Annotated in this window: 51 protein-coding genes (2 of these 51 only partly in view); 30 read left to right on the forward strand and 21 right to left on the reverse strand. The window is 69.2% G+C overall.

Features of this window, described 5'->3' with window-relative positions; genetic code table 11:
* From EBE87_RS07810 to EBE87_RS07825, 4 genes are all read right to left on the reverse strand, one after another.
* Positions 1-542 carry the 5' portion of a beta-ketoacyl-ACP synthase III gene (locus EBE87_RS07810; protein WP_120636440.1) on the reverse strand. The gene continues 433 nt to the left of window position 1, outside the view, so the window shows 542 of its 975 coding nt (coding positions 1-542); the start codon lies at positions 540-542; its stop codon lies off the left edge, out of view.
* 38 nt (positions 543-580) lie between these two features.
* Positions 581-1,678 carry a phosphate acyltransferase PlsX gene (gene plsX / locus EBE87_RS07815; RefSeq protein ID WP_267898241.1) on the reverse strand — a complete coding sequence of 366 codons (1,098 nt, stop codon included), beginning with the start codon at positions 1,676-1,678 and terminating at the stop codon, positions 581-583.
* 41 nt (positions 1,679-1,719) lie between these two features.
* On the reverse strand, positions 1,720-1,923 hold the full coding sequence (gene rpmF / locus EBE87_RS07820; RefSeq protein ID WP_120636442.1) for a 50S ribosomal protein L32: 204 nt from the start codon (positions 1,921-1,923) through the stop codon (positions 1,720-1,722).
* A 116-nt stretch (positions 1,924-2,039) separates the two neighbouring features.
* A complete protein-coding gene (locus tag EBE87_RS07825) occupies positions 2,040-2,786 on the reverse strand; it encodes a GntR family transcriptional regulator (RefSeq protein ID WP_233552964.1) in 747 nt (248 codons plus the stop codon).
* Positions 2,787-3,224: 438 nt separating this feature from the next.
* Between EBE87_RS07825 and EBE87_RS07830 the strand changes: the two genes are divergently transcribed.
* Positions 3,225-4,712, forward strand: coding sequence for a SulP family inorganic anion transporter (locus EBE87_RS07830; RefSeq protein ID WP_120636443.1), 1,488 nt, complete (start codon positions 3,225-3,227; stop codon positions 4,710-4,712).
* Between the two features lie 24 nt (positions 4,713-4,736).
* Here the strand turns inward: EBE87_RS07830 and msrA are convergent, their stop codons facing one another.
* Entirely contained in the window at positions 4,737-5,288 is a 552-nt protein-coding gene (msrA, locus tag EBE87_RS07835) for a peptide-methionine (S)-S-oxide reductase MsrA (protein WP_120636444.1), read from the reverse strand.
* An 83-nt stretch (positions 5,289-5,371) separates the two neighbouring features.
* Between msrA and EBE87_RS07840 the strand changes: the two genes are divergently transcribed.
* Together EBE87_RS07840 and EBE87_RS07845 are read left to right on the forward strand one after the other, a co-directional pair.
* Entirely contained in the window at positions 5,372-6,466 is a 1,095-nt protein-coding gene (locus tag EBE87_RS07840) for a serine hydrolase domain-containing protein (RefSeq protein WP_233552966.1), read from the forward strand.
* A gap of 78 nt (positions 6,467-6,544) precedes the next feature.
* On the forward strand, positions 6,545-7,561 hold the full coding sequence (locus EBE87_RS07845) for a dipeptidase (protein WP_120636445.1): 1,017 nt from the start codon (positions 6,545-6,547) through the stop codon (positions 7,559-7,561).
* Positions 7,562-7,570: 9 nt separating this feature from the next.
* Here the strand turns inward: EBE87_RS07845 and EBE87_RS07850 are convergent, their stop codons facing one another.
* Together EBE87_RS07850 and EBE87_RS07855 are read right to left on the reverse strand one after the other, a co-directional pair.
* Positions 7,571-8,410: a GNAT family N-acetyltransferase gene (locus EBE87_RS07850; protein WP_120636446.1), complete on the reverse strand. Its 840-nt coding sequence runs from the start codon at positions 8,408-8,410 to the stop codon at positions 7,571-7,573.
* Positions 8,407-9,786 (reverse strand): formimidoylglutamate deiminase, encoded by a 1,380-nt coding sequence (locus EBE87_RS07855; protein WP_120636447.1) that lies wholly within the window; start codon positions 9,784-9,786, stop codon positions 8,407-8,409. Before EBE87_RS07855 ends, EBE87_RS07850 begins: the two co-directional genes overlap by 4 nt.
* A gap of 77 nt (positions 9,787-9,863) precedes the next feature.
* Between EBE87_RS07855 and hutC the strand changes: the two genes are divergently transcribed.
* The 13 genes from hutC to EBE87_RS07920 all read left to right on the forward strand — a co-directional run bounded on the left by hutC (position 9,864) and on the right by EBE87_RS07920 (position 23,903).
* Entirely contained in the window at positions 9,864-10,583 is a 720-nt protein-coding gene (hutC, locus tag EBE87_RS07860; protein ID WP_199707040.1) for a histidine utilization repressor, read from the forward strand.
* A gap of 13 nt (positions 10,584-10,596) precedes the next feature.
* Positions 10,597-12,273, forward strand: coding sequence for a urocanate hydratase (hutU, locus tag EBE87_RS07865; protein WP_120636448.1), 1,677 nt, complete (start codon positions 10,597-10,599; stop codon positions 12,271-12,273).
* Entirely contained in the window at positions 12,270-13,772 is a 1,503-nt protein-coding gene (gene hutH / locus EBE87_RS07870) for a histidine ammonia-lyase (protein WP_120636449.1), read from the forward strand. Before hutU ends, hutH begins: the two co-directional genes overlap by 4 nt.
* Positions 13,773-13,777: 5 nt before the next feature.
* Positions 13,778-14,971 carry an imidazolonepropionase gene (gene hutI, locus EBE87_RS07875; RefSeq protein ID WP_199707042.1) on the forward strand — a complete coding sequence of 398 codons (1,194 nt, stop codon included), beginning with the start codon at positions 13,778-13,780 and terminating at the stop codon, positions 14,969-14,971.
* A 275-nt stretch (positions 14,972-15,246) separates the two neighbouring features.
* Positions 15,247-16,281, forward strand: coding sequence for a pyruvate dehydrogenase (acetyl-transferring) E1 component subunit alpha (pdhA, locus tag EBE87_RS07880; protein WP_120636450.1), 1,035 nt, complete (start codon positions 15,247-15,249; stop codon positions 16,279-16,281).
* A gap of 1 nt (position 16,282) precedes the next feature.
* Entirely contained in the window at positions 16,283-17,698 is a 1,416-nt protein-coding gene (locus EBE87_RS07885; protein WP_120636451.1) for a pyruvate dehydrogenase complex E1 component subunit beta, read from the forward strand.
* 14 nt (positions 17,699-17,712) lie between these two features.
* The gene (locus EBE87_RS07890; protein ID WP_120636452.1) at positions 17,713-19,023 is read left to right on the forward strand and encodes a pyruvate dehydrogenase complex dihydrolipoamide acetyltransferase; all 1,311 of its coding nucleotides are present in this window, start codon (positions 17,713-17,715) and stop codon (positions 19,021-19,023) included.
* Entirely contained in the window at positions 19,020-19,508 is a 489-nt protein-coding gene (locus EBE87_RS07895; protein ID WP_120636453.1) for a GNAT family N-acetyltransferase, read from the forward strand. The genes EBE87_RS07890 and EBE87_RS07895 overlap by 4 nt, the downstream gene beginning before the upstream one ends.
* Positions 19,509-19,524: 16 nt before the next feature.
* Positions 19,525-20,919, forward strand: a complete 1,395-nt coding sequence (gene lpdA, locus EBE87_RS07900) for a dihydrolipoyl dehydrogenase (RefSeq protein WP_120636474.1) — start codon at positions 19,525-19,527, stop codon at positions 20,917-20,919.
* Between the two features lie 98 nt (positions 20,920-21,017).
* Complete coding sequence (gene lipA / locus EBE87_RS07905) at positions 21,018-22,031, forward strand: lipoyl synthase (protein ID WP_120636454.1); 1,014 nt, start codon at positions 21,018-21,020, stop codon at positions 22,029-22,031.
* Positions 22,031-22,510 (forward strand): type II toxin-antitoxin system RatA family toxin, encoded by a 480-nt coding sequence (locus EBE87_RS07910; protein WP_120636455.1) that lies wholly within the window; start codon positions 22,031-22,033, stop codon positions 22,508-22,510. Before lipA ends, EBE87_RS07910 begins: the two co-directional genes overlap by 1 nt.
* 41 nt (positions 22,511-22,551) lie before the next feature.
* Positions 22,552-22,779 (forward strand): hypothetical protein, encoded by a 228-nt coding sequence (locus EBE87_RS07915; protein ID WP_120636456.1) that lies wholly within the window; start codon positions 22,552-22,554, stop codon positions 22,777-22,779.
* Positions 22,780-22,835: 56 nt separating this feature from the next.
* Positions 22,836-23,903: a threonine aldolase family protein gene (locus EBE87_RS07920; RefSeq protein WP_120636457.1), complete on the forward strand. Its 1,068-nt coding sequence runs from the start codon at positions 22,836-22,838 to the stop codon at positions 23,901-23,903.
* On the opposite strand, the gene EBE87_RS07925 is transcribed toward EBE87_RS07920, so the two are convergent.
* On the reverse strand, positions 23,900-25,294 hold the full coding sequence (locus EBE87_RS07925; protein WP_120636458.1) for a dipeptidase: 1,395 nt from the start codon (positions 25,292-25,294) through the stop codon (positions 23,900-23,902). The two genes, EBE87_RS07920 and EBE87_RS07925, sit on opposite strands and share 4 nt — an antisense overlap.
* Before the next feature lie 46 nt (positions 25,295-25,340).
* Positions 25,341-26,075 carry a triose-phosphate isomerase gene (gene tpiA / locus EBE87_RS07930; RefSeq protein WP_199707048.1) on the reverse strand — a complete coding sequence of 245 codons (735 nt, stop codon included), beginning with the start codon at positions 26,073-26,075 and terminating at the stop codon, positions 25,341-25,343.
* A gap of 128 nt (positions 26,076-26,203) precedes the next feature.
* Between tpiA and EBE87_RS07935 the strand changes: the two genes are divergently transcribed.
* From EBE87_RS07935 to lexA, 8 genes are all read left to right on the forward strand, one after another.
* Entirely contained in the window at positions 26,204-28,105 is a 1,902-nt protein-coding gene (locus EBE87_RS07935; RefSeq protein ID WP_158600784.1) for a peptidylprolyl isomerase, read from the forward strand.
* Positions 28,102-29,607, forward strand: coding sequence for an anthranilate synthase component I (trpE, locus tag EBE87_RS07940; RefSeq protein WP_122139948.1), 1,506 nt, complete (start codon positions 28,102-28,104; stop codon positions 29,605-29,607). Before EBE87_RS07935 ends, trpE begins: the two co-directional genes overlap by 4 nt.
* 46 nt (positions 29,608-29,653) lie before the next feature.
* A complete protein-coding gene (locus tag EBE87_RS07945; protein WP_120636686.1) occupies positions 29,654-30,256 on the forward strand; it encodes an anthranilate synthase component II in 603 nt (200 codons plus the stop codon).
* Positions 30,253-31,275: an anthranilate phosphoribosyltransferase gene (gene trpD / locus EBE87_RS07950; protein ID WP_120636687.1), complete on the forward strand. Its 1,023-nt coding sequence runs from the start codon at positions 30,253-30,255 to the stop codon at positions 31,273-31,275. Before EBE87_RS07945 ends, trpD begins: the two co-directional genes overlap by 4 nt.
* 55 nt (positions 31,276-31,330) lie before the next feature.
* Positions 31,331-32,137: an indole-3-glycerol phosphate synthase TrpC gene (trpC, locus tag EBE87_RS07955; RefSeq protein WP_120636688.1), complete on the forward strand. Its 807-nt coding sequence runs from the start codon at positions 31,331-31,333 to the stop codon at positions 32,135-32,137.
* Complete coding sequence (gene moaC, locus EBE87_RS07960) at positions 32,138-32,620, forward strand: cyclic pyranopterin monophosphate synthase MoaC (RefSeq protein WP_120636689.1); 483 nt, start codon at positions 32,138-32,140, stop codon at positions 32,618-32,620. It begins immediately after the preceding gene.
* Positions 32,620-33,825 carry a molybdopterin molybdotransferase MoeA gene (locus EBE87_RS07965; RefSeq protein WP_120636690.1) on the forward strand — a complete coding sequence of 402 codons (1,206 nt, stop codon included), beginning with the start codon at positions 32,620-32,622 and terminating at the stop codon, positions 33,823-33,825. Before moaC ends, EBE87_RS07965 begins: the two co-directional genes overlap by 1 nt.
* A 104-nt stretch (positions 33,826-33,929) precedes the next feature.
* Complete coding sequence (gene lexA / locus EBE87_RS07970) at positions 33,930-34,664, forward strand: transcriptional repressor LexA (protein ID WP_120636691.1); 735 nt, start codon at positions 33,930-33,932, stop codon at positions 34,662-34,664.
* On the opposite strand, the gene EBE87_RS07975 is transcribed toward lexA, so the two are convergent.
* Entirely contained in the window at positions 34,658-36,868 is a 2,211-nt protein-coding gene (locus tag EBE87_RS07975; RefSeq protein ID WP_120636692.1) for a ComEC/Rec2 family competence protein, read from the reverse strand. The genes lexA and EBE87_RS07975 overlap by 7 nt on opposite strands.
* A 121-nt stretch (positions 36,869-36,989) precedes the next feature.
* On the opposite strand from EBE87_RS07975, the gene gltX reads away from it, so the two are divergent.
* From gltX to EBE87_RS07990, 3 genes are all read left to right on the forward strand, one after another.
* A complete protein-coding gene (gene gltX, locus EBE87_RS07980) occupies positions 36,990-38,381 on the forward strand; it encodes a glutamate--tRNA ligase (RefSeq protein ID WP_120636693.1) in 1,392 nt (463 codons plus the stop codon).
* 19 nt (positions 38,382-38,400) lie between these two features.
* Entirely contained in the window at positions 38,401-39,594 is a 1,194-nt protein-coding gene (locus tag EBE87_RS07985; RefSeq protein WP_120636694.1) for a M20 aminoacylase family protein, read from the forward strand.
* A 63-nt stretch (positions 39,595-39,657) separates the two neighbouring features.
* A complete protein-coding gene (locus tag EBE87_RS07990) occupies positions 39,658-40,407 on the forward strand; it encodes a DUF6065 family protein (protein ID WP_120636695.1) in 750 nt (249 codons plus the stop codon).
* Here EBE87_RS07990 and EBE87_RS07995 read toward each other — a convergent pair.
* On the reverse strand, positions 40,404-41,744 hold the full coding sequence (locus EBE87_RS07995; protein ID WP_120636696.1) for an ATP-binding protein: 1,341 nt from the start codon (positions 41,742-41,744) through the stop codon (positions 40,404-40,406). The genes EBE87_RS07990 and EBE87_RS07995 overlap by 4 nt on opposite strands.
* 7 nt (positions 41,745-41,751) lie before the next feature.
* Positions 41,752-42,498: a response regulator gene (locus EBE87_RS08000; RefSeq protein WP_120636697.1), complete on the reverse strand. Its 747-nt coding sequence runs from the start codon at positions 42,496-42,498 to the stop codon at positions 41,752-41,754.
* 105 nt (positions 42,499-42,603) lie between these two features.
* On the opposite strand from EBE87_RS08000, the gene EBE87_RS08005 reads away from it, so the two are divergent.
* Together EBE87_RS08005 and EBE87_RS08010 are read left to right on the forward strand one after the other, a co-directional pair.
* Complete coding sequence (locus tag EBE87_RS08005) at positions 42,604-43,248, forward strand: DNA-3-methyladenine glycosylase family protein (RefSeq protein ID WP_158600801.1); 645 nt, start codon at positions 42,604-42,606, stop codon at positions 43,246-43,248.
* 23 nt (positions 43,249-43,271) lie between these two features.
* Entirely contained in the window at positions 43,272-44,456 is a 1,185-nt protein-coding gene (locus EBE87_RS08010; RefSeq protein ID WP_120636746.1) for an aminotransferase, read from the forward strand.
* 306 nt (positions 44,457-44,762) lie between these two features.
* Here EBE87_RS08010 and EBE87_RS08015 read toward each other — a convergent pair whose 3' ends face one another.
* The 6 genes from EBE87_RS08015 to EBE87_RS08040 form a co-directional block, all read right to left on the reverse strand.
* Complete coding sequence (locus tag EBE87_RS08015; protein ID WP_120636699.1) at positions 44,763-44,993, reverse strand: hypothetical protein; 231 nt, start codon at positions 44,991-44,993, stop codon at positions 44,763-44,765.
* Positions 44,994-45,102: 109 nt separating this feature from the next.
* The gene (locus tag EBE87_RS08020; RefSeq protein ID WP_120636700.1) at positions 45,103-46,416 is read right to left on the reverse strand and encodes an aspartate aminotransferase family protein; all 1,314 of its coding nucleotides are present in this window, start codon (positions 46,414-46,416) and stop codon (positions 45,103-45,105) included.
* A 2-nt stretch (positions 46,417-46,418) separates the two neighbouring features.
* Positions 46,419-47,474, reverse strand: coding sequence for a phosphotransferase (locus EBE87_RS08025; protein ID WP_120636747.1), 1,056 nt, complete (start codon positions 47,472-47,474; stop codon positions 46,419-46,421).
* A gap of 79 nt (positions 47,475-47,553) precedes the next feature.
* The gene (locus EBE87_RS08030) at positions 47,554-49,140 is read right to left on the reverse strand and encodes a PhoX family protein (RefSeq protein WP_120636701.1); all 1,587 of its coding nucleotides are present in this window, start codon (positions 49,138-49,140) and stop codon (positions 47,554-47,556) included.
* On the reverse strand, positions 49,140-51,437 hold the full coding sequence (locus EBE87_RS08035) for a molybdopterin-dependent oxidoreductase (RefSeq protein WP_120636702.1): 2,298 nt from the start codon (positions 51,435-51,437) through the stop codon (positions 49,140-49,142). Before EBE87_RS08035 ends, EBE87_RS08030 begins: the two co-directional genes overlap by 1 nt.
* A gap of 37 nt (positions 51,438-51,474) precedes the next feature.
* Positions 51,475-52,038 (reverse strand): DUF2585 domain-containing protein, encoded by a 564-nt coding sequence (locus tag EBE87_RS08040; RefSeq protein WP_233553028.1) that lies wholly within the window; start codon positions 52,036-52,038, stop codon positions 51,475-51,477.
* Positions 52,039-52,139: 101 nt separating this feature from the next.
* On the opposite strand from EBE87_RS08040, the gene EBE87_RS08045 reads away from it, so the two are divergent.
* The gene (locus tag EBE87_RS08045) at positions 52,140-53,375 is read left to right on the forward strand and encodes an O-antigen ligase family protein (protein ID WP_120636704.1); all 1,236 of its coding nucleotides are present in this window, start codon (positions 52,140-52,142) and stop codon (positions 53,373-53,375) included.
* 4 nt (positions 53,376-53,379) lie between these two features.
* Here the strand turns inward: EBE87_RS08045 and EBE87_RS08050 are convergent, their stop codons facing one another.
* The 3 genes in view from EBE87_RS08050 to EBE87_RS08060 are tightly spaced (at most 39 nt apart) and all read right to left on the reverse strand, a layout consistent with a single transcriptional unit that may run on beyond the window.
* The gene (locus tag EBE87_RS08050) at positions 53,380-54,204 is read right to left on the reverse strand and encodes a creatininase family protein (RefSeq protein WP_233553030.1); all 825 of its coding nucleotides are present in this window, start codon (positions 54,202-54,204) and stop codon (positions 53,380-53,382) included.
* Between the two features lie 39 nt (positions 54,205-54,243).
* Positions 54,244-55,218 (reverse strand): ABC transporter ATP-binding protein, encoded by a 975-nt coding sequence (locus tag EBE87_RS08055; RefSeq protein ID WP_120636705.1) that lies wholly within the window; start codon positions 55,216-55,218, stop codon positions 54,244-54,246.
* Positions 55,215-56,528: the 3' portion of a dipeptide/oligopeptide/nickel ABC transporter permease/ATP-binding protein gene (locus EBE87_RS08060; protein WP_120636706.1), read on the reverse strand. Its footprint extends 531 nt past the window's final position; 1,314 of the gene's 1,845 nt are visible here — the last part of the coding sequence; its start codon lies off the right edge, out of view; its stop codon occupies positions 55,215-55,217. The genes EBE87_RS08055 and EBE87_RS08060 overlap by 4 nt, the downstream gene beginning before the upstream one ends.

Here is a 56,528-nt window from a genome sequence, read left to right on the forward strand (position 1 = left end):
TCGGTCGGGACGGCGCGCATCACCACGGCACCAGCCCCATCCCCGAAGAGCACGCAGGTGCTGCGATCCGTCCAGTCCAGCAACCGGGTGAAGACCTCGGAGCCAATAACCAGGGCGCAGCGGGCCTGCCCGGCGCGCAGCATCGAATCGGCCACGGAAAGCGCGTAGACGAAGCCGGTGCAGGCGGCCGAGATATCGAAAGCGAAGCCGCGCGTCACGCCCAGCTTGGCCTGGACCCTGGCTGCGGTGGAGGGAAAGGCCGAATCCGGCGTGGCCGTGGCCACGATGATGGCATCAACCTCGGAAACATCGATGCCAGCCTGCGCCAGCGCTTCCCGTGCCGCCGCCGCGCCCATGTCGCCGGTCGTTTCCCCAGCGGCGGCCAGATGGCGCTGGCGGATGCCGGTGCGCTCGACGATCCATTCATCGGAGGTATCGAGGCCGTAGCGCTGCGCGACCGCGTCGTTGTCCAGCACTTCCGCCGGCAGATAGCCGCCAGTACCGACGATAACGGAGCGAATGTCCGAGGCGGAGGAAGTCATGGATCAGGTATCGTCCGAAGTGTTGCGGCGGGACGGGCTTATTCGGTGGTCAGGCTGGCGGGCGCGGCCGGGTTGCGGCTCGGCATGGCGGCCAGACCTTCGCGGATGCGGTCATTCACCCGATGCGTCACCATGTCCATGGCCACATCCACCGCGTGGGCGAAACCCAACGCATCGGTGCCACCATGGCTCTTCACCAGCAGGCCGTTAAGCCCGATCAGCACCGCACCGTTGTAGCGGCGGGGGTCCATCCATTCCCGCAGCCGGTCCAGTGCCGGCTTGGCCAGCAGATAGCCGAGCTTGGCCATGAGCGATGACGTGAAGACCTGCTTCAGCAGCCCAGCCACCAGCTTCAGAGCGCCCTCACCCGTCTTCAGGGCGACATTGCCGGTGAAGCCATCCGTCACCACCACATCGACAGTGCCGGAGGTGATGTCATGCCCCTCCACGAAACCGTGGAAATTGGCGGCCAGTGGCGAGACCTTGAGCATGTCGGCGGCCAGGCGGACGCGCTCGTCGCCCTTCAGCTCCTCGCTGCCGACATTCATCAGGCCGATGGAAGGATTGGGCAGGCCCAGCACCGCGCGGGCGAAGGCATCGCCCATCACGGCGAATTCCACCAGGTTGCGCGCGTCGCAGGCGATATTGGCGCCCAGGTCCAGCAGCACGACATCGCCGCGCGCGGAAGGGCCAATGGCCGCCAGCGCCGGACGGTCGATCTCGGGCAGCGTCTTCACGACGATCTTGCCCAAGGCCATCAAGGCGCCGGTATTGCCTGCGGAAACAACGCCGGCGGCCTCGCCGGCCGCCACGGCGTCGATGGCGACGCGCATGGAGGACTGGCGCATCCGCAGCGCCGCCGTCGGCTTCATGTCGCCGGACACGACGTCCGGCGCATGACGCAGGGCGCAGGCCTTTGCCGCGCGGGCGCGCTTTGCCAGCAGCGGCGTCAGCCGGCTTTCATCGCCCACGAGCAGGAAACGCGCCTTCGGGTGGCGCTCGGCGGCGAGCTCCAGCCCATCCAGCACCGACTCCGGCGCATGATCCCCGCCCATCGCATCGATGGCGAGGTCATAAGCGCCGGTGACGGGCTGCTTGGCCTCGCCCTCAAGAGAAGCGGCCCGGGAGGATTCCACCTGGGACAAAATCGCTACTTCCGTAGGGCGTGCCGTGGCTGTCAGACGCGAACCGCGGCCTTCAGGGCCTTGCCGGCCGCGACGACCTCACGGCCATCGTAGTGACCGCAGGACGCGCAGATGTGGTGCGGGCGCTTCAGCTCACCGCAGTTCGGGCACTCGTGGTGCGCCTGGGCGGACAGAGCCAGATGGCTGCGGCGCATGCCACGGCGGGACGGCGAAACTTTCTTCTTCGGAACGGCCATGGCGCCGGGCCTCTCTTTTCTCTGCTCGTGCTGTAGAAGTAGCAGCGGTCAATAAGGAAGGCGGCGCATTACCACCGCACCCCCAAAGGTGCAAGCATTGCAACGGGAGTCGCACCTCAGTCGAGCCGGACAGCGTAGCGATAATGCTCGGTATCGATCAGCGACACGCGGTGCTCGACGACCCTGCGGGCGATGTCATAGGCCAGGCGCTGCACCATCAGCAGCGGCTTTCCCTCGGCTAGGCCAAGCACCGCCGCCTCCTCAGGCCCCGCCAGCTGGGCGGAGAGATCTTCCTCCGCATGCTCAATGGTCACGCCATGGGCGCGCTGGAGATGAACGTAGAGTTCGGTGGTCAGCTCGCCCTCGGGCAGATGGAAGCCGGGCAGCCGCGCCTCCACCAAGGTGCAGCGCTCGAAGATACGCGGCACGCCATCCACCGTCCGCAGGCGCCGGAGCCGGAAGATAGGCGTGCCTTGCGGCAGTCGCAGGGCAGCCGCCTCCGATTCGTCCGCCTCTCCCGGCTCGCAGGACAGGACCTTGATGTGGGAGACGACGGCGGTGCCGCTCAGGTCCCGCAGGCGGAAGAAGTGGAAGCGGGCGGTGTCGCCGGTATGGCGCAGCACCGTGGTGCCACGGCCCTGGCGCCGCTCGATCAGGTTGCGCCGCTCCAGCTCCGCCAGCGCTTTCCTGACCGTGCCCTGGGAGACACCGAGTTCCGCCGCCAGCTCGGGCTCGGCCGGCAGGGAATGGCCGGGTGGCCAGGCACCGCTGGCGATCCGGTCGATCAGAACCGTTTCGACCTGCTGGTACAGCGGGCGCGCGTCGAGCCGTTCCGACGGCTTGAAGGGGTCACTCATGGACATGAAGGATAAGGGACTCCGGCAATCCGTCGGGCGCGATTCGCGGCATTGCTTCGCTGTTTTCCCGATCCTGACCGCGTGATCAAGCCGCCGCCCGAATCAGACTTGTGTCTTATATAAGACCTAGGTAGAGAGAGGTCTCTCGGGATTGCTCCGCAGGCCGAGTTTGGGGAGGAAGATCCCGTAACGGGACACGTGTCGACGGCGCCGGGCTTGAGAGCCCAGGCGCCGTCCGCGTTTTCAGCCAAGACAACTGTTGGTTGCGACTGATGCCCTGCGACGTTACGCTGTGCAACGCAGCATGACGGCAGGAAGGCCAATGTAGGCTTCGCATCCCGATCTGGTCTCCCCATCCCGAACGCGCGGCTTTGCCGCCGCGGCGCGGGCGGTCGACCGTCGTTCGACGCGAATCCTCCCCGTGCCCTTCCAGAAGTATTCCGCATGTCCTTTTTTGCTCCCGGCCGCTTGCGCGCCGAATGGTTTGGCAATGTGCGCGCCGACCTGCTATCCGGCCTTGTCGTCGCCCTGGCGTTGATTCCCGAGGCCATCGCCTTCTCCATCATCGCCGGCGTTGACCCGAAGGTGGGGCTCTATGCCTCCTTCTCCATCGCCGTCATCACGGCCATCGCGGGCGGACGGCCGGCGATGATCTCGGCGGCCACGGCCGCCATGGCGGTGGTGGTCGTGGACCTGGTGAAGGACCACGGGCTGCAATACCTCTTCGCCACCACGATCCTGACCGGCATCATCCAGATCCTGGCCGGCGCCGCGCGGCTCGGGCGGCTCATGCGCTTCGTGTCCCGCTCCGTGCTGACGGGCTTCATGAACGCGCTGGCCATCCTGATCTTCACGGCGCAGCTGCCGGAGCTGATCAATGTGCCGCCGCTGACCTATGTGATGGTCGCGGCCGGGCTGGCCATCATCTACCTGCTGCCGCGCGTCACCAAGGCGGTGCCCTCTCCGCTGGTCTGCATCGCCGTGCTGACGGCGGTCTCGCTGACGCTGGGCCTGGACCTGCGCACGGTGGGCGACATGGGTGCCCTGCCGGACAGCCTGCCCTCCTTCCTGATCCCGGACGTGCCGCTCAACTGGGACACGCTGCGGATCATCCTGCCCTACGCCGCCACGCTGGCGGCAGTGGGCCTGCTGGAGTCGCTGCTGACGGCGGCGGTGGTGGATGAGCTGACGGATACCCGCAGCCAGCGGAACCGCGAATGCGTCGGCCAGGGCCTGGCCAATTTCGCCACCGGCTTTCTCGGCGGCATGCCGGGCTGCGCCATGATTGGGCAGTCGGTGATCAACGTCACCTCCGGTGGCCGTGGCCGGCTTTCCACCTTCATCGCCGGCACGGTGCTGCTGATGCTGGTGGTGCCGCTGGGCAGCATCGTGGCCCGCGTGCCCATGGCGGCGCTGGTGGCCGTCATGATCATGGTCTCCATCAACACCTTCCAGTGGTCCGCGGTCCGGACGCTGCTGACGCATCCGCGCTCCTCCTCCATCGTGATGCTGGCGACGGTGCTGGTGGTGGTGCTGACGCATGACCTGGCCAAAGGCGTGCTGGTGGGCGTGCTGCTCAGCGGCATCTTCTTCGCCGGCAAGGTGCGGCGCCTCTTCGCCGTCACCTCCACCCTGGGTGAGGATGAGCAGAGCCGCCGCTATGTCGTGGCAGGCCAGGTCTTCTTCGCCTCGGCCGAGGATTTCGTGGGCGCCTTCGACCTGAGGGAGCCGCTGCGCCAGGTGGAGATCGACGTCTCCGCCGCGCATTTCTGGGACATCAGCAGCATCGGTGCGCTGGACCGCGTGGTGCTGGCCTTCCGCTCCCGCGGCGCCACCGTGGATGTGGTGGGGCTGAACGAGGCCAGCGCCACGCTGGTGCAGCAGCTCGGACGGCACGACAAGCCGGGTGCCGCCCTGCCCGCCGGCCACTAAGGGCCGGCGGCGCGCCGCAATCCGTCAGGCGGCGCGGGACTTCAGGCGGTCAGCGAAGGCCTTGCGGAACTTCGCCACCTTGGGCGCCACCACGACACGGCAATAGCCGGACCAGGGATTGCGGGTGAAGTAATCCTGGTGCTCCGCCTCGGCCGGCCAGAAGGTGCCGGCCGGCACCACCTCGGTGACGATCTTGCCCGGCCAGAGCTGCTCGGCATCCAGTTCGGCGATGATTGCGCGCGCGGTCTCCGCCTGCGTCTCATCCAGGGTCAGGATGATGCTGCGGTACTGCGGGCCGACATCGGCGCCCTGGCGGTCCTTGGTGGTGGGATCGTGCAGGGTGAAGAAGATGCGCAGGATATCGGCATAGCTGACCACGGCGGGGTCGAAGACCACCTTCACCACCTCGGCATGGCCCGTCTGCTTGCCGCAGACCTGCTCGTAGGTCGGGTTGGCGGCATGGCCGCCGGCATAGCCGGAAACCACCTCTGTCACGCCGTTCAGGTCGCGATAGGCAGCGTCGATGCACCAGAAGCAGCCGCCGCCCAGGATGGCGGTCTCGGTCGTGTTTGTCATGGATGTCCCTCCATCAGGAGAACGGGGTTGGACCAGAGATGGTGTCGCGCCATCGCCGCTGCACCCCCTTGCCGGCGGCAGCCTTGAGCGCCACCGTGGCAGGCATGATGACTTCCTCCTCCGACGCCGCCCTGGCTGGCTTCGACGCCGCCGCCCTGTCCGACGCCGTGGCCTTCGCCGAGGCAAACGACTCCCCCTTCCCCCGCGACCTGCTCGCGCATCTGGAAGCCGGCTATTTCGAGCCGGCGCCGGACAACGCCGTCCTCGGCTCGGTCTCGCCCCGTGGCCCCCTCAACGGCCTGCTGATGCGCCACGGCCAGACGGTGGTGCGCTGGGGCGATACACGCCAGGCAGACATGACCTTCAGCGTCGCGAAGAGCTATCTGGCCTTGCTGGCCGGGCTGGCGCTGGGCGATGGGCTGATCCAGGACCTCGACGCGCCGGTGTCCGCCAGCGTCACGGATGCCGCCTTCGCCGGCCCGCGCAACGGTGCCATCACCTGGCGGATGCTGCTGGACCAGACCAGCGAGTGGGAAGGCACGCTTTTCGGCAAGGCGGACCGCATCGACCGTGGCCGTGACCTGCGGCGCGAAGGCAGCGGCCCTAAGGGCATCGACCGCCCGCTGGCCACCCCCGGCCAGCATTGGGAATACAACGATGTCCGCGTCAATGCCCTGGCTCTGGCCCTGCTGCACCGCTTCCGCCGGCCGCTGCCGGACGTCTTCGCCGAGCGGATCATGAACCCCATCGGCGCCAGCCAGGACTGGCGTTGGGAGGGTTATTCCACCAGCTTCGTGGAAATCGACGGGCAGCGGATGCCTTCCGTCTCCGGCGGCGGGCACTGGGGCGGCGGCGTGGTGACGCATGCCGAGGATCAGGCCCGCATCGGCCAGCTGATGCTTCAGGACGGCGTCTGGGACGGCCGCCGCGTGTTGCCGGAGGGCTGGGTGGCCGCCTGCACCGCGCCATCGCGCCTCAACAAGGACTACGGCCTGCTGTGGTGGCTGAACGGCCAGGGCCGCTACCCCGGCGCCAGCCGCGAGAGCTTCTTCGCCCAGGGTGCCGGCGGCAACGTCATCTGGGTGGACCCGGCGCATGACCTGGTGGGCGTCTTCCGCTGGCTGAACCCCGCGGCCTTGCCGGAGATGCTGGCCCGCGTCACCGCAGCCCTGCGGTAAGTGCCGGGACGGGGCAGTTGACGAGGGCGCGGCTGGCGGGAAGTTTGGTGCACTGAACTCCCGTTGGACCTCGCCCGGATGACCGACAGCACTGCCCTGCACGCCGCCACGCTCAGCCTGGATACGCATGTCGATATCCCCTGGCCCTCGCCGCCCGACCCGCGCGGCGAGACCACGCGCTGCGTGGACTACCCCAAGATGGTGGCGGGCGGGCTGAATGCGGTGGTCTTCGCCGCCTACCTGCCCCAGGGCCCCCGCACGCCGCAGTCGCATGAGGAGGCCGCCACCCGCGCCGAGGCCATGCTGCGCTCCATCCGCGCTTCAGCCGCCGGCGCGGGCCGCCGCATCTGCAGCCGTGCCGCCGATGTGGAAGCCGCCTTCGAGGCGGGCGATACCGCCGTGCTGCTGGCGGTGGAGAACGGCTATGGCCTGGGCGAGGACCTTTCCCGGCTGGCGCTCTGGCGCGGCCTGGGCGTCTGCTACCTGACCCTCACGCACAACGGCCACAATCTGCTGTCCGATTCCGCCATTCCCCTGGCAGCACTGGGCGATGCCCCGGCGCTGCACGGCGGCCTTTCGGAATTCGGCCGCGCCGCCATCGCGGAGATGAACGCTCTGGGCATCCTGGTGGATGTCTCCCATGTGGCCAAGAGCGGCATGATGCAGGCGGTGGAACTGTCCCGCTCCCCGGTGGTGGCGACGCATACCTGCTGCCGCGCCCTGCGCGACCATCCGCGCAACCTCGATGACGACCAGTTGGATGCGCTTCGGGCGTCCGGCGGGTTGGTGCAGATCACCGCCGTGCCCGCTTTCCTGCGCAATGCCGACCCTGACGGCCGCTTCCGCGCCAAGGTGAGCGACATCATCGATCATGTTGATTATGCGGTAAAACGTATTGGCATCACGCATGTGGGCCTTTCCTCCGACTTCGACGGCGGCGGCGGCGTGGAAGGCTGGCGCAGCGCTGCGGAATCCGCCAGCCTGACGGCCGAGCTGGCCCGGCGCGGCTACAGCGCGGAGGAGATCGGCCTGCTCTGGTCCGGCAACTTCCTGCGCCTGATGCGCAAAGCCGAGGCCGTTGCCGCCGGCGGCTGAGGCGCCGCCTTAGCCCAGCTCGAAGCTGGCCAGGCCGAAGGCTCGTTCCAGGGGAATGGCCGGGGCCTGGCCCGCATACATGCGGGCGGTTTCGAAGACCGGCTTCATGCCCGCGGCTTCCGCCAGGGCCACCGCCGCGGCATTGGCCTCCGGCAGGTCGAGAAAGACAGGGCCGGTCTGGCCCTCGATCAAGGCATCGAACAAGGCACGGGCACTCGGCGCATCGGCTGCGGTCAGGGGGCCGATGCGCGCGCCATCGCGGCTGGGACGCAGCACGCCAAAGCCGGTGAGGACGCCATCCCGCAGAACCGCCAGAGCCCGATGGCCCGGAGCACTGAGCCAGGGCCGCAGGAAGTTCTCGCGCGGCGCTGGCAGCACAGAGGCATCGAGGGCGGAAACAGCCTCGAAAGGCAGGCCGGCAGCCGGCACCACCACCCCCTGCCCGCCGCCAACGGCGCTGGGCCGCGCCGCGTAGCGGACATTCCGCCATGCGGTGCGGAAGCCGGATCGGCTGTAATCCGCCTGCCGCGCCACCACGCCATCGAGCCCGATCACCCGCCCGGCAAGGCGCGCCATCGCCTGCCGCCAGAGCGCCATGCCAAGCCCTTGCCCCCGCAGATCGGGCCTCACGATATAGAAGCCGATAAAGCCGAAGCCCTCGCCCTGCTGCACGGCGGAGATGCAGGCCGCCGGCCTGCCGCTGGCATCCTCAGCCAGCAGAAAGCCTTCAGGATCAGCGGCAAGAAAGGCCGCGGCATCGGCGAGGCCGGGATTCCATCCTTCCTGCGTCGCCCATTCGGCCATGACGGCCAGTTCGGCGGCACCGGCGGTACGGATGGTGGGCGTCATGCCGACAGGGCCGCCATGGTGGTGCGGAACCGGGCAAGGATCTTGTCGCGCCTGATGTGCTGGCCCTCCCTCACAACCTCATGGCCGCCAACGATCACCGAGCGCACCGGGTTGCCCTGGCCATTGAAGACCCAGGCATCCAGCAGGGTATCGCCCGCGAGGCCTGCCAGGGCCGGGTGATCAGGGTTCAGTTCCACAAGGTCGCAGCGCTGCCCGGTCGCAATGGTGCCGATGGGGCGCGCGCTGACCTGCGCCCCACCCGCCAGGGCCGCCTCCAGCAGGTTCCGGCCAGGATGAGGACGGGTGGCATCCGTGGCGACGGAGCGGACATGCCGGGCCAGCCGCTGGCTGGTTTCGAGTTGCCGCATCTCATCGCGCGGCGAAGTGCCGACATGGCTATCGGTCCCGAAACCGAAGCGGCCATTCGCTTTCGCGTGGGCTGGATAGTTGAAGACGCCATCGCCCAGCGAAGCTTCGGTGGTCGGGCATAGTCCCACCACCGCGCCGGTCGCGGCCAGAGCCGTGGCTTCCGCATCGGCCATGTGGGTGGCGTGGATCAGGCACCAGCGGGCATCCAGCGGCGCATGGTCCAGCAGCCACTGCACCGGCCGGGCGCCGGTTGCGGCCTCGCATTCCGCCACCTCGCGCAACTGCTCGGCGGCGTGGATGTGGATGGGGCCCTGGAAGGAAGCGAGGTCTGCCAACATGGCCGGGGTCACCGCACGCAGGGAATGCGGCGCGAGGCCAAGCCCGGCCTGCGCATCACCGGCAGTGGCGGAGCGGATATCCTCGACGATACGCCAGAAGCCATCCAGGTCATTCAGGAAGCGGCGCTGGCCGGGTGCCGGCTCCTTCCCGAAGATGCCGCCATGGCGGTAGAGGCTTGGCAGCAAGGTGATGCCGATGCCGGCCTGCCGCGCCGCCTCCAGATGCCGCAGCGCCATTTCGGCCGGCGCGGCATAGGGAGTGCCGTCCGGTTGATGGTGCAGGTAGTGGAACTCGGCGACATTCGTGAAGCCCCATTCCAGGCACTCGACGTAAAGCTGCGCGGCCACGGCTTCGGCATCCTCGGGCGTCATGCGCCCCACGAAGCGGTACATGGTCTGGCGCCAGGTCCAGAAGGAATTCTCGCCGCCTTCCGCATCCCGGGCATCGGGCGGGGAACGGCGCTCCGCCACCCCGGCCATGGCCCGCTGGAAGGCATGGGAATGCAGGTTCGGCACGCCGGGGATCACCACCCCCGGCAGCCTCACCGCATCCGCGGCCGGGCTTCCCGGCGAGGCCGCCAGGATGGTGCCGGTGTCATCCGCCTCCACCAGCACATCACGGGCCCAGCCGCTCGGCAGCAGCGCTTGGGCGGCGTGGAATCGCGGCATGGCGGGGGCTCCTCGTCTTGCAATGGAAGCATCTTTTCAGGTTGACGAAGGTTGTCAATACAACCAGCATGCCGGGCATGGCGCAGCCGGATCCCGACCCCACCGCCCCTCGTTACCAGCAGATCAAGAGCTTCATCCTTGATCGCGTGCGCAGTGGCGAATGGTCGGCCGAGCATCGTGTTCCCTCCGAGAACGAGCTGGTCCGCCTGACCGGCCATTCCCGCGTCACCGTCGGGCGGGCTCTGCGGGAGCTGGCGGATGCGGGGCTGCTGAAGCGCGTGCAGGGCGTCGGCACCTTTGTCGCCAGCGGGCCGCCGCAATCGGCCTTGCTGGAACTGCGCGATATCGCGATGGAAATCGCGGAACGCGGCCATGCCCATGGCACGCGGGTGGAGGCACTGGGCCGCCGCCTCGCGGATGCTGAATTGGCCGTCGCCTTCGGCGTGCCCGAAGGCAGCTCCCTCTTCCACAGCCGCGTCGTGCATCTGGAGAACGGCGTGCCGGTGCAGATGGAAGACCGGCTGGTGAATCCGCTGATCGCGCCGCACTACCTGGACCAGGATTTCACCCGCACCACGCCCTATGCCCACCTGATGGCCTGCGCGCCGGCCGAGCGCGTGGAGCATGTGGTGGAGGCCATCCGCCCTGATGCCACGGCCGCCGCGTCGCTGGACATCGCCCCTGACGAGCCATGCCTGCTGATCCACCGCCGCACCTGGTCGCGGCGCCTGGTGGCGACGCGGGCCTGGCTGACCCATCCCGGAAGCCGCTACCGCCTCGGCGGCGCCTTGCGCTGAAAGAAGCAGACCCATGCAGGATCGTTTCCGCAACGCCCCCGCCATTCGCGCGCCACGCGGCGCCGAACTGACCGCCCGCCATTGGACCACCGAGGCGGCGATGCGCATGCTGATGAACAACCTGGACGACGAGGTCGCCGAACGCCCTGGCGAACTGGTCGTCTATGGCGGCATTGGCCGCGCCGCGCGGGACTGGAAGAGCTACGAGACCATCGTCGGCACGCTGAAGCGGCTGACGGAGACGCAGACGCTGCTGGTGCAATCCGGCAAGCCGGTCGGCGTCTTCGAGACCCATGCCGATGCGCCGCGCGTGCTGATCGCCAATTCCAACCTGGTGCCGAACTGGGCCAACTGGGAGCACTTCACCAAGCTCGATCGTGCCGGGCTGATGATGTATGGCCAGATGACGGCGGGCTCCTGGATCTATATCGGCACCCAGGGCATCGTTCAGGGTACCTTCGAGACCTTCGCCGAAGCCGGCCGGCAGCATTTCGGCGGCGACCTTTCAGGCCGCTGGATCCTCACCGCCGGCCTGGGCGGCATGGGCGGCGCGCAGCCGCTGGCCGGCGTTTTCGCCGGTGCCTGCGTGCTGGCCGTGGAATGCCAGCCCAGCCGCATCGAGAAGCGGCTGGAGACCGGCTATCTCGACCAGCGCGCGGACAACCTGGATGAGGCACTGGCCATCATCCGCCGCGCCTGCGACGAGAAGAAGGCCATCAGCGTCGGCCTGCTTGGCAATGCGGCAGAGATCTTCCCGGAACTCGTGAAGCGCGGCGTGGTCCCCGATATCGTGACGGACCAGACCAGCGCGCATGATCCCGCCAACGGCTACCTGCCCGCCGGCTGGACGCTTGAGGAATGGGAGGCCAAGCGGCAGAGCGACCCGGCCGCCGTGGCCGCCGCCGCCAAGCGCAGCATGGTGGCGCATGTGCAGGCCATGCTGGATTTCAAGAAGATGGGCAGCGCCGTGCTGGATTACGGCAACAACATCCGCCAGATGGCCAAGGATGAAGGCCTGTCCGACGCCTTTGGCTTTCCGGGCTTCGTGCCGGCCTATATCCGGCCGCTGTTCTGCCGCGGCATCGGGCCCTTCCGTTGGGCCGCGCTTTCCGGCGATCCGGAGGATATCCGCAAAACCGACGCCAAGGTGCGCGAGCTGATCCCGGAGGATAAGCACCTGCACCGCTGGCTCGACATGGCGCAGGAGCGCATCCACTTCCAGGGCCTGCCGGCGCGCATCTGCTGGGTGGGGCTGGGGCAGCGGCACCGCCTTGGCCTCGCCTTCAACGAGATGGTGGCGAAGGGCGAGTTGTCGGCACCCGTCGTGATCGGCCGCGATCACCTCGATTCCGGCTCCGTCGCCTCTCCCAACCGGGAGACGGAATCCATGCGGGATGGAACGGATGCTGTGTCCGACTGGCCTCTTTTGAACGCGCTGCTGAACACCGCGTCCGGCGCCACCTGGGTTTCGCTGCATCATGGCGGCGGCGTTGGCATGGGTTACTCGCAGCATGCGGGCATGGTGATCGTGGCGGACGGCACGCCGGATGCCGCCCGCCGGCTGAAGCGCGTGCTGTGGAATGACCCGGCGACAGGCGTGATGCGCCATGCCGATGCCGGCTACGACATCGCCATCGACTGCGCGCGTGAATTCGGCCTGGACCTGCCGATGATCGGCGGTGCGGCATGATTGTCGCACCCGGTTCCGCGAGCCTGGAGAACCTCCAGGCCATCATGCAAGGGGAAGTGCTGGACCTTCCCGCTGGCTGGCAGGCGCCGGTGGAGGCCTCCGTCGGCGCGCTGGCGAAACGCATCGAGCAGGGGGAGGCGCTCTATGGCGTCAACACCGGCTTCGGCAAGTTGGCGAGCCAGCGGATCGGCAGCGCCGATCTGGCGAAGTTGCAACTGAACCTGCTGCGGAGCCATGCTTCCGGCACCGGCGCCCTGCTGCCGGCGCCGGTGGTGCGATTGATCCTGGCGCTGAAGGCGATGTCGCTGGCGCGTGGTGCCTCAGCGGTGCGGCCTGTCGTGATCGAGGCGCTGCTGGCGCTGCTGCGCGCCGACGTGCTGCCGGCCATTCCTGCCAAGGGGTCCGTCGGCGCCTCGGGAGACCTGGCGCCGCTGGCGCATCTTTCATTGGTGCTGATCGGTGAAGGGGAGGCGATGGTGGGCGGCGCCGTGGTGCCGGGTGCCGAGGCCCTGCGCCGCGCCGGAATCGCGCCACTGGCCCTCGGGCCGAAGGAAGGGCTCGCCCTGCTGAACGGGACGCAGGTTTCCACCGCCCTGGCCCTGGCGGGACTTTTCACGGCGCGCATGCTGTTGCGGACCGCCCTCGCCTCCGGCGCCATGAGCGTGGATGCCGCGCGTGGTTCCGATACGCCCTTCGACCCGCGCATCCACGCGCTGCGTGGCCAACCCGGCCAGATCCGAGCTGCCGCGGCCTTGCGGAACCTGCTGGAAGGCAGCGCCATCCGCGAGAGCCACCGCACCGGCGACACGCGCGTGCAGGACCCCTATTGCCTGCGCTGCCAGCCGCAGGTCATGGGTGCCTGCATCGACCAGCTCGACCACGCGGCCCAGGTGCTGCAGCGGGAAGCGAATGCCGTGACCGACAACCCGCTGGTGACGGCGGAGGGCGAGGTGCTCTCGGGCGGCAATTTCCATGCGGAGCCTGTGGCCTTCGCGGCCGACAATATCGCCCTGGCCGTGGCCGAGATCGGCGCGCTGGCGGAGCGGCGGATCGCGCTTCTGACGGACCCGGCCTTGTCCGGCCTGCCGGCTTTCCTGGTGCGGGAGGGCGGGTTGAATTCCGGCTTCATGATCGCGCAGGTCACGGCGGCGGCCCTGGCCAGCGAGAACAAGTCCCTGGCGCATCCCCGGAGCGTGGACAGTCTGCCGACCAGCGCCAACCAGGAAGACCATGTCAGCATGGCCACCGGCGCCGCGCTGCGGCTGGTGGAGATGGCGGACAATACCGCGGGCATCCTGGCGATCGAGTTGCTGGCGGCGGCGCAGGGAATTGGCTTCCACCGCCCCCTCACGTCCTCCCCGGTGCTGGAGGCGGCACTGGCGCTGGTGCGGGAGCAGGCGGCGCCTTGGGACGAGGACCGCCTGATGGCGCCGGACATCGCCGCCGTGAAGCGGCTGGTGGAGCGCGGCGCCTTCGCGCAACTGGCCGAGGGGATCTGAAGCCGATGTTCGACCGGGTGTGGCTCAACGCGCATCTCGCCACCATGGATGGCCCATCGGCGGCTCCCCTCGGCATCATCGAAGATGGCGCGGTGGCGTCCAGGAATGGGCGCATCGCCTGGGTCGGCCGGCGGGCGGACCTGCCCGGGCAAGCCACCGAGACGGTGGATTGTGCCGGCGCCTGGATTTTGCCCGGGTTGATCGATTGCCACACCCATCTGGTCTTCGGGGGCAACCGCGCCGCCGAGTTCGAGCAGCGGCTGGCGGGCGCGACCTATGAACAGATCGCCCGTGCCGGCGGCGGGATCTTCTCCAGCGTGCGCGCCACACGGTCGGCCAGCAGCAAGGAGTTGTTCAACAGCGCCCTGCCCCGCCTGCAAGGGCTGATGGCGGAAGGCGTCACCACCGTTGAAATTAAATCCGGTTATGGATTGCAGCTGGAAAGCGAGCTGAAGATGCTGCGCGTCGCGCGCCGCCTGGGCGAGGCCGAGCGCGTGCAGGTCGTCACCACATTGCTGGCGGCCCATGCGGTGCCACCCGACTTTGCCGGCGGCGCCGCAGCTTACGCCCAGTATGTCGCGGAGGAGATCATCCCCGCTTCCGCCGGGCTGGCTGATGCGGTGGATGCCTTTTGCGAAACCATTGCCTTCTCGCCAGCGCAGACAGCGGTGGTGTTCGCGGCGGCGCGGGCCGCTGGCCTGCCGGTGAAGCTCCATGCGGACCAGTTGTCCGACCTGGGCGGCGCGGCGCTGGCGGCGGCACATGGCGCGCTTTCCGCCGACCATCTGGAGCATGCCAGTGCCGAGGGGCTGCGCGCCATGGCCCAGGCTGGCACCGTGGCGGTGCTGCTCCCCGGCGCAACCTACTTCCTGCGCGAAGCCCGGCACCCGGATATCGCCGCCATGCGGCAGGCGGGCGTGCGCATGGCATTGTCCACCGATATGAACCCGGGTTCATCGCCAGCGCGGTCTTTGTTGTTGATGCTGAACATGGGCTGCACTCTCTTCCGGCTGACGGTGGAAGAAGCACTGCTCGGCGTCACCTGCCACGCCGCGGCGGCCCTGGGGCTGGAAGACCGGGGTCTTTTGCGGGCGGGGCTGCGTTGCGATCTGGCGTTGTTCCAGGTCAACCGCCCTGCCGAGCTTTGCTATTGGCTGGGCCACAATCCTTGTTCAGGGCGTGTCGTCGGGGGCGAATAGCACCGCAGTGTGCGGGGGCCTGGGGCCCCGCAATTCATAGGCACACAAACAATCACGGCTTCGTAAGGCTTCAGAGTTTCATTCACTTCACCATAAGATATCTTATACAAGACTTGGCTTTGTCTTTAACCTAAATACGGTTAATATCGCTATTGCAGCGCAGCATCAATGACTTAGCGAATGCCTGATGCTTGCAGTCAAGCCAGCGGCCACGTATCTGCGTGCAGCGGCGCCGCCAATATCGCGCGGCGCGGCCAATTTGCAGGAGCAGCCGTATGGTTCAGGGCGCTGAAGCGGCAACCACCAAGCGTCGCGGCAAGGCGGCGCCTTCCCCGGGCACGAATGGCCTTTCAAAGGAGCAGTTGCTCCAGGCCTATCGCGACATGCTCCTGATCCGACGGTTCGAGGAAAAAGCAGGCCAGCTGTATGGCATGGGCCTGATCGGCGGCTTCTGCCATCTCTACATCGGCCAGGAAGCCGTGGTCGTGGGCATGCAGATGTGCCTTCAGCCGGGCGATCAGGTCATCACCTCCTACCGTGACCATGGCCATATGCTGGCTACCGGCATGGAATCCCGCGGTGTCATGGCGGAGCTGACCGGGCGTTCCGGCGGCTATTCCAAGGGCAAGGGCGGCTCCATGCACATGTTCAGCCGCGAGAAGGGTTTCTACGGCGGCCATGGCATCGTGGGCGCGCAGGTGTCACTGGGCACCGGCCTGGCCTTTGCCGACATGTACCGCAACGACGGCACGGTCTGCCTGACCTACTACGGTGACGGCGCCGCCAACCAGGGCCAGGTCTTCGAGAGCTACAACCTCGCCGCCCTGATGAAGCTGCCGGTCGTCTACATCATCGAGAACAACAAGTACGGCATGGGCACCAGTGCCGAGCGCGCCTCCGCCTCCAAGGACCGCTCCAAGGATGGTGCGCCCTGGGGCATCCCGGGTGAGCAGGTGGACGGCATGGACGTGCAGGCGGTCCGTGAGGCCGGGCAGCGGGCGGTGGAACACTGCCGCGCCGGCAACGGCCCCTACATCCTTGAGATGAAGACCTACCGCTACCGCGGCCACTCCATGTCCGACCCCGCGAAGTACCGCACGCGCGAGGAAGTGCAGAAGATGCGCGAGCTGCACGACCCTATCGAGAGCGTGCGCAAGATCCTGCTCGACGGCGGCCTGGACGAGGCCGAGATCAAGAAGGTCGACGACGAGATCAAGGCCATCGTGGCCGATGCTGCCGAGTTCGCCCAGACCTCGCCCGAGCCGGATGAGAGCGAACTCTGGACCGACGTTCTGCTGGAGGCCCGCTGAGATGGGTGCGACGATCCTGATGCCCGCCCTCTCCCCGACCATGACGGAGGGGAAGCTGGCCCGGTGGCTGAAGAAGGAAGGCGACACCGTCGCCGCCGGTGACGTGATCGCCGAGATCGAGACCGACAAGGCGACCATGGAAGTGGAAGCCGTCGACGAGGGTCAGATCACCAAGCTGCTGGTCGCCGAAGGCACCGAGGGCGTGCAGGTGAACTCCGCCATCGCCGAGCTGGATGGCGGCGACAGCCAGAATGCCGGCCAGGGGCCGGAGCAGCCGGTTTCCAATGCCACCCGCGCTGGTGGTGAAACCGGCCAGGTGGCCAAGGACGCCGAGGACTCCGGCGCCGTCGCCGCGCGCGGCACCGCGCGCAACGAGGGCGCCGCGGCCGAGACCAAGGCTGCCACGCCGGAACCCGAGCGCGAGTGGGGCGAGACCAAGAGCATCACGGTGCGCGAGGCGCTGCGCGATGCCATGGCCGCCGAGATGCGCCGCGACGAGAACGTCTTCCTGCTGGGCGAGGAAGTCGCGCAGTACCAGGGCGCCTACAAGATCTCCCAGGGCCTGCTGGACGAATTCGGCCCGAGGCGCGTGGTGGATACCCCCATCACCGAGCACGGCTTCACCGGCATGGCGGTGGGCGCGGCGATGTCTGGCCTGCGCCCCATCGTCGAGTTCATGACCTTCAACTTCTCCATGCAGGCCATCGACCAGATCATCAACAGCGCCGCCAAGACGCTGTACATGTCCGGCGGCCAGCTCGGTTGCCCCATCGTGTTCCGCGGGCCGAACGGCGCGGCGGCGCGCGTGGCGGCGCAGCATTCCCAGTGCTACGCCTCCTGGTACGCGCATGTGCCGGGCCTGAAGGTGGTGGCGCCGTGGTCCGCGGCCGATGCCAAGGGCCTGCTGCGCGCCGCGATCCGCGACCCCAACCCGGTGGTTTTCCTGGAGAACGAGATCCTCTACGGGCAGAGCTTCGAATGCCCGGTGGACGAGGACTTCATCCTGCCCATCGGCAAGGCCAAGATCGAGCGGAAGGGCAAGGACGTCACCATCGTCGCCTTCTCCATCGAGGTCGGTCTGGCGCTGAAGGCGGCCGAGAAGCTGGCCGAGGAAGGCATCGACGCCGAGGTCATCAATCTCCGCACCATCCGGCCGCTGGACATCGACACCATCGTGGAGTCGGTGAAGAAGACCAACCGGCTGGTCACGGTCGAGGAAGGCTGGGCCTTCTCCGGCATCGGCGGCGAGGTGGCCATGCAGGTCATCGAGAACGCCTTCGATTACCTCGACGCGCCCCCGGCGCGCGTGGCGGGCCTGGACGTGCCGATGCCTTACGCGGCTAACCTTGAGAAGCTTGCGCTGCCGACCGTGGAACACGTGGTCAACGCGGCCAAGAGCGTCACCTACAAGAAGTAAGAGGAAGCGGGACGATGGCCACCAACATCCTGATGCCCGCCCTCTCCCCCACCATGACGGAGGGGACGCTGGCGCGCTGGCTGAAGAAAGAAGGCGAGGCGGTCAAGGCCGGCGACGTGATCGCCGAGATCGAGACCGACAAGGCCACGATGGAATTCGAGGCGGTGGACGAAGGTGTCCTCGGCAAGATCCTGGTGCAGGACGGCACGGAAGGCGTGAAGGTCAACGACCCGATCGGCATCCTGGTCGAGGAAGGCGAGGCTGTTCCTTCCGGCGACGCCCCCAAGGCGGCGCCGAAGCAGGCAGCGACGCCGGAGAGCAAGCCCGCCGCCCCGGAACAGCCCAAGGCCGCGCCGGCGCAGGAGAGCAAGCCGGCCCCGGCCGCGCAGGCTTCCGGCGACCGCGTCTTCGCCTCGCCGCTCGCGAAGCGGATGGCGCAGCAGGCCGGTATCGACCTCTCGGGCATCAAGGGCTCCGGCCCCAATGGCCGCATCGTGAAGGCGGATGTGGAGGGCGCTTCCTCCGCGCCCAAGCCGGCGGCGCAGCCGCAGGCGGCGGCACCTTCCACCCAGCCGCAGGCCGCCGCTCCGGCCCCCGCGCCGAAGGCCCCTGCCCCCACGATCACGGCGCCGCATACCGCCGTGCCGAACAGCAGCATGCGCAAGGTGATCGCGCGGCGGCTGAGCGAGAGCAAATCCACCGTCCCGCATTTCTACGTCACGATGGATATCGAGATCGACGCGCTGCTGAAGCTGCGCGCCGACCTCAATGCCCGCGCGCCGAAGGAAGGCCCGGGCGCCTTCAAGCTCTCGGTCAACGACCTCGTCATCAAGGCGGCGGCGCGGGTGCTGCGGCAGTACCCGAACGTCAATGCCTCCTGGACCGATGACGCGATCATCCAGTACCACGACGTGGACATCTCGGTGGCCGTGTCCATCCCGGATGGGCTGATCACGCCGATCATCCGCAAGGCCGACCAGAAGGGCCTGGCCGCCATCTCCAGCGAGATGAAGGACCTGGCTTCCCGCGCCAAAGCCGGCAAGCTGAAGCCCGAGGAGTTCCAGGGCGGCGGCTTCTCCATCTCGAACATGGGCATGTTCGGGGTGAAGGACTTCTCGGCCATCATCAACCCGCCGCAGGCCGGCATCCTGGCGGTTTCCGCCGGGGAGCAGCGCCCGATGGTGAAGAACGGTGCCCTGGCCATCGCGACCGTGATGACCTGCACCCTCTCCGTCGACCACCGCGTGGTCGATGGCGCGCTGGCCGCCGAGTTCATCGCCGCCTTCAAGAAGGTGGTCGAGGACCCGCTGAGCCTGATGCTGTGACGGGGCATCCCAGCTTCTCCATCCGCGAGGCCAGGCCGCGCGATGCCGAGACGGTCCATCGCCTCGTGCTCGCCCTGGCGGAGTATGAGAAGCTGGGGCACGAGGCCCAGGCCACGGAGCAGGATTTCTACGGCGCCCTGGCCACCAAGCGGGTGCAGGGCCTGATCGCGGAAGTCGACGGTGAACCCGTCGGCTTCTGCCTCTATTACGAGACCTTCAGCACCTTCACCGGCCGCGCCGGCTACTGGATCGAGGACGTATTCGTCGAGCCGGAGCACCGCCGCCTCGGCATCGGCCGCGCCTTCTTCCAACATGTCGCGAAGCGGGCCGTGGCCGAGGGCCATTCCCGGGTGGAGTGGAGCGTGCTCGACTGGAACGAGCCGGCCATCGCCTTCTATCGGCGGATCGGCGCGGTCGGGCTGAACGAGTGGACCGATCAACGCCTTGATGGCGAGGCGCTGCACGCGCTGGCCGCCCAGGGCTGACGAGGACAAGCAGAACATGGCCGAGCAGTTCGACCTGGTTGTGGTGGGCGGTGGCCCCGGTGGCTATGTCGCCGCCATTCGCGCCGCGCAGCTGAAGATGAAGGTGGCGCTGGTGGAGCGCGAGCACCTGGGCGGCATCTGCCTCAACTGGGGCTGCATCCCGACCAAGGCGCTGCTGCGGGCCAGCGAGATCAACCACCTGCTGCACAGCCTGGACCAGTATGGCTTCGCAGCGGACAATATCCGCTACGACTTCGCCAAGGTGGTGAAGCGCTCCCGCCAGGTGGCGGGCCAGCTTTCCGCCGGCGTGAAGGGCCTGCTGAAGAAGAACAAGGTCACGGTCTTCGATGGCCATGGCAAGCTGGCCGGCAAGGGCAAGCTCTCCGTCACCAAGGATGGCAAGCCGGTCGCGGAGATCGAGGCCAAGCACATCATCCTGGCCACCGGTGCCCGCGCCCGCGTCATTCCGGGCATCGAGCCGGACGGCAAGCTGATCTGGTCTTACCGTGAGGCCCTGGCGCCCGACATCATGCCGAAGAAGCTGGTGGTGATCGGCTCCGGCGCCATCGGTGCCGAATTCGCTTCCTTCTTCCTGAACATGGGCGCCGAGGTCACGCTGATCGAGGCGATGGACCGCATCCTGCCGGTCGAGGACGCGGAGGTTTCGGCCTTCGTGAAGAAGTCCTTCGAAAAGCAGAAGATGAAGATCCTGACCGGCGCCAAGGTGCAGGGCGTCCGCAAGAACGGCGACAGCATCACCACCATTGTCGAGGTGGATGGCAAGGTGCAGGAGATCATCGCGGACCGGCTGATCTCGGCCGTTGGCATTGTCGGCAATGTCGAGAATATCGGCCTTGAAGCCACCAAGGTGAAGGTCGAGCGGACTCATGTCATCACCGATGAATATGGCCGCACGGGCGAGGATGGCGTTTATGCCATCGGCGACCTGACCGGCGCCCCCTGGCTGGCGCACAAGGCCAGCCATGAGGGCATCATCGTGGTAGAGGCCATCGCCGGCCAGCATCCGCACCCGATGGAAGTCGGCAATATCCCGGGCTGTACCTATTGCCGCCCGCAGGTCGCCTCGGTGGGCATGACCGAGGCCCGGGCCAAGGAAGCCGGCCATGACGTGAAGGTCGGCCGCTTCCCCTTCATCGGCAATGGCAAGGCCATCGCGCTCGGGGAGCCGGAAGGCTTCGTGAAGACGGTCTTCGACGCCAAGACCGGCGCGCTGCTGGGCGCCCATATGGTGGGCCCGGAAGTCACCGAGATGATCCAGGGCTACACCATTGCCCGGACGCTGGAGACGACGGAAGCGGAACTGATGCATACCGTCTTCCCCCACCCTACCGTCTCGGAAGCTATGCATGAGTCGGTGCTTGATGCCTTCGGTCGGGTGATCCACATCTAAGGACGAATGGGGATGCGCCTCGCCTTTCGGGGCGCATCCGCTTTATAGACAGGCAGCCGGGCCCCTCTACCCACCCGGCAGAGGACCAGGACTCCCGCATGGCCACCCGCATCCTGATCGACCACCGGGCCGGTGGCGCCGTGTCCAACGCCGATGGCGCCCCCAAGCCCCTGCGGCACCCGGAAAAGGCGCATCGGCCGGACAACCCGATCAAGCGCAAGCCGGACTGGATTCGCGTCAAGGCGCCGACGCACCCGATCTACCATGAGACGCGCAACCTGATGCGCGACAACAATCTGGTGACGGTGTGCGAGGAAGCGGCCTGCCCGAATATCGGCGAGTGCTGGTCCCAGCGTCACGCCACCATGATGATCATGGGCGAGATCTGCACCCGCGCCTGCTCCTTCTGCAACATCACCACGGGCATGCCCAAGGCGCTGGATGCCGATGAGCCGCGCCGCGTGGCCGATGCGGTGGCGCAGCTTGGCCTGCGGCACGTGGTCATCACCAGCGTGGACCGGGATGACCTGAAGGATGGCGGCGCCGCGCATTTCACGGCGGTGATCCGTGCCATCCGCCTTGCCGCGCCTGAGACCACCATCGAGATCCTGACTCCAGACTTCCTGCGCAAGGACGGCGCCCTGGAGGTAGTGGTGGAAGCGCGCCCGGATGTCTTCAATCACAATCTGGAGACGGTGCCGAAGCTCTACCCGACCATCCGCCCGGGCGCGCGTTACTTCCACTCGCTGCGCCTGCTGGACCGGGTGAAGGAGCTGGACCCGTCCATCTTCACCAAGTCCGGCGTGATGGTCGGCCTGGGAGAGGAGAAGATCGAGGTGCTGCAAGTGATGGATGATATGCGCAGTGCCGACATCGACTTCCTGACGATCGGCCAGTACCTGCAGCCGACCGTGAAGCACGCCGCCGTGGACCGCTTCGTCGAGCCCTCCGAATTCGAGGATTACGCGCGGCTGGCGCGCGGCAAGGGCTTCCTGCTGGTCTCCGCCACGCCCCTTACCCGCTCCTCCTATCACGCGGACCGGGATTTTGCGGCGCTGCGCGACGCGCGGAATGCCAAGCTGCAGGCTGCAACCCGGATCAGCGCGGCCTGATGCCGACGCATGCCGAGAAGCGCATCCTGCGCTATACGCCGGAGCAGTTGTTCGACCTGGTGGCGGATGTGCGCCGCTACCCGGAGTTCCTGCCCTGGTGCGTGGGTGCCCGTGTCATCAGCCAGAACGAAACCGAACTGGTGGCGGACCTGACCATCGGCTTCAAGCTGTTCCGGGAGACCTTCCGCTCCCGCGTGCAGCTCGACCGGCCGCACGAAGTGCGGGTGAGATACGAGAACGGTCCCTTCCGCTACCTGAACAACACCTGGAAGTTCCACCCCGTGCAGGGTGGCACCGAGGTGGATTTCTTTGTTGATTTCGAGTTCCGCAGCGCCCTGCTGCAGGCCGTCATCGGCGTGGTGTTCAACGAGGCCGTGCGCCTGATGGTGCGCAGCTTCGAGCGGCGGGCCATGGCCCTCTACGGCCGCGGGCCTGCCGCACAGGCCACGACAGCGCCGAAGCCTTCCACCGGAGCCTGAACCTTGCCGGCATGCCGGGAAGGGGCAAGGATGGCGGTGCCATGCTGAAGTACCTCTTCCTCTGCGGCCTCTTCGCCTTTGGCCTCTACTGGGTGGCACCGAACTTGCGCGTGCTGCGCGAGAAGGTCTCCTGGTTAAGCTGGTTGCCGGCCTATGATGCTGCTTTCTGGGGCTATTTCGGCGCGGCGCTCATGATCGGGACCGTCGTGACGGGCCTCATCTTCCTCGTGAAAACCGCGCTCCATATGTGGCGCGACATGTCCGACTGATCCGCCCCGGGCCGGCCGGGCCGGCCCTTGCCGCACCGCGCGAAGGTTATCCATCCATGGTCCATGCTCCCGCCCGCCCTCCTGCCGGCGCACCGCCCGTTCGCATCAACCTTTATTCCGATACGCAGACCCGCCCGACCGCCGCGATGCGGGAGGCCATGATGGCCGCCGAGGTGGGTGACGAGCAGTTCGGCGACGACCCCACCGTCAACGAACTCTGCGACCGCATGGCGGCGCTGATGGGCAAGGAGGCAGCGATGTTCCTGCCCTCCGGCACCATGTGCAATGTCGTGGCCATCCTGACCCACTGCCGCCCCGGCGAGGAAGTGCTGGCGCATGAGACGGCGCATATCCTTTCCAGCGAAGGCGGCGTGCACGCGGCGCTGGCGGGGGTGCAGATCAACCCCTTGCAGGGCGCGCGCGGCATGTTCAGCGCCGAGACGCTGCGCGCCGCCATCCGCCCCGCCACCCGCTACGCGCCGCCGCAGCGGCTGCTGGAAGTGGAGCAGACCGCCAATATCGGTGGCGGCGGCGTCTGGCCGCAGGCGGAACTGGATGCCGTAGTGGCCGTGGCGCGGGAACAGGGCTGGTCCACGCATATGGACGGCGCCCGGCTGATGAACGCCGTCGTCGCCTCCGGCATCCCGGCCGCCGAGATGGTGGCAGGCTTCGATTCGGTCTGGCTGGACTTCACCAAGGGCCTGGGCGCGCCGCTGGGCGCGGTGCTGGCGGGCTCGGAGGAATTCATCGGCAACGCCTGGCGCTGGAAGCAGCGGCTCGGCGGCTCGATGCGTCAGGCCGGCATCTGCGCCGCCGCCTGCATCCACGCGCTGGACCACCACATCGACCGGCTGGCCGAGGACCACGCCAATGCCAAGGCGCTGGCCCGTGGCCTGCGCCAGATCCCCGGCATGGCGGTGGAGGAGCCCGACACCAACCTGGTCTTCTTCGACCCGGCCGGCGCCGGCATCGACGCCACCAAGCTGGTGGCGACGCTGCGGATGCAGGGCATCCAGATCTCGATGCTGGGCGGGCGCATCCGCGCCTGCCTGCATCTCGACGTGACCGCGACCATGGTCGATGAGACCCTGGCCGCGATCCGGGAGGCGGTCGCGGCCGCCTAGCCCTTCGCCAGCCGCGCCAGCAGCCGCGCATGGCTGCGGGCGCCGCTGTGCAGACAGGACAGCTCGAACTTCTCGTTCGGGCTGTGCACCTGGTCGTCGTCCAGGCCAAAGCCCATCAGCAGGCTGTCCAGCCCCAGGATGCGCTTGAAGCTCTCCACCACCGGGATGGAGCCGCCGCCGCCCGCCAGCACGGGCGGCTTGCCGAATTCCTCCTCCAGCGCCACGCGTGCCGCCGCCAGATGCGGCGAATCGGTCGGGATGGAAAGGCCCGGCGTGCTGGCGAAGCATTGCAGCTCGAAGCTGGCATCGGCCGGGATGCGCTCCTGCACGAACTGGCGGATGCCCTCGATGATCTTTTCGGGCTCCTGGCCCGGCACCAGGCGGCAGGAGAGCTTGGCATGGCCCTCGCAAGCGATGACGGTCTTGGACCCCTCGCCCATGTAGCCGCCCCAGATGCCGTTGATATCGGCGGTCGGACGGGCCCAGAGACGCTCCAGCGCGCCCCGCCCCTTCTCGCCGCCCGGCACGGAGAGGCCGTTCTGGCCCAGGAAGGCAGCTTCGTCGAAGTTCAGTGCCTCCCAATCCGCGCGCTGATTGGCGCCGGGCTCGATCACGCCGTCATAGAAGCCGGGGATCTTGATGCGGCCGTTCTCGTCCTTTAGGTCGCCCAGCACGCGCGTCAGGATGTTCAGCGCATTGCCGGCCGAATTGCCGTAAAGGCCGGAATGCAGGTCGCGGCTGCCGACGCGCAGGTTGATCTGCGTATAGACCATGCCGCGCAGGCTGACGGTCAGGGCCGGAACGCCGGGCGCCCACATGTTGGTGTCGCTGACCACGATCACGTCGGCGGCCAGCAGGTTCTTCTCGGCCTTCAGCACGGCGTCGAGGTTGGGGCTGCCCACTTCCTCCTCGCCTTCCACCAGCACCGTCACGCGCACCGGCGGGCCGCCAGCCACCGTGTTCCAGGCCCGCAGGGCGGCAAGCCAGGTCAGGCACTGGCCCTTATCGTCCACCGCGCCACGCGCCACCACGCGCTTGCCGCGCGGGCCGTCCACCACGGCGGGCTCGAAGGGCGGGCTGATCCAGAGGTCCAGCGGCTCCGGCGGCTGCACGTCGTAATGGCCATAGATCAGCACATGCGGCGCATCCGGGCCCGGGCCAGGATGCGTGGCGAGGACGACGGGGTGCGTCGGCGTCTCGCGCAGCCCGACGGCGAAGCCGAGCGCCTCGAGCTGGCTGCCCATCCAGGTCGCGGCGCGCCGGCAATCCGGCGCATGGACGGGCTGGGCGCTGATGCTGGGGATGCGCAGCCACTCGATGAGGCTGGCTTCCGTTTCGGCCCGCGCCGCGTCGAGCACGGCGAGGACCTGATCGAGATGATGATGTGACATGGTGAGGCGAAGTGTCGCGCCGGGCCTGACCCGGCGCAACCCTGCCTCAGGCAGCCGCCGCGATGCCCAGGAAGTCGGCAGCCACCAGGCTGGCGCCACCCACCAGCGCGCCATCGACATGCGGCAGCGCCAGGATGGCCTTGGCATTCCCCGGCTTCACCGAGCCGCCATAGAGGATACGCAGCGTGCCGCCGGCGCCGCCGAAGCGGCCTTCCAGTTCCTGGCGGATCCGGGCATGCATGGCGGCGATGTCGGATTCGGTCGGGGTGCGGCCGGTGCCGATGGCCCAGACAGGCTCATAGGCCACCACGCCGCCGGCGCTGGCAAAGCCTTCCGGCAGGCTGCCGGCCAGTTGCGCGGCCACGACCGCCTCGGCCTCCCCGGCCAGACGCTGTGCCTCGCTCTCGCCCACGCAGACCACCGGGGTCAGGCCGGCAGCCAGCGCGGCCTCGGCCTTGGCCAGCACGACGGCATCGCTCTCGCCATGGTCGGCACGGCGCTCGGAATGGCCCAGGATCACGAAGCGGCAACCCAGGTCCGCCAGCATGGGGGCCGAGACATCACCGGTATGTGCGCCCTTCGGCTGGGCATGGCAGTCCTGCGCGCCGAGCGCGACGGCGCTGCGGCCCAGCGCCTCGGCGACGGCGGAAAGGTGCGGAAAGGGCGGGCAGACCAGCAGATCGGCGGCGGGGGCAGCCCCCGCGGCGACGCCCGCAGCCAGTTCCCGGGCCGAAGCCAGGGTTCCATGCATCTTCCAGTTACCCGCGATCAGGGGGCGCACACCAGGGGTCATCCAGGCCTTCCTCTTCGACAAATCGTTGTCCAAGCCGCTACCCGTGGCCGTGGCGTTTGGCAACTGCCCCCCTTTTCCCTATGGTCCGCCACACTTTCCTCTTTGCGCGGAATACGATGCTCACTGCGATGCGCCGGCTGGCCGGCACCTGGTTTGCCAAGGCTCTCTTCCTGCTGCTGATCCTGTCCTTCGGGATCTGGGGCATCGAGGATGTCGTGCGGAAATTCGGCACCGACAACGCGGTGGCCCGGGTGAATGACGAGGCCATCGAACTGCCCGAGGCGCAGCTCGCCACGCGGCGGGAGATCGCGCGCATCCAGCGCCAGGTGGGCAGCTCCTTCGAGATCACCCCGCAGATGTCGCAGCAGGTGGCGCGCCGCGCGGTGGAGAACCTGATCATGGACCGGGTGCAGCGGCAGGAGGCCGAGCGCCTCGGCGTCGTGGCGCCCGACCAGGCCGTGCAGAACTATGTCTGGAGCATCCCGGCCTTCCAGGGCACGGACGGCCGCTTCAGCCGCCTGCTGCTGGACCAGTTCCTGCGCAACAACGGCCTGTCGGAGCCCGAATTCCTGGCGCTGCTGCGCGCCGACCTGCAGCGGCAGCAACTGGTGGGCGCGGTGCGCGCCGGCGCCGCCGGGCCGGATGCGCTGACCAAGCCGCTGCTGATGTGGCAGGGCGAGCGCCGCGTGGCCGAGGTGGCTACGCTGCCGCTTTCCGACGCGCCGGAGCCCGCGGCACCCGACGAAGCGCAGCTCCGCCGCTTCCATGAGAATAATCCCGAGCGCTTCTCCGCGCCGGAATACCGCCGCGTGACGGTGGCGACCCTTTCCCCCGCCACGGTGGCGGCCGAGGTGCAGCCCAGCGAGCAGGACCTGCGCGCCACCTTCGAGGCCCACCGCGCACAGTTCGAGACGCCGGAGCGCCGTACGCTGGAACAGGCGGTGATGCAGAGCCGCGAGGCCGCCGAGAAGATCGCCGCCGACTGGCGCGGCGGCGCCAGCTTCGCCGATATCGAGCGGGAGGCGCAGGCCGGTGGCGGCCAAGCGCTGACGCTCGGCACGCTGGACCGTTCCTCCGTGCCGGTGCCGGAACTGGCCGATGCCGCCTTCGCCCTGGGCGCCGATGGTGTCAGCGACCCGGTACAGACCCCCTTCGGCTGGCATGTGCTGAAGGTGACCGGCATCGAGCCGGGCCATGCGCGGAGCTTCGAGGAGGTGCGCGAGCAGGTGGCGGACGACCTTCGCCGCGAAAAGGCGGCCGACCTCGCCTACGAGCGTGCCAATGAGGTCGAGGACGCCCTGGCCGGCGGCGCGACGCTGGAGGAAGTCGGCCAGCGCTTCGGGCTGCCGGTCGAGAAGGTGACGATCGACGCGCGCGGCCAGACCCAGGACGGCAAGCCTGCCGACCTGCATCTGGACGCCAGCGGCCGGGATGTCGCCCTGCGCGCCATCTTCGCCGCCGAGCCGGGGCAGGCTCCACGGCTCGCCGAGGCCGGCCAGGTCGGCCTCTTCGCTTTCGACCTTCAGGAAGTGATCCCCGCCGCGCTGAAGCCTTTCGAGCAGGTGGAGGACCAGGTCCGCGCCGCCTGGATGCAGGATGCCCGCCGTCGCAGCCAGGAAGAGCGCGCGGCCGCGCTGCTCGGCGCCGTCAAGGGCGGCAAGAGCCTGCAGGACGCGGCGCGTGAGGCCGGCCTCACCGCCCGCCGCGTCGGCCCCTTCTCGCGTGAGCCGGACCAGCAGGGCGCGAACAGCCCGCCGCCGGAACTGCTGGCGCCCCTCTTCGCCACGGCGCCCAATGAGGCGACCATGGCCGAAACCGCCGATGGCTTCGCCGTCGGTCAGGTCGTGGACATTGTCCGCGTCAATCCCGATGCCGATCCGCTCGGCCTCGGCCGGGTCCGCTCGGAAGTCGAGCAGGCCATGCTCGGCGACCTTGAGGCCCAGTACCTTGAGGCGCTGCGTCGCAACGCCAAAGTTACGATCAACCCAACCATGATGGGACAGGTTTCCGCCCGATGAACGTCCACCGCAACCTCGACTTCGCCACCTTCGCTGCCGGCCTCGCCGCCGGCCAGGGGCAGGTGCTGTGGCGGGAGAGAGTGGCGGACCTGGACACCCCTGTCGGAACCTTCCTGAAGCTGGCGGAAGGCCGCCCCAACGCTTTCCTCTTCGAAAGCGTCGAGGGCGGTGCCGCGCGCGGCCGCTATTCCGCCATCGGCATGGCGCCCGACCTGATCTGGCGCTGCCGCGACGGCCGCGCCGAGATCAACCGGCACGCCCTTTCCGCCCCCCATGCCTTCGAGCCGGTGGACAAGCCGGTGATGGAGAGCCTGGCCGAGCAGATCGAGGCCAGCCGCCTGCCGGTGCCGGCCGGGCTGCCGCCGATCGGCGCCGGCCTCTTCGGCTATCTCGGCTACGACATGGTGCGGCACATGGAAGTGCTGCCGAGCCTGAAGCCCGATGTCATCGGCATTCCGGAAGCGGTGATGATCCGCCCGACGCTGGTGCTGGCCTTCGACCATGTGCGGGACACGCTGACGCTGATCACCCCGGTCTGGCCCGGTGCGGACCCCCAGGCCGCCTGGGACGCCGCCCAGGCGCGGCTGGATGAGGCCGAGGCCGCGCTGGACCGCCCGGTGCCGCGCCCGGCGCCGCCCGCGCGTCTGCCGCCGCTGGCCGAGCCTTCCTCCAACTTCAGCAAGGAGGAATTCGTCTCCGTCGTGGAGCGGGCCAAGGAATACATCCGGGCCGGCGACTGCTTCCAGGTCGTGCCCAGCCAGCGCTTCTCGATCCCATTCGCGCTGCCGCCCTTCGCGCTCTACCGGGCGCTGCGGCGGATCAACCCGGCGCCCTTCCTGGTGTATTTCGACTTCGGCGGCTACGCGGCGGTGGCCGCCAGCCCGGAGATCCTGGTGCGGCTGCGGGATGGCGAGGTGACGGTACGCCCCCTCGCCGGAACCCGCCCGCGCGGCGCGACGCCGGAGCAGGACAAGGCGCTGGAAGTCGAGCTTCTGGCCGATGAGAAGGAGCGCGCCGAACACCTGATGCTGCTCGACCTCGGCCGCAACGACGTGGGCCGGGTGTCGGAGATCGGCACCGTGAAGGTGACGCAGAGCTTCAACATCGAGCGCTACAGCCAGGTTATGCACATCGCCAGCGAGGTGCGCGGCCAGCTTCGGGACGGGCTGACGGCGCTGGACGCGCTGTCCGCCGGCTTCCCGGCCGGCACGCTCTCCGGCGCGCCGAAGGTGCGGGCCATGCAGATCATCGAGGAGCTGGAGCCGTCCCGGCGCGGCCTTTACGCCGGCGGCATCGGCTATTTCGGCGCCGATGGCAGCATGGACACCTGCATCGCGCTGCGCACGGCGCTGGTGAAGGATGGCGTCATGCACATCCAGGCCGGCTGCGGCGTGGTGGCGGATTCCGACCCGGTGGCGGAATACGAGGAAACGAAAGCCAAGGCACGCGGGCTGGTGCGCGCGGCGGAGGAGGCGGTGCGCTTTGCCGCCGGCGGGCGATGAGCCCTGCCGCGACCGCCCTGCCCCTCAGCCCCAAGGAACCCCGGCCATGATCCTGCTGATCGACAACTACGACAGCTTCACCTTCAACCTGTACCACTTCCTCGGCGACCTCGGCGCGCAGATCGAGGTGCGGCGGAACGACTCCCTCACGGTGCAGGAAGCGCTGGACCTGAAGCCGGAAGCTATCCTGCTGTCCCCCGGCCCCTGCACGCCCAATGAAGCGGGTATCTGCCTGCCGTTGATCGAGGCGGCCGCCGCCACGCGCACGCCGCTGATGGGCGTCTGCCTCGGCCACCAAGCCATCGGGCAGGCCTTCGGCGGCGTGGTGGAGCGGGCGCCGACCCCGATCCATGGCAAGGTCTGGGAGATGCGGCACCGGAACACCGATCTCTTCGCCGGCCTGCCCGACCCCTTCCGCGCCACCCGCTACCATTCGCTGGTGGTGCGGCGTGAAGGCCTGCCCGAGGCGCTGGAAGCCACTGCCTGGACCGAGGATGGCCTGATCATGGGCCTCGCGCACCGGGACCTGCCCATCTGGGGCGTTCAGTTCCACCCGGAAAGCATCGCCAGCCAGCATGGCCATGACATCCTGCGCAACTTCCTGACCATGGCCGGTGCCGCCCTGCCCGCCCGCAACAGGGCGGCATGATGTCTCTGAAGCCCATCCTGGCGCGGTTGGCGCTGGGCGAGACGCTGAGCGAGGACGAGGCCCAGGAGGCCTTCGGCATCATCATGGAGGGCGAGGCCACGCCCGCGCAGATCGCCGGCCTGCTGATGGCGATGCGCGTGCGGGGCGAAACCGTGGCCGAGATGACCGGCGCGGTGCGGGCCATGCGGGCGCGCATGACGGCCATCGAGGCGCCGCCCGGCGCCATCGATCTGGTCGGCACGGGCGGTGACGGCATGGGCACGCTGAATATCTCGACCGCCGCCTCCTTCGTGGTGGCGGGCTGCGGCGTGCCGGTGGCCAAGCATGGCAACCGGGCGCTGTCCTCGAAGTCCGGGGCCTCGGACGTGCTGTCGGCGCTGGACATCAACCTGGACATGCCGATCCCGGCGCTGGCGCAGGTGCTGAAGCGCGTCGGCATGGTCTTCCTGGCGGCGCCGCGGCACCACGCGGCGCTGCGGCACGCGGCCGGCCCGCGCGTGGAACTTGCCACCCGCACCATCTTCAACCTGCTGGGCCCGCTGACCAGCCCGGCACGGGTGAAGCGCCAGATGACGGGCGCCTTTGCCACCCGCTGGCTGCGCCCCATGGCGGAGACGCTGGCCCGCACCGGCACCGAGCATGCCTGGCTGGTGCATGGCCAGGGTCTGGACGAGCTGACGCTGGCTGGCCCCAGCGATGTGGTGGAGGTGAAGGATGGCAGCATCCGCGAATTCACCATCACCCCGGAGGATGCCGGCCTGCCGCGCGCGCCCACCGAGGCACTGCTCGGCGGCACGCCGGCCGAGAACGCTGTGGCGCTGCTGGCGCTGCTGCGCGGCACGCCTGGCGCCTACCGGGACTGCGTGCTGCTGAACGCCGCCGCCGCCCTTGTGGTGGCCGGGGTGGAGACCGATCTGCGTGCCGCGGCCAGCCGCGCGGCACGCGCCATCGACGAGGGCGCGGCCCTGGATGTGCTGGAGCGGCTGCGCGCCGCCACCAGCGCCGTGCCCGCCGCCTGATGGCCTTCCCTGAATTCGACGCCGCGCCCTTGCCCGCGCGGGAAAGAGCACCCCGATGAACGCCCCTGTCCTGTCCGACACTTTGCTCCGCATCCTGGCTGACAAGGAGGCCGAGGTTCGCACCCGCTCCGCCGCCACGCCGCTGGATGAGATGGAGCGCCTGGCCCGCGACGCCGACAAGCCGCGCGACTTCACCGGCGCCTTGTGCAACGCCGTGGCGGAAGGGCGCATCGGGCTGATCGCGGAAGTGAAGCGCGCCTCGCCCTCCGGCGGGTTGATCCGCGACCCGTTCGAACCCGCGACCATCGCCCGGGAATACGAGGCCGCCGGGGCATCCTGCCTCTCGGTCCTCACCGATGCGCCCTATTTCCAGGGGGCGCCGGAGCATCTGGCCGAGGCCCGCAAGGCCTGCAAGCTGCCGGTGCTGCGCAAGGACTTCATGATCGACCCCTGGCAGGTCTTCGAATCCCGTACCATGGGCGCTGACTGCATCCTGCTGATCCTCGCCGCGCTTTCCGACGCCCAGGCGAATGAGCTGGAGGATGTGGCGCGCAGCCTGGACATGTCCGTGCTGGCCGAGGTGCATGATGAGCGCGAGCTGGAGCGCGCGCTGGGCCTCAACACCCGCCTGATCGGCATCAACAACCGCAACCTGCGCTCCCTCCGCACCGATCTCGCGACCGCCGAGCGGCTGGTGCCCAGCGTCCCCGCCGACCGGATTCCCGTGGCGGAGAGCGGCCTGCGCAACCCCGAGGACGTGCGCCGGATGGCGAATGTCGGCGCCCGCTGCATCCTGGTGGGCGAGCACCTGCTGCGGCAGCCGGACCTGACCGCCGCCGCCCGCGCCATGGTCGAGGCCTGAATGTCCGGCGAAAGCGGCCTCACCCACTTCGATGCCGAGGGCAAGGCCGTCATGGTCGATGTCTCGGCCAAGCCTTCCACCACCCGCATCGCCATCGCGCGCGGGCGGGTGGTGATGGCGCCGGCGACGCTGGAGACCATCCGGCAGGGCGGCATCGGCAAGGGTGATGTTCTGGGGGTGGCGCGGCTGGCCGGCATCATGGGTGCCAAGCGCACCGCCGAGCTGATCCCGCTTTGCCACCCCTTGCCGCTTTCTTCCGTGAAGGTGGACCTGGTGCCGGTGGCGCCGGACGCGGTGGAGATCGAGGCCACCGCCAAGACCACCGGCCAGACAGGCGTGGAGATGGAGGCGCTGACCGCCGTCAGCGTCGCCGCCCTGACGGTCTATGACATGTGCAAGGCCATCGACCGCGGCATGCGGGTGGAGGGCGTGCGGCTGGTCCGCAAGGAAGGCGGCAAGTCAGGGCTCTGGGAAGCGCCCTGATGCTGTCTGTCGAGGAGGCCCGCGCCCGCATCCTCGGCGCGCTGCAACCTGTGGGCGCCGAGACCGTCGCCCTTTCCGAAGCCTGGAACCGGGTGCTGGCCGCGCCGGTGCATGCCCGCCTGACCCAGCCCCCCGCCGATGTCTCGGCCATGGATGGCTACGCGGTGCGGGCGGCCGATGCTGTGGAGGGCGCCGAGCTTCGCCTGATCGGCGCCGCCCCGGCCGGGCATCCCTTCGCCGGCGCCGTTGGTGCGGGCGAAGCGGTGCGTATCTTCACCGGCGCCGTGGTGCCGGCAGGCGCAGACGCCATTCTGTTGCAGGAAGATGCGCGGGCCAGCGGCGACAGCGTGGTTGTCACCGAGACGGTGCGGACCGGCCGCTGGATTCGCCGTGCCGGGCTGGACTTCCGGGAAGGCGAGGAACTGCTCCCCGCCGGCCGCCGGCTGACAGCGCGGGACATCGGCCTCGCGGCCGCCGGCAATCATCCCTGGCTGAGCGTGCATCGCGCGCCGCGCATCGGCATCCTGGCCACGGGCGACGAGATCTCCCTGCCCGGCGACCCGGTGGCACCCGGCGGCATTGTGTCCTCCAATGCCCATGCGCTGGCGGCGCTGGTGCGCAGTGCCGGCGGCGTGCCGCTTGTGCTGCCCATCGCGCGGGACGATGTTTCGGCCATCGCCGCGGCGGCACGAGGCGCCCGCGGCTGCGACCTGCTGGTGACCGCCGGCGGCGCCAGCGTTGGCGAACACGACCTGGTGCAGCGGGCACTTGGGCCGGAAGGCTTCGCGCTGGATTTCTGGAAGATCGCCATGCGGCCGGGCAAGCCGCTGATCTGGGGCCGGCTGGGCGATACGCCGCTCCTCGGCCTGCCGGGCAACCCGGTGTCCAGCCTGGTCTGCGGCATTGTGTTCCTCTGGCCCGCCATCGCCGCGCTGGGCGGGCGGCCTGATCTGGCAGCACCGTTGCGCCGGGCCAAGCTGGGTGCGCCCTTGGGTGAAAACGACCGCCGTGCCGATTACCTGCGCGCGACCCTTTCCATGGATGCGGAAGGCCGCCGGGCCGTCACGCCCTTCGAAACCCAGGACAGTTCCATGCTGAAGACCATGGCAAGGGCCGAGGCCCTGCTGCTGCGCGCCCCACATGCGCCGCCGCTGGAAGCCGGTTCAACCGTGGAGATCATCATATTGGCGGATCTTGGGCTTTAAGTCGCTGAATATAGGTTGACCGGGCCAGGAGAACTTCCGTAGAACATTTGAGACAGTTTCCGGTTTGTTCGCAGGCCGGCTCCGTTTCAAGGGAAGGTCTCCACATGCTGACGCGCAAGCAGCACGAGCTGCTGATGTTCATAGACCGGCACCTGCGCGACACCGGATTCTCCCCCTCGTTCGAGGAGATGAAGGAAGCGCTGAAGCTGCGCTCGAAGTCCGGCATCCACCGCCTGATCACCGCGCTGGAAGAACGTGGCTTCCTCAAGCGCCGCGCGCATCGTGCGCGGGCGCTGGAAGTGCTGCGCCTGCCGGATAGCGTGGCGCCGCGTTCCGCCGAGGCCAGCGCGCGCACGGCACCCGCCAGCGCCCCTGCCCCCAGCTTCCCTACCAATGTCATCCGCGGCAATTTCGCGCCGAACCTTTCCGGCGTGCAGAAGGCTGCGGCAGATGCCGCTGCGGTCCACCTGCCCCTTTATGGCCGCATCGCCGCCGGCTTGCCGATCGAGGCGCTGCGCGACCAGGGCAGCAGCGTCGAGGTGCCCGCCGCGCTGCTGGCCTCGGGCGAGCATTACGCGCTTGAGGTGGCCGGCGATTCCATGACGGGCGTCGGCATCCTGGATGGCGACACCGTCATCATCCGCCGGGGCGAGGTCGCCGAGAATGGCGACGTGGTCGTGGCGCTGGTGGACGACAGCGAAGTGACGCTGAAGAAGCTGCGCCGCAACCGCAATTCCATCGCGCTGGAAGCCGCCAACCCGGCCTATGAGACGCGCATCTTCGGCCCGGACCGCGTCAAGGTGCAGGGCAAGCTGGTCGGGCTGCTGCGCCGCTACTGAGCGGCCGGCTGCTCCCAGGCGGCCCGTGGCGGCGGCGGCACCCAGGGCCGCCGTCCGCGCCAGTCGCGGTCCGAGACGATCCTTGGCCCCCCTGCTTCGAGCCAGATGGCATGGGGGCCGTTCCGCCAGACGGTGAAGCGGTCCACTTCAGCGGCACCACGGCAGCGGCCGCGGATGGGCTCCGGCGACAGCATGAGCACCGCCTCGCCGCAATGCGGCGCTGCCTGGATGGCCGGCGATGCTTCCCTGCCGCGTGCTTTCACGCTTCGGAGCAGAAGTGCCACCGGACCATCGGGGCGTGGCTGGAAGCGGCAAACCGTTGCGGTGCAGTCCAGCACGCCATCCGGCGTTTGGCCCTGGAGTGGAACTGGAATGGCGCCTTCCTCCGCCCAGCTGCGAAGCCAGCTTTCCCGCACCAGGGAGGATGCACCGCTGCCGCGTTGCAGATACACGCCCTGCGGGGCGTGAAAGGCGATCAACCGCGCATCGTCCGAGACCAGGATGTCAGGCGGTGCCACCCAGGCCGCTGAGAGGCTGCCTGCCAGCATCAGCGGCAGGCCGAGCAGCCGCCATTGTTGCTGCCAGAGGCAGAGCCACAGCATGCCGAGGCTCGTCAGCCCCAGGCCCCACGATGGCGTCGGCGCGGCGGCCAGGGCAGCGCCCGGCCACCCGGCGACGGTATGAGCAACCCAGAGAATGCCATCAACCCCCCGGCCCATCGGGGCAAGGGCCAGGCCTTCCAACCCGAAGGGCATGAGCGCCAGGGCCACCATGCCGGCGGGCATGACCAGCACCGAGGTCAATGGAATCGCCAGGGCATTGGCCACCACGCCATAGATCTGCAGCCGCCCGAAGTGGTGCAGGCCATAGGGCGTCGTCGCCAGCCCGGCCAGGATGGAGGTCAGCGTCAACCCCAGCAGCATGAGCACGGGCTTTCGCCACCACTCCTTGCGGGCGCGCCACCGGGCCATGAATGGCCCCGTCCATTCGTTGCCGGCGATCAGCACCATCACCGCCGCGAAACTCATCTGGAAGGAGGGTCCGGTGACAGCCTCCGGCTGCATCAGCAGCACCGCCACGGCGGCGACCGCCAGCGCGCGGAGCGACAAGGCCCGTCGTCCCAACAGAATGCCCAGTGTCACCAGCACCGCCATGGCGAAGCTGCGCAGCATCGGCACCTGGGAGCCGGTCAGCAGCACGTAGCCCAGCCCGATGACAAGGCTGCAGGGGGCCGCCACGGCCTTGCCGTCGCAGCGCAATGCCAGCCAGGGCAGCAGCGCCAGCAGGAACCGCACCGTGCCGAAGGTCAGCCCCATGACGATGGCGATATGCAGGCCGGACACCGAGAGCAGATGCGCCAGTCCTGAATCCCGCATCGCTGCCATATCGGGTTCCGGAATGGCGCTTTGCGATCCGGTCAGCAGCGCCGCCGAGACGGCGCCGGAACCTGCCGGGATCTCTGCGCCGATTCGCGCCCCGATCGCGCCGCGCAGCTGCGCGAAGGGCGATGCGGGCAGCGGCTCCCCGAGCCTTTCCGCCGGGCCGATGGCGAAGCCGGAGCCGCCAAGGCCCTGGAAGTAGGCACCACGCTGGAAGTCCCAGCCACCAGGAAAGGCGGGCGGCGCCGGCTCTCGCACCAGGGAGCGTATTCGCAGGCGGTCGCCCGGCACCGGCACCAGCGGGTCCTTCTTGCGCAGGCGGATGCGGAGGTTGCGCTGAAGTTCCGGGCCATCCCCGGACAGGCGCGGCCGGGTCAGTTTCACCCGCACCCCTTCCGGCAGCGGGTCCACCGCTTCGACCACGCCTTCAACCACCATAGCCTTGTTGGGCAGGTCGATGATGGGGGGCAGCCGCTGGGTCTGCCAGGCAGCCACGCCGAAGCCAAGCGCCGCCACGCCCCCCATGGCCAGGGTCCAGGCTGCCAGCGGGCGTCGGCTTGCCAGCAGCACCGCCGCCAGTATCAGCGCCGCAGCCAGCCAGAGCGCCGACAGGTCAGGCTCATGCCGCAAGCTGAAATACAGCAGGATGCCGCTGCCCATGGCGACAGGCAGCCAGAGCGGCAGGCGCTGCCATTCCGTCGCCAGCCCACCTTGGAGCGTCAGCGAGAGCCTGCGGAGGAAGGCAAGGCCGGGAAGATGAGCCGCCACACCGCCAACCCAAGCCAGTGACACTGGCGGGATGCGCTGCGCGTTCAATGTACGCATGGCTTCTCAACCTCCACGCGCACTCTACAGCAGGGGGGCGGCGTGGTAGAAGCGGTGGTTCCTAGGAAATCTCGCGAGCCGTGGCGGCAAGCCCCGCGGCTTGAAGGAATCTGGCCGCGCCATGACAGTCCGCACCCGCTTCGCCCCCTCCCCGACCGGGTATCTGCACATCGGGGGAGCACGTACCGCGCTCTTCAACTTCCTCTTCGCCCGCCACCATGGCGGCCAGTACCTGCTGCGGATCGAGGACACCGATAAGGCGCGCAGCACCCAGGAAGCGGTGGACCAGATCATCAAGAGCCTGGACTGGCTCGGCCTTTCGCCGGACGAGCCGCCGGTGATGCAGAGCGCGCGGGAAGCCCGCCATGCCGAGGTGGCGCGGGAGCTGCTGGCGGTGGGCAAGGCCTACCAGTGCTTCTGCACCCCGGAGGAACTGGCCGAGATGCGCGAGACGGCCGCCAAGGAAGGCCGCCCGCCCCGCTATGACGGCCGCTGGCGCGACCGCGACCCGGCCGAGGCGCCGGCGGGCGTGAAGCCCGTGATCCGCATCAAGGCGCCGCGTGAGGGCGAGACGGTGATCCACGACCTCGTGCAGGGCGAGGTGCGGGTGAAGAACACCGAGCTGGATGACATGATCATCCTGCGTTCGGATGGCACGCCGACCTATCTGCACGCCGTGGTGGTGGATGACCACGACATGGACATCACCCATGTCATCCGTGGCGACGACCACCTGACCAACACCTTCCGGCAGGTCATGGTCTATGACGCGATGGGCTGGCGGCGCCCCCATTTCGCACATATCCCGCTGATCCATGGCGCCGATGGCGCCAAGCTCTCCAAGCGCCACGGCGCCGTTGGGGCGCTGGAATTCCGCGACCAGGGCTTTCTGCCGGAGGCTGTCTGCAACTACCTGCTGCGCCTCGGCTGGGGCCATGGCGACGAGGAATTCGTGCCGCGTGAGCGCGCCATCGAGCTCTTTGACCTGAAGGATGTCGGCCGCGCCGCCTCCCGCATGGATTACGCGAAGCTGACGCATCTCAACGCGCTGTATCTGCGGCAGAAGGATTCCGACGCGGTGGCCGGCGATGTGCTGTCCATCCTGCGCGAACGCGGCCCGCTGCCGGAAGGCGCCGTGACCACGGTGCGGGCGCTGATGCCGGATGTGCAGCCGCGTGCCCGGACGCTGATCGAGGCCGCCGACATGTGCGGCTTCGCGGTGGCCAGCATTCCGCTGACCTTCGAGCCCAAGGCCCAGGCGCAACTGACGCCCGAGGCGAAGGAGCGGCTGCTCGACATCGCTTCCTTCCTGGAGGAAGCCCCCTGGGAGCGCGCTGACCTGGACAAGTGGCTGCGCGATTATGCGGAAGTGAAGGGGCTGAAGCTGGGTGCCGTGGCGCAGCCGCTGCGGGCGGCATTGACCGGCAGCACGCAGTCCCCTCCCATTGATGCCGTGCTCTTCGCCCTGGGCAAGGGCGAAGCCCTGGCCCGCATGCGCGCCGCCGCCGCCTGATCCGACAAGGACGCTTCTCATGGACGAGACCCTGCTCTCCACCCTGCGCGGGATGCAGCCTGAACTGGCTGCCATCCGTCAGGATATCCACGCCCACCCGGAAATCGGCATGGAGGAGGAGCGGACCTCCGCCCTCGTCGCCGCCAAGCTGCGGGAATACGGGCTGCAGGTGGAGGAAGGTATCGGCAAGTATGGCGTGGTGGCGACGCTGAAGGGCCGCCTGCCTGGCCAGCGCGCCATCGGCCTGCGCGCCGACATGGATGCGCTGCTGATCAACGAGGCGACAGGCCTGCCCTATGCCTCCACACATGGCGGCAAGATGCATGCCTGCGGGCATGACGGCCACACCACCATGCTGCTGGGCGCGGCCAAGTACCTGGCGCAGAACCCGGATTTCGGCGGCACTGTCCATTTCATCTTCCAGCCGGCCGAGGAAGGCCGTGGCGGCGCCGTCGCCATGCTGAAGGACAAGCTCTTCGAACGCTTCCCGGTCGATGCGGTCTATGGTCTGCACAATGAGCCGGGCATGCCGCTGGGCCTTTTCTCCACCCGCCCCGGCCCGGCGATGGCGGCCAGCGACCGCTGGGAAGTGACCTTCCGCGGCACCGGCGGCCATGGCGGCGCCACGCCGCACCTTTCCACCGATGTCACCATCGTGCTGGCGCAGTTCGTGATGGCGCTGCAGACGGTGGTCAGCCGCAATGTCGCCGCCGTGGATTCCGCCGTGATCAGCGTCGGCGCCATCGAGGGTGGCTCCTTCGGCTCCACCAATGTCATGCCGTCCGTGATGCGGATCGGCGGCACCGCGCGCTCCTACGTGCCGGCGGTGCGGGACCTGCTGGAACGCCGCATCGCTGAGCTGGCGCACGGCATCGCCGCCAATTTCGGCTGCACGGCGGAGCCGGAATACCATCGCGGCACCACCGCGCTGGTGAACCACGCGGAGCAGACCTCCATCGCCGTTGCCGCCGCCGGCGCCCTGGTGGGCGACGGCAAGGTTGATTCCAATGCCCCCCCGACCACCGGCGGCGAGGACTTCGCCTTCATGCTTGAGGCACGCCCGGGTGCCTTCATGTTCATGGGCCAGGGCGCCGGTGGCGCGACGTCCGAGGGCCTGCATACGCCGACCTACAACTTCAACGACGACGCCATTCCCTTCGGCATCGGCTACTGGGTCAGCCTGGTGCGGCAGGAGATGGGCGCGGCGGCCTGAGGCCTTCACGCTCTGTTAAACCAAGGCCGCTAGCCTCCCTCCATGCTTCGGAGGGAGGCCAGAATGGCCGTGGATGCACCGGACCGGCGGCTGATCGCCTATACGCTCGACAGGCCCCTGCCGCCGATCGAGCCCGCCCCTGTGCGGCGAGAATGGATGGATGCCTCGCCGCAGGGCTTCGCCTATCGCTGCCTGCCACTGACCATCGCCAATAGCCATGGCTGGGTGGTGCTGGGTGAAAGCACCTTCGACGCTACCTGGAATGGCGGCGATCAGCCCGGCGACATCGCGCTGCACTTCGTGGGCGATGCGGTCTCGCCGCCCGTCAGCCATTTCGGCGCCGGCATCCTGACCTTCCACGTCAATGCCCTGCTGCGCACCCCGCCCGGGCTGAACCTCTGGGTTTCAGGCCCGCCCAATGCGCTGAAGGATGGCATCGCCCCCCTCTCCGGCGTGGTGGAAACCGATTGGGCGCCCATGACCTTCACCATGAACTGGCGCTTCACCCGCCCGCACCACCCGGTGCGCTTCACCGCCGGCGAACCCATCTGCTTTTTCTTCCCGGTGCCGCGCGATCTTCTCGCGGCCATGCAGCCGGAAGCCCGCCCCTTGGCGGAGGACCCAGCGCTGTATGCGGCCCATCACGGCTGGCGGCAGTCCCGGAACGGCTTCAATGCCGCCCTGAAGCAACCGGGCAGCGAGGCCCAGGCGCAGGGCTGGCAGCGGCACTACCATCGGGGCCGCGCCCCCACAGGCGAGAGCGCGGTCCATGGCCATGCCACGAAAGTCCAGGCCCGCCCCTTCCCTTCCTAGACCGGCAGGGTCACCACCGCCGCCAGCCCGCCTTCCGGCCGGTTCCGCAGCACCACGTCGCCGCCATGCGCGCGCAGGATGTTGCGGGCAATCGGCAGCCCCAGGCCGGTGCCGCCGGTTTCCCGGTTGCGGCTGACTTCCAGGCGCCGGAAGGGCTGGAACACCGCTTCCAGCGACTCCTCGGGAATACCCTCGCCTTCGTCCTCCACCCGCAGCGTCAGGATGCCGTGGGAAGGGGCGTCGATCACCACGCGGGCCATGCCGGCGTAGTTCAACGCATTGGCGACGAGGTTCGCCAGCGCCCGCTTCAGGGCGATCGGGCGGCCGCGAATCCGCAGCCTGTCCGGCCCTTCGTAGGAAATGGCTTCCGGCGGCAGTTCCGGCCGAGCATCGGCGGCCTCGTCCAGCACAGTCCGGCATAGCGCGGCGAGGTCCAGTGCCACCGAAGGCTCGGTAGCGGAATCGTCGCGGGCAAAGGCCAGGGTGGCATTCACCATGGCCTCCATCTCGTCGAGATCGGCCAGCATCTTGCGGCGCTGCTCGTCGTCGTCCAGGAATTCGGCCCGCAGCCGCAGGCGGGTGATGGGCGTGCGCAGGTCGTGGCCGATGGCCGCCAGCATCTGCGTGCGGTCCCCGACAAAGCGGCGGATGCGTTCGGCCATGGTGTTGAAGGCCCTGGCGGCGGTGACGACCTCGCTGGGCCCGACCTCGGGCAGCGGCGGCGCATTGACGTCACGCCCCAGCCGGTCGGCCGCATGCGCCAGGGCGGAAACTGGCCGCACCAGCCGCCGCGTTGCCCAGAGGATCAGCGCCAAGGCGGCGCCGGTCATCAGCATGAAGGCGATCAGGAAGGTTTCGGAATGCCAGGGGCGCGGCGGCGGCAGCGTCAGCCACATGTTCAGCCAGGGGCCATCCGGCAGGCGCATGGCCACCACCAGCATGCCGGGGCGCGGGCCACTGGCCACCAGCGCCTCACGCGGGCGGAAGCGCGGCGGGCTGGAGGCGATCAGGTCGAGCTGAAACAGCCGCACCAGCGCCAGTGGCGCACGCGGCATGCCGGGCCGCACGGCGGGCATGTCGGAAAGATCAGCGGCCAACCCATCCGGCAGCTCGATGTCGAAGAGCATGGATTCGCGCCGGTCCGGCGGCGCCAGCATCACCGTGCGCCAGATGCCGAAGGCACGCGCGCTGATCTCGCGCGAAACGCCGAGGCGCTGCAGGTCCACCCGGTCCAGGGCATGAATGGTCAGCCCCGCCGCCTGCACCAGCATCAGCGCCAAGGTCAGAAAGACGGCGGTACGGCCAGCCAGACTGCGCGGCAGGAGCTGCCGCATCATGGTTGGCTCACCCAGCCGTGCCTTCCAGCCGCTCTGAAGTCTTGTCCACCGTCGCCGCCAGGACATAGCCGCCACCCCGCACCGTCTTGATCAGGCTGGGGTTGCGCCCGTCATCCTCCAGCTTCCGCCGCAGGCGGGAGACAGCGACATCGATGGCACGGTCGAAAGGCCCGGCCTGCCGTCCGCGCAGCAGGTCCATCAACATGTCACGCGTCAGCACGCGGTTGGGGCGCTCCACCAGCACCATCAGCAGCTCGTATTCGCCGCCCGTCAGGGGCACCTCCACCCCATCCGGGTTCAGCAGACGGCGGCGGGCGGGTTCCAGCGTCCAGCCGGCGAAGCGGATGGCCTTGGGCGGCGGCTCCTGATTGCTGCCGCTCTCGCCGCTGGCGCGGCGCAGCACGGCGCGGATGCGCGCCAGCAGCTCACGCGGGTTGAAGGGCTTGGCGACATAATCGTCCGCCCCCAGTTCCAGCCCGACGATGCGGTCGGTTTCCTCGCTCATCGCCGTCAGCATCACGATGGGCACATCGGACTGGCTGCGGAGCCAACGGGCGAAATCCAGCCCGGACTCGCCCGGCAGCATCAGGTCCAGCACCACCAGGTGGTAGCGGCCGAGCGGCCAGAGGCGGCGCGCCTCCCGCGCATCGCGCGCGGCGGTGACGCGGCAGGATTGCCGTTCGAGGAATTTCGACAGCAGATCGCGGATTTCCCGGTCGTCATCGACAACAAGGATATGCGGAGGCGGTTCCATGACTTCGACCATAGCAATGATATGGCATCAACGCCGTCAGCCATTGTTACAGGCTTTTGCCGCCATGTGCTTCGTTTCCCTTCGTTGCAATTCGGCAGATGCCGCATGAGCGTGGCGACCCCGCCGCCCTGGTTCCGGCCGGGAATCGAGGCCCTCTGCGCCCTGGACCCCGACTTCGCCTGCATCGAACCCGCCGCCGGACCCCTGCCCTGGCGCTGGCGCCCGCGTGGTTTTGCCGGGCTGGTGCGGACGGTGCTGGGGCAGCAGATCAGCAACCAGGCCGCCGAGGCCATCTGGCGCCGCTTCGCCGCCCTGCCTGGGGCGCTGGAGCCCGCAGGAGCCCTGGGGCTGACGGATGAGCAGTTCCGGGCCGCCGGCCTTTCGCGTCCCAAGGTGGCGCATCTGCGCTCCCTGGCCGCCGCGGCCCTGGACGGAACGCTGCGGCTCGATACCCTGGGCAGCATGGAGGATGCCGAGGCGGTCGCGCATCTCGCCGCCCAGCGTGGGCTCGGCCCCTGGACGGCGCAGGTCCATCTGCTCTTCGCCGAGGCGCGGCCGGATGTCTTCCCGCATGGTGACGTGGCGCTGGCCGCCGCGCTGGCGCATCTGAAGGGCCTGCCCGAGCGGCCCAGCCCGCGCGCGCTGACGCTGATGGCGGAAGGCTGGAGCCCGTGGCGCTCGCTGGCCGCACGGCTGCTCTGGCATCATTGGCGGCATGTCACCGGGCGACCGGCTGGTGAGTCCGACTAGCCTGTGCCACCTTGCCTGCCATCATGCCCAGCTTCCGCCTTTCGCGCCGCGTTGCCGCCACCGGCGCGCCCCCCATCCCCGCCGCCCGCGCCTGGGCCGCCCGCTACCAGGGCGGTGCCGGGCCGATGATCGACCTGACCCAGGCGGTCCCCGGCTATCCGCCGCATCCCGAGATGCTGGAGCGGCTGGCCAGTGCCGCCGGCAGCCGCGCCTGTGCCGGCTATGGTGCCATCGACGGCGACCTGCCGTTGCGCGAAGCCCTGGCGGCGGATGTCTCCGCCTTCTACGGCGCGCAGGTCGGCGCCGGGGACGTGACCATCACCGCCGGATGCAACCTGGCCTTCACCATGGCCATGACGGTTCTGGCCGGCACCGGCGACGCCGTGCTGCTGCCGACGCCCTGGTACTTCAACCACCGCATGGCGCTGGAACTGCTGGGCATCGACGCCATGCCCTTCGAAACCAGTGCCGAGGACGGCTTCGTGCCGGACCCGGAGCGCCTGGAGGCGGCGCTGACGCCACAGGTGCGCGCGGTGGTCCTGGTCAGCCCCAACAACCCCACGGGTGCCATCTACCCGCGTGAGGTCATCGCGCGCATCGCCGCCACCTGCCGCCGCAAGGGCATCTGGCTGGTGCTGGACGAAACCTACCGCGACTTCCTGCCCGAAGACGCCTGCCCGCCGCACGACCTGTTCCAGGACCCGGAATGGCGGGATGGCGTGGTGCAGTTGTATTCCTTTGCCAAGTCCTACTGCATCCCGGGGCACCGTGTTGGCGCCATCCTGGGTGGCGGCGCATTCCGCACCGAATTGCTGAAGCTGGTGGACACCATGCAGATCTGCCCGCCCCGCACAGCGCAGGCGGCACTGGCCTGGGCCGTGCCGGCGTTGCGGGAGTGGCGGTTGGCCAATCGCGGCATCATGCAAGGGCGCGCGGTGGCCTTCCGCAACGCCATGCAGCAGGCGCCGGAATGGCGCATCGATGCACTGGGAACCTATTTCGCGTATCTGCGGCTGCCGAGCCAGGCGCCGGATGCCACCCGGGCCGCCGAAATCCTCGGCAGCGAACACGGCCTGCTGACCCTGCCCGGCCCCTTCTTCGGCCCAGGGCAGGAACGGCACCTGCGCCTGGCCTTCGCCAATGTCGAGGAAGCGGCGCTGGCGGCCATGCCAGACCGCCTGCGCCTTCCTGGAACGGTTCCGGCCTGAGCCGGAACCATATGCCTCACCAGCGGCGTGGTGGCGGCGGCGGCGGATAACGCCGGCGGCGGCGGCTGCGTGGTGGCGGAGGGGGCGGCGGCCTGCGCCAGGGGCGGCGACGACTGCGGTAACGGTAGGGCGGGGGCGGCTGGGCCTCCGCCTCGCCAGGGGCGGCGACGGTCGCGGCGCCAGCCAGCCCGAGAGTCGCTGCGAGTTGGAACAATAGGCGACGTCTCAGCACATCCACCTCATCATGTGATCGTTGCCTAGCGCCAACGCGGCTGTAGCGACCTTGTTCCATGAAAAAGGCGTAAGCTAGGCCGTCAGCCAGAGCGCGGCCCAGGCTATGACCCAGCCGGCCAGGATGCCGATGATGCCGCCTACCATGCCCTCCCGCAGCAGCGGATGGAGGCGAAGGTTCAGCAGCGCCAGCCAGAGGCGGCGGAGCGGCGATGCCCGCGCCACCTGCCAAGAGGCGCGGGGCGGCCAGTGCGGCCGCTGCCGCAGCGGGGGAGTAGCGAGGGAGAAGGCAGGTTCCTGCGGCATGGGAAGAACATGAACATAAAGAGAACACTACCGTCAAGCGGCGTGTGAACCCTTTTTGTTCTCCTCAATCCGGGTGTTGCGGCGGCGCTACGAAACGCCGCCGGCAGCCTCAGCCGATCTCGCCGAGCACCGCGTCCACGCCTTCCAGGAAGCGGTCCGCATGTTCCCGCTGGAAGACCAGCGGCGGGCGGATCTTCAGCACATTGGCATGCGGCCCGGCGGCGCTGATCAGGATGCGGCGTTCCCTCAGGCCGTTCACCAGCTTGGCCGTGATCTCGCCATCCGGCTCCCGCGTGGCACGGTCGCGCACCAGTTCCACGCCGATGAAGAGCCCGGCGCCGCGAATGTCGCCAATGGCCTCGTGGCGCTGGGCGAGGCTGCGCAACCCCTCGCGCAGATAGGCGCCGACATCCCGGGCGTTTTCCACGATGCCTTCGTTCTCGATCACCTCCAGCACCGCCTGCCCCACGGCGCAGGAGACCGGGTTGCCGCCGAAGGTGTTGAAGTAGCGCGTGCGCTCCCCGAAGCGCTCCAGGATTTCCGGCCTGGCGACCATGGCGGCGATGGGGTGGCCGTTACCCATGGGCTTGCCCATGGTAACCATGTCCGGCAGCACGCCGTGGCGCATGAAGCCCCACATGGCCTCACCGGTGCGGCCGAAGCCGGGCTGGACCTCATCCGCGATGAAGAGCCCGCCGGCCTCGCGGATCGCCGCCACCGCCGGCTGCAGGAAGCCCGGCGGGTCGGAGAAGACGCCGTCGCTGGAGAAGATGGTGTCCACCAGCAGCGCGGCGGGGCGGATGCCATGGGCCGCCATGTCGGCGATGGCTTCGCGCACGGCGCGGCCGAAGGCCTCCCCGACATCCTGGCCATTGGCGCGGTACAGGTCGGGCGCCGGCACCGTGCGCACATGCGCGCCCAGGGTGATGCCATCCCCCAGCGAGGGCGACATTTCCGAGATCGCCACGGTGACGCCGTGATAGGCCAGCCGCGTCACGATCATGCCGGTGCCGCCGGTGAAGCTGCGGGCGGCGCGATAGGCCAGGTCATTGGCCTCGCTGCCGGTGCAGGTGAACATCACGTGGCTCAGCTCGGGCGGGAAATAGCCCAGCAGCTTCTCGGCATAATCGAGGATGGTGTCGTTCAGGTAGCGGGTGTGCGTGTTCAGCACCGCCGCCTGCCGCGACAGCGCCGCCACCACATGGGGGTGGCAGTGCCCGACGCTGGCGACGTTGTTGTAAACATCGAGGTAAGCGTTGCCGTCCGGATCGTAGAGCCAGACCCCCTCGCCCCGCACGACATGCACCGGGTTGGCGTAGAACAGTCGGTAGGCCGGGCCCAGCAGCTTCTGCCGCCGCGCGATCAGTTCCTGCTCACGCGGGGCGATGCCATTGGTGGCCTTGGCATCGAAGGCATTGATCATGCTCACGGGGCAGTGGTCCTTGCGCAGGCGGCGTGGAAGATGGCGCGGGCTTCGTCGCGCGGGATGGCGGCCAGGCGCTCCAGCCCGGTCCAGGAACGTGGCGCATTGCGGAGGATATAGGCCGCATTCTCCGGCTGCAGCCGCGCGCGCCAGCCGCTGATGGCGACGCTGATGACGCCGCGCACCGCGATCAGGTCGAAGAGGATATCCAACTCCTCCGGCAGCAGCGGGCAGACGGCATGGAAGGCGGCGGCCATCTCCGCCGGCCCTTCCAGCGGATGGCCCTCCGGCGGGACGTGGTAGGCGCAGGCGGTGGCGAGGTCCTGCACCAGCGGCGCATGCACCATGTCGCCGAAGTCGATGACGCCGGCGATGCGCGCATCCTCCACCGCATCGGCCAGCACATTGTGCGGGTTGAAGTCGTTGTGGATCACCTGCTTCCGCAGGTTCCGCATCACCGGCAGCGCCTTCTGCTCGAACACATCCAGCAGGCGCTCCGGGATGGCGCGGCGGGCGGGGTCCTCAATGGCCGCCAGCAGCCCCCGCGCGCGGGCGGCGTGCTGGATGTCCCAGAGCAGCACATGATGCTGCGCGGGATGGCTGAAGCCTTGCAGCGCCAGGTCCAGCCGCGCCAGCAACGTGCCGAGGTTGCGCCGCTGTGCCGCGCTGGACGCCGCGAGATGCAACGGCCGCCCCGGCAGCCAGGAATAGACGCGCACCAGCCGCAGGGGCTGCCCCGGCACCTCGTAGGGCACCGCCAGGGGCAGCCGGGCGCGCGGCACCGGCAGGCTGGGGTCCGCTTCCGCCAGATGCAGCAGCGCCTGGCCCTGGAAATCGGTCACGTCCGCGTCCTCGGCGGGATGGACCACCTTGAGCACGTATTCGCCGCCATCCGCGGCCCGCAGATGGAAGTTACGGTCCCGCTCGCCGGTCAGCGGCGTCGCCACCGCCTCCAGCCCGAAATGCGCGCGGGCCAGCGATGTCACTTCGTCAGTGGAAACAGGCGGTACAGGCGCGTCCAGTACCGCGCCCAGGTGGTCGGAAGGCATCAGGTCCATCGGTTCCCGGCTTGGATGGGAGGACAGTGTCAGGGCCAGGCTGGCGCCGCGCAACCGCCTGCGGCCGCGCGGAACCACCTCAGCCGCCCACGGGGCCGCCATTCTCCCGCGCAAAGGACATCAGGGTGCTGCGCGGCGGCACGGCCGGGTCGAACTGTGGCCAGCGGGTGCCGGGGCGGGCGTAATCGGAACCCGGATTGGCCCCCGGCGCGCGCGCCACGCTGAACAGCGCCTGCCCATCCGGGCTGAAGGCCGCGCCGCCGATACCGGCCCCGAAGGGTGCGCCATAGATCGGCAGGGGCAGCCCGCGCCCAGGCCCGTCGGTATCGCAGCCGTAAAGCGCATCCGGCGCCTGCCCGATGCGCCCGGCGTGGTCGGTGCCGATCCAGAGGCGCCCGCGCCCATCCACCGCCAAGGTCGTCGGCGCATCCGGCCAGGCACTGCCAAGCGTCGCGAAGCGCGCCGGAGGCTGCCCCCCGACCAGCAGCAGGCTGGCCGCCGCGGTCTCCGCCCCGTGGTCGCCGCCGGCGGGGATGATCTCCACTACATGGCCACTGCTGCTGCCGGCCAGCGGATTCAGGGCATCCACCTGCTCCGGCCGCCGGGCGGCATTGCCACGGCAGGCCAGGTAAAGCCGCCCGGAACGTGGGTCGATCGCGAGGCCCGAAGGCACATCGAAGGCCACGGCAGCGGCCTGGCTGGCAGCCGCCAGCGGGTTCAGCGTGGTCTCGGCGCCGCTGGGCAGGGCAGCCCAGGCGAGGCCCCGCCCATCCAGGCGCGCCACCGACAGGGTGCCCGCATCCAGCGCATCCGGCGCAGCGGCCGGGCCGGCCGAGATGAAGCGGAAAAGGTAACCGAAGGCGCGGCGGTCCGTCATATAGACCACCGCGCGGCCATCCGCCGTCAGTGCCGCCGCCGCATCGCCACGCGGAAAGCGGGCCAGGGCGCTGCGCTTGGCGGGAATGGACTGCGGGTCCAGCGGGTCCAGCTCCACCATCCAGCCGAAGCGCGTGCCTTCGTTGAAGCGCGGGTGCAGGTCGCGCAGGCGGGTCAGCCAGGGCGCCGGATCGTCCTCGCCCAGCAGCAGCGTGCCCCAGGGCGTGGCGCAGCCGCCGGAGATGCCGAGCAGGCCCTGGACGGTATCGCCCACCGCCTCGGCGGCAGGGCCTGTGATGCGGCAGAGCGTATCGGCCGTCAGCCGGCGGGACTGGTAGCCGCCATCGACCACGATCCAGCGCCCGCCCTGCTTCTCCATGTTGAGCAGGGAGGCGCCCTGCGTCATCGCCGCCACCGTCGGATGATCCCGCCCGTCGGGGAAGGCCATGGCGGGGTCCACGGTGGGATGCGCCACCGCCAGAATGGCGCGCGCCACGCCATCCGTGGCGGGCGGCGCCGGCACCAGGGCGCAGATGCGGGCATCCCAGCCGAACTGGCTGGCGGCCGCCTGGGCGGTAGGCCGGCGCGGGTTCCATTCCGGCGCGTCGAAGGTGACACGGTCGCCCCAGCGCAGCAGCACGGTGCGGCGATAGCCGGGCGCCACCGTATCATCCGGCTTCAGCGGCATGGCGCGCGGGGGAATGTCCAGTGTCGTCACCTGCGCCTGCGCCGCCAGGGGCAGCAGCGGCAGGATGGCGGCAGTGGCCAGGAGGCTGCGGCGGTGGAGCATCAGGCTGCCTCCTCGGCAATGGCGGGCGGAGTGAAGACGGTGACCTCGGGCAAGGCGGCCGTGAAGCGCTCCACCTGCACCAGGCAGGACTGCGCGGCGCAGCCCTGGCCCAGGCGGGAGGTGCCGACATCCTGCGTCAGGACATTGGGGTTGCCGTGGCGATCCAGGCCATCCCCGGCAGGGTCCCACCATGCCCCGGTGGCCATGGCGACGACGCCGGCGCGAATGCCCTCATCGAGCCGCAGCCCGCCGAGGCAGGCGCCACGGTCGTTGAAGACGCGCACCACATCGCCATCCGAGAGGCCCCGTGCGGCGGCATCCGCCGGGTGCATCAGGATGGGCTCGCGGCCCTGGATCTTGCTGGCGGCGGCCACGCGCCCCTGGTCGAGCTGCCCATGCAGGCGTGTCGCCGGCTGATAGGACAGCAGGTGCAGCGGGAAGCGCGCCGCCGCGCTGGCACCGAGATACTCGGACGGCGCCTGCCAGCGCGGATGCCCGCCGATCTCGGCATAGCCGAAGCCGGCGATGGTCTCCGAAAACAGCTCCACCTTGCCGGAGGGCGTGTTCAGTGGATGCGCCGCCGGATCCCGCGCGAAGTCGGAGAAGAGGACGAAATCCTCCTCGGGCGGCGGCGTCTCGACATAGCCCTCGGCCCAGAAGCGGTCGAAATCCGGCGCGTCGAAGCCGATGCGGGTGCAGGCGGTGCGCCAGCGTCCGTAGAGGTGGCGCAGCCAGGCATTCTCGTCACGCTGCTCGGTGAAGCGGTCGCGGAAGCCCAGGGCCTCCGCGATGTCGGCCAGCATGTCGTGGTCGTTGCGCGCCTGGGCCTGCGGCGGAATGGCCTGGTGCATCGCCCGCACGAAGCGGTCGGAGGAAGAGGAGCCGATGTCGTTCCGCTCCAGCGTCGTCGTCGCCGGCAGCACGATATCGGCGTGGCGGGCGGGGGCGGTCCACCAGGGTTCCTGCACCACCACGGTGTCGGCGCGGCACCAGCCGCGCAGCAGGCGGTTGAGGTCCTGGTGGTGGTGGAAGGGATTGCCGCCGGCCCACCAGATCATGCGGATATCGGGCAGCGGGATATGGCGGCCGTTGTATTGCAGCACCTCCCCCGGCCGCTCCAACAGCTCCGTGACGCGGGAGACAGGGATGGCGGTGCCGACGGGATTGCGGGTGGCCGGCATGGAAACGGAAGGCAGGTTCAGGCGCGGCGTGCCCATGCCGTTCATGCTGCCATAGCCGAAGACCACCCCCTGCCCCGGCTTGCCAATGCCGCCCAGCATGGAAGCCAGCGCCACCAGCATCCACCAGGGCTGCTCCCCATGTTCGGCGCGCTGGAGGGACCAGGTGGCGGTCAGCATGGTGGGCAGGCCGGCAGCTTCCAGCGCCAGTCGGCCGATGGTGGCGGCGGGGACCTCGGTGATGGCCTCGGCCCATTCCGGCGTCTTGGGCGTGCCGTCGCTCTCGCCCAGGATATAGGGGCGCAGCTTCTCCCAACCCGCGCAGTGGGTGGACAGGAAGCCCCGGTCTTCCAGCCCTGCCGCCAGCATGGCATGCGCCATGCCAAGGATCAGCGCCGTATCGGTATTGGGGCGGATGGGCACCCATTCCGCCTGAAGGAAATCCGGCGCATCGCCCCGGAAGGGCGAGATATTGACGAAGCGCACGCCCGCCGCCGCCACCTGACGCAGCCAGGGCACGTATTCATGCGCGCCGGCGCCGCCCGCCGTGATCAAGGCATTCTTCAGGGGCAGCCCGCCGAAGCACAGCATCAGCTTCGTGTGCTTCACGATGCTGGGCCAGTCCGTCACCTTGCCCTGAATGACGTCGTTGGTGCCGAGGATATGCGGCATCAGCGTCATGCCGGCGCCATAGGAGTAGTTCGTAACCTGCGTGGTGAAGCCGCCGCCCAGGCCCAGGAAGCGCTGCAACTGGCTGCGCGCATGATGGAAGCGCCCGGCCGAGGACCAGCCATAGGAGCCGCCCAGGATGGAGGCATGGCCGAACTCGGCGCGCACCCGCCCTGTCTCCTCCGCCACCAGCCGCGTGGCCTGGTCCCAGGAGACCGGCACGAAGCTATCCCCGCCCCGCAGCGAACCCCGGCGCTCCCCCCGCAGCCAGCCGGCACGGACATAAGGCCGGTCGATGCGCGTGCGGGCATGCACGGCGTCCGGCATGGACTGGATCAGCGTGCTCGGCGAAGGGTCACGGGCAAAAGGACGCACGCCAGTGACGCGGCCATTCTCCACGACGGCATCGAAGCTGCCCCAATGCGCGGCATGCGGTTTGATCTCGGCCATAGGGCAACTCCTTCTCGGGGCGGAAGCTAGGATGCTTTCAGCCAGCCTGCCAGTTGCGGACGGCGTCGTTCGGCCACAGCAACATCAGGACATTCAGTGTCAGGTTGTCGCGGATCGCCAGCAGCGCGGCCAGTTCCAGCGCCAGCACCAGCAGCACCGAGGCCCAGACCGGTAGGCGTGCCGCAAGCGCGAAGCCCAGCAGCATGGCCACAAGATCGGCCAGGGAATTCACTACGCTGTCGCCATTGTAGCCCAGCGCGATGGTGGCATCGCGGTAGCGGCCGATCACGGCGGGGGTATTCTCCACCACCTCCCAGGCCGCCTCGACCAGCGTGGCCAGCACGGCGCGCAAGGGCAGGCTCCTCCCCGGCAGCAGCCAGCGCGCGGCGGCATAGAACAACAGCCCATGGACGATGTGGGAAGGCGTGTACCAGTCGCTGAGGTGCTGGGAATTGCCGGCGCTGTTCACCTCTCCATGCCACAGATCGATGGTGCCGCAGGTGCAGATGGGCACGCGCCCCATGGCCAGCTCGATTGCCGCCATCGCAACGGCGATGCCCAGCATGGCAAGCCCGGCCCTGCCCCATTCCCGCTTGTTCATGCGCATCCCGCCCCTGTGCCGCTCCCGCTATGTCCCGCAGCGGCTTCCGCCGCAACCAGGCGGCGGTTCCGGGCGCGGCGGAATTGCCCTAAGGCCTTGGCATGACCCCGCAGGTTCAGCACGGCGCTTCCATCGACTGGCGCGCCCCGACCTTCCCCCTGGCGATCGCCGCGCTGGTCGCGCCCTTCGCCGCCGTGCTGCAGTCCAAGGCCATGACGCCTTTGGGGCTGCTGGCCCTGGTGGGGTGCATCCTGCTGGCACGCCTGCGCCAGGGCGCCTGGCCTTGGCCGCGTGGCGCCGCCTTCTGGGCCGGCATGGCGCTGGCCGGCTGGGGAACGCTCTCGGCCCTCTGGGCCATCGATCCCCGCCGCAGCTTCTCCGAAGGCCTGTCGGTGGTCGGCATGGTGCTGCTGGCCGGCGCGGCCGCCCGCGCTGCCGCGCAGGATGCGCCGGAGCAGCGCCGCAAGCTGGGCGGCGCGGTGCTGATCGGCCTCGGCATCGGGCTGGCTGCCGCCTTGTTCGACCATCTCAGCGGCAATGCCCTGCGCGCCGGAGTCCGGGGGCTGCATGAAGCCCCGGCCAGCCTCGCCTTCGGCCTGAAGCCGGCCGCATCCGTGATGGCCTTGCTGCTGCCGCTGCTGGCGGGCGCCTCCCTGGCACCACGGTGGCGGGTGGGTGCGCTGCTGCTTGGCCTCGCGGTTCTGCTGGTCCTTCCCGGAGACACCGCCAAACTGGCGGCGCTGGCGGGCGTGCTGGTGGCTGGCGCCGTGGCGCTCGCGCCGCGCCGCATGCCGCAGGTGGTCGCCGTGGCGCTGGCGACCGTTTTGCTGGCCACACCTGCCCTGCTGGCGCCTGCCATCGGCATCATGGGGCCGCGGGTGGAGCGGCTACCGCCTTCCGGCATCCATCGGCTGCTGATCTGGGATTTCGCCCTGGGCCGCGCGGCCGAGAAGCCGCTGACCGGCTGGGGCATGGAATCCGCCCGCATCCTTCCCGGTGGCGAGGCCAGGCCGGACCCGCTGCGCCTCGGCGTGACAGACCCCAATCTGCGGATCTGGTTCACCCAGCCGCAACTGCGGCTGCTGCCGCTGCACCCGCATAACGGCCCGCTGCAGATCCGGCTGGAACTGGGATGGATCGGCGCCACGCTGGCAGCCCTGGCCCTGCTGATGCTGGGGCTGGCGGCGGCACGCTGCGCCGTGCCCGCCGCGGCGGCCGGTGCCCTGGCCTCGGGCTTCGTCACCTTCTTCGCCAGCTTCGGTGTCTGGCAGAACTGGTGGCTTTGCGCGGCGGCGCTGGCACTCACCATCGCCGCCGCGCTGCCGGCCCGCCGCTAGGGCGCTACGCCGGCACCTTGCTGGCGAAATGCGCGGCGAAGCGGGCGACGATATCCGTCAGCTTCTCCACCAGCGCCTGTCCGGTCTCGGCCGAGCAAAGCTTCGGGTCACCTTGGGCGACGCCATCGTGATAGGTATCGTCGTATTCCATCGGCAGGCCGATCTCGGCGCCATTGAAGCTGGCGGTGCCGAGGCCCGTATAGGGCAGGCCCAGGATGCTGTCCTTCTTCAGCGACTTGCCTTCCGGGATCAGGTCCTTGCGGATCAGTTCGGGAAAGAGATGCATGCCGATGCTAGTCAGCGGGTCCGCGCCATGGCCGGAGACCGCCTTGGCCTTCTCGGCGCCAATCAGGCCCGGCAACAGGCCGTAGCTGATGCGCCAGAGGTAGAGGCTCGGCAGCACCACCTTCTTCTCCTGCCACAGCGTGCGGGCCACCTCGGCGATCGGGCCGACATTGCCGCCATGGCCGTTGATGACGACGATGCGCGTCAGGCCATTGCGGTGCAGGCTGGCCACCATGTCGGTGATGACGCTGGCCAGCGTCGCCTGGCTGATGGCGATGCCGCCGATCATCGGACCGAACCAGTCGGCGCCGCCGAAGGGCAGCACCGGTGCCACATAGGTCGGCGTGCCGGCCTCGGTGGCGCGGATGGCGGCGAGCTCCGCCACCTTCTCGGCCAGCAGGTAGTCGCCCATGGGCGCATGCGGCCCCTGGTCCTCGTGGCTACCCATGGGCAGCAGAATGATCGGGTTCTTGGCGAAGGCTTCGCGCCCCTCCCCACCGGTCAGCGTGCCCATGTGAACCTTGGGCTTGGTCAGTGCAGCCACCAGTCTTCACTCCGTTCTTTTCGTTGAGGGCCCGGCGGATCAGGCGATCTCTTCCGCCCGGATGCAGGCGACGCGTGTTCCCGCATCGCCGAAGGGCCGCAGTTCCGGCACCACCTCCGCGCAGGCGTCGCGCGCATGGGCGCAGCGCGTGCGGAAAACGCAGCCGGAGGGCGGGTTCGAGGGGCTGGGCGGGTCGCCCTGCAACAGGATGCGCCTGGCCCGCCGCGCCGGGTCCAGCATCGGCGTGGCGGAAAGCAAGGCACGGGTATAGGGGTGGACCGGGCGCGCGAAGACGCTGCGCGCCGTGCCTTCCTCCATCACCCGCCCTAGATACATCACGATCACCCGGTCGCAGAGATTGGCGACCACCGGCAGGTCGTGGCTGATGAAGAGCATCGCCAGGCCCAGGTCCCGCCGCAGCTCGCCTAGCAACTGGATGACCTGCGCCTGGATGGAGACATCCAGCGCCGAGACCGGCTCATCCGCCACCAGGAAGTCCGGCCCGGTGGACAGCGCCCGCGCGATGCCGATGCGCTGCCGCTGGCCGCCGGAGAATTCGTGCGGGAAGCGCTGCGCATGGGCGGGGTCGAGCCCCACCTTGTTCAGCAGTTCCGCCACCCGCCGCTCCCGCTTCCGGCTTGGCAGCAGGCCGTGGATGGAGATGCCGTCGGCGATCTGGTCGCCGACGCGGCGGCGCGGGTCCAGGCTGCCATAGGGGTCTTGGAACACGATCTGCATCCGCCGCCGCAGCCGCCGCCATTCGGCGCGGGAGGCGTCGTTCACCAGCTTGCCGTCGAAGCGGACGCTGCCCTCGGTCGCCGGCATCAACCCCAGCATCATGCGGCCCAGCGTGCTCTTGCCGGAGCCGCTTTCGCCCACCACGCCCACGGCTTCCCCGCGCGCAACGGAAGCATCGATATGCTTCACCGCCTGTACCGGCCTTCCCTTGCGGAACAGCCCCTTGCCGGGAAAGGTCTTGGAAAGACCGACAGCTTCGATCAGCGGCGCGTTCATGCCACGGCCTCCGTGGGCGTCAGTTCATGCCAGCGGATGCAGCGCACCTGCCGCTCCGCGCGGATAGCCTCCAGCGGCGGCGGCGCGGCTTCGCAGGCGGCGGTGGCGAAACGGCAACGCGGCGCAAAGCGGCAGCCGACCGGGAAGTTGTGCGGCGGCGGCACGATGCCCGGAATGCCCAGCGGCGGTTCCTCGCCTTCCGGCACGGCGGCCAGCAGGGCGCGGGTATAGGGGTGCAGCGGGTTGCCGAAGACTTCCTCGACCCGGCCCTGCTCCACCACCTGCCCGGCATACATCACCGCCACCCGGTCCGCGATCTCGGACACCACGCCCAGACTGTGGGTGATGAAGATCATCGCCATGCCGGTCTCGCGCTTCAGGTCGTTCAGCAGGTCCAGGATCTGCGCCTGCACCGTCACGTCGAGCGCCGTGGTCGGCTCGTCGCAGATCAGCAGCTTCGGGTTGTTGGCGATGCCCATGGCGATCATCACGCGCTGCCGCATGCCGCCAGACATCTCATGCGGATAAACCCGCAGCCGCTTGGCCGGATCGGCGATGCCGACGCGCTTGAACAACTCCTCCGCCTTGGCCCAGGCCTCGGCCGAGGAGATCTTCTGGTGCGCCTGGATCGCCTCCACCACCTGCGCGCCCACGGTATGCACCGGGTTCAGGCTGCTCATCGGGTCCTGGAACACCATGGCCATGGGTCCGCCGCGCAGGGCGCGCATCTCCGGCTCGCTCAGCCGCAGCACGTCCTTGCCGCCCAGCCAGGCATGGCCTTCCACCGGCACCGCCACCGGCGGCAGCAGGCCCATCACGGCGGTGGCGGTGACCGACTTGCCGGAACCGCTCTCGCCCACGATGGCCAGGGTCTCCCCGGCCCGGACGGAGAGCGAGACATCCTGCACCGGGCGGATCGGCCCACGCGGGGTGGCGATCTCCACCGTCAGGTTCTGCACCTCCAGCACCGCATCGCTGCGCGGCGCGGGGGCCGGCACCAGTCCGGGGAACACGCGGTCCACCAGGCGGAGCCTGCGGCGCCCGGCGGGCGTGCGCGGGTCCACCGCGTCGCGCAGCCCGTCACAAAGCAGGTTCATGGCCAGGATGGTCAGCGTCAGCGCCGCACAGGGCCAGAGCAGCAGCATCGGCGCCTGTTCCATCGTGGCGCGCGCCCCGCGGATCATCAGGCCCCAGGAAGGTGCCGGCGGCACCACGCCCAGGCCCAGGAAGGACAGCCCGCTTTCCAGCACCACCGCCGAGGCGACGGCCAGCGAAAGCTGCACCAACACCGGCCCGGCCACATTGGGCAG

The organism is Teichococcus wenyumeiae (assembly GCF_003696345.1).
Taxonomy (GTDB): Bacteria; Pseudomonadota; Alphaproteobacteria; order Acetobacterales; family Acetobacteraceae; genus Pseudoroseomonas; species Pseudoroseomonas wenyumeiae.

Coding starts and splice junctions, on each gene's coding strand:
- rpmF (WP_120636442.1), bottom strand. CDS start 1,923: ATGGCCGTTCCGAAGAAGAAAGTTTCGCCGTCCCGCCGTGGCATGCGC.
- EBE87_RS07825 (WP_233552964.1), bottom strand. CDS start 2,786: ATGTCCATGAGTGACCCCTTCAAGCCGTCGGAACGGCTCGACGCGCGC.
- EBE87_RS07830 (WP_120636443.1), top strand. CDS start 3,225: ATGTCCTTTTTTGCTCCCGGCCGCTTGCGCGCCGAATGGTTTGGCAAT.
- msrA (WP_120636444.1), bottom strand. CDS start 5,288: ATGACAAACACGACCGAGACCGCCATCCTGGGCGGCGGCTGCTTCTGG.
- EBE87_RS07845 (WP_120636445.1), top strand. CDS start 6,545: ATGACCGACAGCACTGCCCTGCACGCCGCCACGCTCAGCCTGGATACG.
- EBE87_RS07850 (WP_120636446.1), bottom strand. CDS start 8,410: ATGACGCCCACCATCCGTACCGCCGGTGCCGCCGAACTGGCCGTCATG.
- EBE87_RS07855 (WP_120636447.1), bottom strand. CDS start 9,786: ATGCCGCGATTCCACGCCGCCCAAGCGCTGCTGCCGAGCGGCTGGGCC.
- hutC (WP_199707040.1), top strand. CDS start 9,864: ATGGCGCAGCCGGATCCCGACCCCACCGCCCCTCGTTACCAGCAGATC.
- hutU (WP_120636448.1), top strand. CDS start 10,597: ATGCAGGATCGTTTCCGCAACGCCCCCGCCATTCGCGCGCCACGCGGC.
- hutH (WP_120636449.1), top strand. CDS start 12,270: ATGATTGTCGCACCCGGTTCCGCGAGCCTGGAGAACCTCCAGGCCATC.
- hutI (WP_199707042.1), top strand. CDS start 13,778: ATGTTCGACCGGGTGTGGCTCAACGCGCATCTCGCCACCATGGATGGC.
- pdhA (WP_120636450.1), top strand. CDS start 15,247: ATGGTTCAGGGCGCTGAAGCGGCAACCACCAAGCGTCGCGGCAAGGCG.
- EBE87_RS07885 (WP_120636451.1), top strand. CDS start 16,283: ATGGGTGCGACGATCCTGATGCCCGCCCTCTCCCCGACCATGACGGAG.
- EBE87_RS07890 (WP_120636452.1), top strand. CDS start 17,713: ATGGCCACCAACATCCTGATGCCCGCCCTCTCCCCCACCATGACGGAG.
- lpdA (WP_120636474.1), top strand. CDS start 19,525: ATGGCCGAGCAGTTCGACCTGGTTGTGGTGGGCGGTGGCCCCGGTGGC.
- lipA (WP_120636454.1), top strand. CDS start 21,018: ATGGCCACCCGCATCCTGATCGACCACCGGGCCGGTGGCGCCGTGTCC.
- EBE87_RS07910 (WP_120636455.1), top strand. CDS start 22,031: ATGCCGACGCATGCCGAGAAGCGCATCCTGCGCTATACGCCGGAGCAG.
- EBE87_RS07915 (WP_120636456.1), top strand. CDS start 22,552: ATGCTGAAGTACCTCTTCCTCTGCGGCCTCTTCGCCTTTGGCCTCTAC.
- EBE87_RS07920 (WP_120636457.1), top strand. CDS start 22,836: ATGGTCCATGCTCCCGCCCGCCCTCCTGCCGGCGCACCGCCCGTTCGC.
- EBE87_RS07925 (WP_120636458.1), bottom strand. CDS start 25,294: ATGTCACATCATCATCTCGATCAGGTCCTCGCCGTGCTCGACGCGGCG.
- EBE87_RS07935 (WP_158600784.1), top strand. CDS start 26,204: ATGCTCACTGCGATGCGCCGGCTGGCCGGCACCTGGTTTGCCAAGGCT.
- trpE (WP_122139948.1), top strand. CDS start 28,102: ATGAACGTCCACCGCAACCTCGACTTCGCCACCTTCGCTGCCGGCCTC.
- EBE87_RS07945 (WP_120636686.1), top strand. CDS start 29,654: ATGATCCTGCTGATCGACAACTACGACAGCTTCACCTTCAACCTGTAC.
- trpD (WP_120636687.1), top strand. CDS start 30,253: ATGATGTCTCTGAAGCCCATCCTGGCGCGGTTGGCGCTGGGCGAGACG.
- trpC (WP_120636688.1), top strand. CDS start 31,331: ATGAACGCCCCTGTCCTGTCCGACACTTTGCTCCGCATCCTGGCTGAC.
- moaC (WP_120636689.1), top strand. CDS start 32,138: ATGTCCGGCGAAAGCGGCCTCACCCACTTCGATGCCGAGGGCAAGGCC.
- EBE87_RS07965 (WP_120636690.1), top strand. CDS start 32,620: ATGCTGTCTGTCGAGGAGGCCCGCGCCCGCATCCTCGGCGCGCTGCAA.
- lexA (WP_120636691.1), top strand. CDS start 33,930: ATGCTGACGCGCAAGCAGCACGAGCTGCTGATGTTCATAGACCGGCAC.
- EBE87_RS07975 (WP_120636692.1), bottom strand. CDS start 36,868: ATGCGTACATTGAACGCGCAGCGCATCCCGCCAGTGTCACTGGCTTGG.
- gltX (WP_120636693.1), top strand. CDS start 36,990: ATGACAGTCCGCACCCGCTTCGCCCCCTCCCCGACCGGGTATCTGCAC.
- EBE87_RS07985 (WP_120636694.1), top strand. CDS start 38,401: ATGGACGAGACCCTGCTCTCCACCCTGCGCGGGATGCAGCCTGAACTG.
- EBE87_RS07990 (WP_120636695.1), top strand. CDS start 39,658: ATGGCCGTGGATGCACCGGACCGGCGGCTGATCGCCTATACGCTCGAC.
- EBE87_RS07995 (WP_120636696.1), bottom strand. CDS start 41,744: ATGATGCGGCAGCTCCTGCCGCGCAGTCTGGCTGGCCGTACCGCCGTC.
- EBE87_RS08000 (WP_120636697.1), bottom strand. CDS start 42,498: ATGGAACCGCCTCCGCATATCCTTGTTGTCGATGACGACCGGGAAATC.
- EBE87_RS08005 (WP_158600801.1), top strand. CDS start 42,604: ATGAGCGTGGCGACCCCGCCGCCCTGGTTCCGGCCGGGAATCGAGGCC.
- EBE87_RS08010 (WP_120636746.1), top strand. CDS start 43,272: ATGCCCAGCTTCCGCCTTTCGCGCCGCGTTGCCGCCACCGGCGCGCCC.
- EBE87_RS08015 (WP_120636699.1), bottom strand. CDS start 44,993: ATGCCGCAGGAACCTGCCTTCTCCCTCGCTACTCCCCCGCTGCGGCAG.
- EBE87_RS08020 (WP_120636700.1), bottom strand. CDS start 46,416: ATGATCAATGCCTTCGATGCCAAGGCCACCAATGGCATCGCCCCGCGT.
- EBE87_RS08025 (WP_120636747.1), bottom strand. CDS start 47,474: ATGGACCTGATGCCTTCCGACCACCTGGGCGCGGTACTGGACGCGCCT.
- EBE87_RS08030 (WP_120636701.1), bottom strand. CDS start 49,140: ATGCTCCACCGCCGCAGCCTCCTGGCCACTGCCGCCATCCTGCCGCTG.
- EBE87_RS08035 (WP_120636702.1), bottom strand. CDS start 51,437: ATGGCCGAGATCAAACCGCATGCCGCGCATTGGGGCAGCTTCGATGCC.
- EBE87_RS08040 (WP_233553028.1), bottom strand. CDS start 52,038: ATGAACAAGCGGGAATGGGGCAGGGCCGGGCTTGCCATGCTGGGCATC.
- EBE87_RS08045 (WP_120636704.1), top strand. CDS start 52,140: ATGACCCCGCAGGTTCAGCACGGCGCTTCCATCGACTGGCGCGCCCCG.
- EBE87_RS08055 (WP_120636705.1), bottom strand. CDS start 55,218: ATGAACGCGCCGCTGATCGAAGCTGTCGGTCTTTCCAAGACCTTTCCC.